We start from the raw sequence: 57,056 nt of genomic DNA, 5'->3' as shown, positions 1-57,056 counted from the left end.
GGCTTGAACGCTTCCCAGATTACGGCGGCGCGGGGATCGTCGGTCGGCCATGCGTCAAACACCCGCCGCCCGCTTCTCCGATCGATCCGGACCATGCGCACTCCGGGTGGAGCGATCACCGGCTCGTTGGACCAGTGGGTGCGCGTTTTCTGCACGAAGTCCTTGAAGATGGGCGCGGCGACCCGGCCACCCTGAACCCAGCCGCCCATCGGCCGCGGCTGGTCGAAGCCCAGGTAAACGCCAGCCACGATGTCCGCCGAACCGCCGATGAACCATGCGTTGGTGGGCCCGTTGGTGGTGCCGGTCTTGCCGAACAGCGGAAGGTTGAGGTCGCGCAGCACGGTGGCCGTACCCCGTTCGACCACGCCTTCCAGCATATGCACCACCTGATACGCGGTGCGCGGATCCATCACCTGCTTGCCGCGCAGGCCGAAGCGGGGCATCGGAGCGCCGTCCCACTGTGCCATCCGGCATCCGCGACACTCGCGGTTGTCCGAGCGCCAGATCACCTTGCCGTTGCGATCCTGCACATAGTCGATCGTGCTTGGCCGCTGCAAACGTCCCTGGTTCACCAGCGTTGCATAAGCATTGACCATGCGTTCGACGGTGGTGTCGCCTGCGCCCAGCGCGAACGACGGATAAGCCTCGTACTGGCCGATCCCGAGGTTGGCGAAGGTGCGGGTTACGTTCTGCATCCCGGCATCGTTGGCGATGTGCACCGTCATGAGGTTGCGTGACTGTTCGAGGCCCCAGCGCATGGTATGCACCCCGCCGCCGCTGCGGTCGAAGTTGCGGAAGCATTTTTCCCCGAGGCCAGCGCCCTGATAGAAGCAGAACGGCTGGTCCGGGATTTCCGAAGCCGGAGTCAAACCGTTGTCGAGGCCGGTGGCATAGACGAACGGCTTGATCGTCGACCCCGGCTGCCGGTTCGCCTGCGTCGCCCGGTTGAAGTCGCCCAGACGGGAGTCGAAACCGCCCTGCATGGCAAGGATGCGGCCGTAGTACGGCTGTTCCGCGAGGAATCCTCCGGAAACCTCAGGTACTACCTGCAGGCGGAACCCATTCCCCTGCGGCGATGCAGCGACCACGTCGCCCACCCGCAGCCCGTCCGGCGCGTTTGCAAGCGGGAAGGTGCGCCCGTTGGCAAATCCGATCTCTGCTCCGTGGCCCGCGCGGGTAACGACTCCGACGCGCCAGTCCTTGTAGTTGATGCCAAGATTGCTGGAGGCCAGCTGTCCGGTCAGGTTGCCGTTGTCCGGGTTCAAGGTGGCGATCGGGCCTGTCCAGCCTTTGCCCTGATGGTATCTCAGCAATCCGCTGCGCAGAGAGTCGCGCGCGGCGTCCTGAAGATCGGTGTCGAGCGAAGTGCGCACCCAGAGCCCGCCGCCGTAAACCGAATTCGGACCATCCTCCGCCTGTTCGCCATACCGGTCCATCAGTTCCCGGCGAACAGTTTCAAGAAAGTAGCCGGCGTCCGCAAACCTTTCGCGCGGACGCTCCTTGATGAGCCCCAATGGCTGGGCCTGCGCGCTTCGCGCCTCTGCGGCAGTGATGAAGTTGTTGTTTGCCATCTGCGCCAGCACGAAGTTACGCCGGCCCAGCGCCCGGTCCTCGAACCGTTCGCGGCTGTAGGTTTCCGGCGCCTTGGGCAGGATGGCAAGGAACGCCATTTCCTTGAGATCGAGCTGGTCCACATCCTTGTCGAAATAGGCCCGCGCCGCGGCCTGTACCCCGAAACTGCGCCGTCCGAGCGGGATCTCGTTGAGGTAGATTTCCAGGATCTGCTGTTTGGTCAGCACGCTCTCGATGCGGCGCGCCAGCAAGATCTCCTTCATCTTGCGCGTGACCGAATATTCGTTGGACAGCAGCAGATTCTTGGCTACCTGCTGCGTAATGGTTGAGCCGCCCGCGACGCGGTCGCCGCCGCTGCCGAGACTGACCCCGTAGTTCACGACCGCCTTCGCAAAGGCCGGGTAATCCACGCCGCCGTGACTGAAGAAGGTCTTGTCCTCGGCCGCCAGAAAGGCTTCGATCAACCCCGGGGGGAAGTCGGCATACTGCAGTTGCACCCGGCGTTCGCGCTCGAACCGGTGGACAATCTCGCCATCGATGCCGCGCACCACCGTCGGCAGTGCTGGCTGATAATCCGCCAGCTTGCGGGCATCGGGCAAGTCGCGCACTAGGACCAGCCAGAGGGCCGTAAGCAGGACGAGCACGACTGTCGCGCAGATCGTCGCCCAGCGCAGCAGACGACTGCTGCGCCAGCGGTCCGCCAGCCAACCGGCTGAAGCACCAAATCCGTTCCTTATGCGGAGCGCGATCTCGCTCATCGCCTGAAAAAACCTGCTGTCATCGACTGCTGCTTAGCACGCGATATCTGTCGCGGGCCATAACGAAGTGCACCTTGCGGGAACTATCCTAGGTCTGCGGGAGAGCGCGGCGCGCGATTGGCGAGGAAACTGCGCACGGCAGCGGCCGTAACGCGGGCAAACTGCTCCCGCCCTTCGCGCGAAGTCATACGGGCGGCTTCCTGCGGATTGGTGACAAAGCCGACCTCGAACAGGATTGACGGCACGTCCGGCGCGGTCAGGACGGCCAGCGCGGCCGACCGGCGTGGCGGATCCCGGAACCGCAACTGCCCCTCACTCTCCCGAATAATCAGCCGTGCGAATTCGGCTGCCTCTGTCAGCGCACGGCGTTGGGACATTTCGAAAAGGATTGTATCGACCGTGTTGTTGCCGGTGGCCAGGGCAATGCCGTTGACCACGTCGGCGCTGTTTTCGCGCTGGGCAAACCGTTCCGCCTGGCGACCAGAGGCCTGAGCGGACAAGGTATAGATACTGGCTCCCGCCGCGTTCTGTTCGTCACCGCCAGAATCGGCGTGGATCGAAATGAACAGGTCGGCGTCCATGGCCCTGGCGATGGCAGTTCGCTCCGCAAGAGGAATGAAGCGGTCGTCGTCGCGGGTCATCACCACTCTGACTCCTCCCTGTTCCAACAGGGTGCGCCGCAGGGTGTTGGCCAGCTCCAGCACGACGGTCTTTTCCATGATGCCGTCCCCGCCCACGGCGCCCGGATCGGCCCCGCCATGCCCGGCGTCAATCACGATCAAAGGCGCGCCTGCCGTGCCGCTGACAGGCCGTGCATATCTCTCACCGGCGGCTCGCGCCGCCAGGCTCACCCGCTGAACATAGGCGGGGGTGGAGTTCTGCGGCGCGACGCCCGCGAGCAGCAGCAGCAGCAGGGCCAGCAGAACGCCTGCTCCCGCGAGCATGCCCTTGTTCAGAAAAACGGCTGGACGCTGAAACCGCATTGGCATCCAATTAGGCGCAGCGCGGGAGTTCGCGCAATATAGTTGCCGTCGTTTCTGCAAGGTGTTACCACTGGACTGCCGCAGGGTTCGGGCCGATTGCCCCCTCTCCCGGCCGGGACAGATGCGAAAGACGCCGCCAGATGCGGCAAACTGTTGTTTCTGCCCTGCTTTCAGACAGGTTGACGCAGTTCGATGATCTTATTCTCCCCTTTGCAGATTGCCCTCGGCCATTCGGCCCTGGTCGCTGTGGCGGGACACATGGACGCATTTCCGTCCAGATCGCGAACTGCAGACACATCCCCCCGGTCCTGCCGCCGCGTCACGCGCTCGCAGCCCCGGTCATTTCCACTCGTGCCGCCAGCATTTGGCGGCACCTCACCTTTAACCCGCAGGATGAGCCGAGCCAAGGTGCCGCTTCCTTGCGGATGGAGTTTTGATGATGACGACACGCATGTTGATCGACGCCCGCCACACCGAAGAAACCCGGGTGGCGGTGCTCGAAGGTAAGCGCATTGAAGAGTTCGATTTCGAGTCTACCGACCACAAGCAGATCAAGGGCAATATCTACCTCGCCAAAGTTACGCGCGTAGAACCCAGCCTGCAGGCGGCCTTTGTCGATTTCGGCGGCAACCGCCACGGGTTCCTCGCCTTCAGCGAAATACATCCCGATTACTATCAGATACCGCACGAAGATCGCCTCAGACTCCTCGAGGAAGAAGCCGCCGCTGCCGAAGAGGAAGAGCGGCTGAGGGCCGAGGAGGAAGAGCGGGGCAATTCTCCTGGCGAGGAATACGATGCGGATGAAGATACGGGTGAGGCTTTCGTCGAGGAGATGGCGGAGGACGGCGTCGAGGAAGTAAATTCCTCGGAGAAGGAAGACGTCGCCACCATCGAGGAAGGGGTAATTGCCGACGGCGACGCGGGCGATGCCGGCAGTGACGACGAAGACGCGGATGAGAACGGCGACAATCGCGCAAACCGTCGCGGCCGTGGCCGGCGGCAAGGCCGCTCCCAGCCCAAGGCGATAGACGATGCACGCGAACGCCGGCTTGCGCTGCGTCGCCGTTACAAGATCCAGGATGTGATCCAGCGACGCCAGGTGCTGCTGGTGCAGGTCGTCAAGGAAGAGCGCGGCAACAAGGGTGCGGCGCTGACCACATATCTCAGCCTTGCCGGCCGTTACACCGTGCTGATGCCCAATTCATCGCATGGCGGCGGCATCAGCCGCAAGATCGCCGCGACCGGTGACCGCAAGCGGTTGAAGCAGATCGTGGCGGACCTTGGTCTGCCGCGCAGCATGGGGCTGATCGTGCGTACAGCTGGCCTTTCCCGCACGAAAACCGAGATCAAGCGCGACTTCGACTACCTCGCGCGCCTGTGGGATGAAATTCGCGAAAACACACTGTCTTCGACCGCTCCTGCGCTGATCCATTCGGACAGCGACCTCATCAAGCGAGCCATTCGCGATATTTATCACCGCGAAATCGAAGAGGTGATTGTCGAGGGGGAGGACGGTTACAAGGCCGCCAGACAATTCATGAAACTGCTGATGCCCAGCCATGTGCGGCGCATCAAGCCTTACTCCGACCCGGTTCCGCTGTTCCAGCGCTTCGGCGCTGAGGATCAATTGCGCGCGCTCTACGATCCCGAAGTGCAACTGAAGTCGGGTGGATACATCGTGATCAACCCGACCGAGGCGCTGGTATCCATCGACATCAACTCCGGCCGCTCCACCCGCGAACACGGGATCGAACAGACTGCGGTGGCAACCAATCTGGAAGCGGCGAGAGAAATCGCGCGTCAGCTGCGCCTGCGCGACATGGCCGGCCTTGTCGTAATCGACTTCATCGACATGGAACGGTCGAACAACGTCCGCAAAGTCGAAAAAGCGATAAAGGAAGCGCTGAAGAACGACCGCGCGCGTATTCAGATCGGCCGCATCTCCTCCTTTGGGCTGATGGAGATGAGCCGCCAACGGCTGCGTACGGGCGTATTGGAAGCGACCACGCGCGAGTGCCCGCATTGCGACGGGTCCGGCCTGGTGCGCACCGCATCGTCAGCCGGCCTGTCGGCGCTGCGGCTCATCGAAGAGGAAGCCGCCAAGGGCAAGGGAAGCCGGATCACGCTGTCAGCCAGCACCGAAGCCGCCATCTACCTCCTCAACGCCAAGCGGGCTGACCTGCGCGAGATCGAGGAACGCTACGGCGTGTCGGTAGAGGTTGTCCCAGAAGGGGAAGATGAAGGCGCAAAGATGGCGGTCGCAAGCAGCGGCCCCCGACCGACGCACGCGCCCAGGTTCGACCCGATCATCGACGACGAACCGGAAGATGATGCCCTAGCTGACGACGCTGAAGCCGAGGACGACGAGCGCGAACCCGTTCGGAATGTGGAGAACGGCGGAGACCAGCAGAAAAAGAAGCGGCGGCGGCGCGGCGGACGTGGCCGGAACAAGGCCCGCGGTGGCGAACACGACACCGACGAGAATGGCTCTCTCGATGAAGCGAATCGCTCCAGGGACGAGGAGCCCACCGATGCTCAGCCAGAGGAAGGCGCAAGCGACAACGCAGAGCGCAAGCCGCGCAAGCGGCGTCGCGGCGGCCGCGGCCGCAAACGACAGGACGATCAGTCACCGGCCGAGGCCGATTTCGGCGGTGCCGCAGAAGCAGCGGGCGAGCAGCTGATCGAAAGCATCGCCGTGGTCGCGGGACCTGACGAGGCGCCTGAAACAGCCGAAGCCATGGCCGCCCAGCAGGACGCTGAGGCAGCCGATCCGGCAGACAAGCCAAAGCCCAAGCGTCGCACCCCGCGCAAGCGCAAGACGGAGGACCCGGTGGTCGGCGCGCAAGACACTGCGCCGGCAGAGCCCAGCGAAGCGCCTGCCGATGAGCCGGCCCCGGTAAAGCCCGCGCGCCGGCGTGCTGCCGCCAAGAAAGACGAGGACGAAGTGGCGGCTCCCAAGGCGGAAGCCGCCAACGACACCAACGAGACGAGTGGCGTCACCGAAGAGCCGAAGGCTGTTCGCCGCGGATGGTGGCAGCGCACCTTCGGCGATTGAGCGGCATCGACAAACAAGCAGCCTGGCGGATGACAATGCCGTATCCGCCAGGCCAGCGACCGCGACGCACATGACACAAGTGACCGGCGTTGTTCTGGCGGGAAGTCGTCCCGGCGCAGATCCTCTGCTGGCGGGCAGCGGAGTGACGACCAAGGCGCTGCTGCCGGTGGGTGGTCGGCCCATGCTGGCCTATCCCCTGAAAGCCTTGGGCGACGCCGGCCTGTTCCAGCGGCTCCTGGTTTGCGCCCAACGCCTGCAGGACCTGGAACGCACGCTGCAGCCATTTGCGTTTGTCGAAGCGCGATCTTCGAAAGCCAGCATCGCAGCCACACTGGAAATGCTGCTGAAGGAGGAGCAAGGTCCGCTGCTGGTCACCACCGCCGACAACGTCCTGTTGACGGCGGAGATGGTGCAACACTTCGTCGAGGAGGCACGCGGCGCTGACGTCGCGGTGGCGATGGTGGAGCGCAGGACGCTAGAGGCGGCGGGTTACTCGACACGGCGGACCTGGCTCAACTTTCGCGGCGGTGCCTGGTCGGGGGCGAACCTGTTCTGGCTGGCCGGGCCGCAATGCCTTCCGCTGATACGGTTCTGGGCGAGCATTGAACAGGATCGCAAGAAGGGCTGGCGGATCATCTCTGCCTTCGGACCGCTGCTTGCGCTTCAGGCGGCGCTCCGGTTGGCGAACATCGGCGCACTGGTGCGGCGGGCCGGTCGACGCTTCGGCATCGCCGCCAAACTGGTCGCCATGCCGCAGGCAGAAGCTTGCATCGACGCCGACACACCTGCGGACATCGTTCTGATAGAACGTATTCTGGCGCAGCGTGAGGCAGGAGCTGCCGGCGCGTGAGAACTGCACTGTTCCTGTTCAACCACGATGCCCCGCATCAAGTGGCGCATCTGGCGGGAACCGCAGCGGCCTTTGCCCGCCTGTATCCGCAGCACCGAACCGTGATCGCCTATGCGACCGTGCCGATCAGGCGGGCGATAGAGCGGATTGCGCCCGCCCCAGACCTTGCGGCGGTACAGTGGCACGAACTGGCCCTGCCGGCCTGGACCAAGCCGGTGACAGCCCTCGATAGCCTGGTGCCGGCAAGCCGGTTGCTGCGACTGCGCAACCACGCCGACCTGTTTGCCCGCGCCGATGCAGTGATCTCGACCGAACGCACTTGCCTGAAGGTCAAGCGCTTCATTCATCCCCGCGATATGCCGATGTTCATCCGCATCCCGCATGGCGCCGGCGACCGCAACGTCACCTATCACCCGGATTACCGGCAGTTCGACCGCATCCTGCTCGCCGGGGAGAAGGCAGTTCAGCACATGACGGCGGTTGGTGTGGCACGGGACCGGCTGCGCACCGTCGGCTATCCCAAGTTCGACGCAGTCGACCGGTCGCCCCGGCCGCGCCTGTTCGGCAATGATCGCCTGACCTTCGTGTACAACCCGCATTTCGATCCGCACCTGTCGAGCTGGTACGACGTGGGACCAGCGTTGCTGGAATGGTTCGCCAGCAGTGAAGGTCAGGATTTCAATTGCGTGTTTGCGCCGCACGTTATGCTGTTCCGCAAACGGCTGCACATCTCCCCAGAATACCGCAGAGCGCGGCTGCGGCCGGACATTCCGGCCTCCGCGATGCGGGCTGACAACATCGTCGTCGATCTTGACGGCCCGCGCCTGTTCGACATGACCTACACGCTGGGCGCCGATGCCTATCTCGGGGATGCGTCGAGCCAGCTGTACGAGTTCCTGCTGCGGCCGCGCCCTGTGTTTCTGCTCGACCCCAGGGGGGCGCTTGCATCCGAGGGTGAGGCCAGCCTCCCGTTCCTGGCGGCTGGCCACCGGTTTGCCGGAGTGGATGGCTTGGTCCAGGCAATCCGCGCCTCCCGCGATCTGCACAATGACTTCGCGCAACCCCAGCAAAGGCTGTTCGACCATACGTTTTCCATGACGGACACCCCGGCGCCCGAACGCGCGGCAGCAGCTATCGCCGACGCACTGGCCAGCGCGCAGCGGTAAGGATGCGGATCGATTACATCATCAATTCGATGGAAGGCGGCGGGGCGCAGACGCCTGTTCCCCGCATTGTCGGCGCGCTGGAGGCAGCGGGTGCGCAGGTTCGCGTGCTCGCCCTCACCCGCCGCAACGGGCTGGCGATAGAGCGGCTGAGCGCGGCCGGCGTCGACCTGGTAATCCGCGACGGCGGGGAGGCGGATCACCTCGCCGCGCTGAAGTGGTTTCGGCAGCAGGCCCGCGAACGGGGCACTCAGGTGCTCTGGACATCGCTCACCCGCGCGACCCTGCTGGGTCAGATTGTCGGGCAGCAACTGGGTCTGCCGGTGGTCAGCTGGCAGCATAACGCTTATCTCAAGCCCGCCAACGAGCGGCTGCTGCGCTGGCGCGCAGGCAAATCCGCGCTGTGGGTTGCCGACAGTCAGCAGGTGGCGCAGCTCACCCTTACCCGGTTGAAAGTGCCTCCTGACAGGCTGGTCACATGGCCGATCTTCGCCGCCGACCCGTCGGTGCCGCAGGCGCAGGGTTGGGCGCCGGACACCCCGATCGTCATCGGCAGCCTTGGGCGGCTGCACCCGAACAAGGGTTACGACGTCCTCATCAATGCCATCGCTTTGCTGAAGCGGCAGGCGACCACGCCATTGCCGCAATTCCGAGTCATCATCGGCGGCACGGGCCAGGATGAAGCCGATCTTCGCGCGCAGGCAGACTCCGCTGGCGTTGCGGAGGTGGAACTTGCCGGCTTCGTCACAGACTCGCACCGATTCCTCGCCACCTTGCATCTGTATGTGCAGCCGTCGTTGCGCGAAGGGTTCTGCGTTGCCGCGCACGAAGCGATGCAGGCCGGGCTGCCCGTCGTCGTCTCTGCCGTTGGCGAAATGCCGTTCACGGTGGACGAGAGTGTCGGCAAGACTGTGCCGCCGGGCGACATTGCAGCGCTGGCTGCCGCGCTTACCCAGATGCTGGCACATCCTCAGCAGCTGTCCGGGATGGGCAAGAGCGCCCGGGCGCGGGTGTTCAGCAAGTTTCCGCCAGAAGCGTTCGATGCGACCGCGTCTCACATCGTCAGCCGTCTCCGCGTCTTGCTGGAACGGCGTGGCAAGCCGTTGTCGAGGGTCAGCACCCCCTGACCGCGGCAGCCGGTTCGCTGCCGCAGAAATGGCATTATTGTTCCCGCCTTGTGTCAGCAGGCAAAATCCTTAGATGGATTGGCAACACAGCAGGAAATTGAGCAGCATGGCGACGTTCACCCTTCCCAAGAATTCCCGCATCACCGGCAAGTCGCGTGAACACAAGGCGGAAGGCGGCACCCGCATCAAGACCTTCAAGATCTACCGCTATGATCCCGATAGCGGGGAAAATCCGCGTTACGACCGTTTTGCCATCGATCTCGACCAGTGCGGCCCGATGGTTCTGGATGCCCTGTTCAAGATCAAGCACGAAATCGACCCCACGCTGACGTTTCGCCGATCCTGCCGCGAAGGGATCTGCGGTTCATGCTCCATGAACATGAACGGTCGAAATGGACTCGCCTGCACCACCGCGATCGCCGATCTGAATGGCGAAATCCGCATCACGCCCCTGCCTCACATGGAGGTAATCAAGGATCTGGTGCCGGACTTTTCGCACTTCTACGCCCAGTACGCGTCGATCCGGCCATGGCTGCAGACGGTTTCAACCACCCCCAGCGGCAAGGAACGGCTGCAATCGCCTGAACAGCGGGAGAAGCTGGACGGGCTTTACGAATGCATTCTGTGCGCCTGCTGTTCCACCGCGTGCCCGTCATACTGGTGGAATTCCGAAAAGTTTCTCGGTCCGGCCATCCTGCTCCAGGCCTATCGCTGGCTTGCCGACAGTCGCGACGAAATGACTGGCGATCGCCTCGATCAGCTTGAAGATCCGTATCGCCTGTATCGCTGCCACACGATCATGAACTGCGCGAATGTGTGCCCGAAGGGGTTGTCACCGGCAAAGGCGATTGCCGAAACCAAGAAGATGCTTGTTGAACGGCAGATGTAACCGTTGACGGACCAGAGCCAGCCGTTCTTCGACTACGGCCCTGACCCCGCGAACCCAGGCTGGCACACCTGGGATCTGAAGGACCAGACACGCTTCAATGCTGCGGTCATGGGCAAGCTGATCGTCCGCCGGGAGGGCGGAGCCTGCCGTCTGCGCATGTTTCCCGAACGGCGTCACACCAACGTCCAGGATATGGTGCATGGGGCGGTGACGCTGTCGCTGGTTGACATTGCGCTCTTCGCGGCGCTCCGAACACTGAGCGACAACGAGCCGGGCCGAGCGGTGACGCTGGAGTTATCCAGTCACTTCATTGGCGCTGGCAAACCCGACCGTCCGCTCGACGCGGTCACGGAACTGCTACGGGAAACCGGCCGCCTTGTGTTTCTGCGGGGACAGGTGGTTCAGGACGATCACCTTGTCGCATCCTATTCCGCCATGGTGCGCAAGGCGGCGAGCGGGTGAGCACCATCCTCCAGCGCTACGACGCGCTAAGCCTTGCGGGCGAGTTGAAGCCTGACGCGGACCAGCGCGCGGCCGTTCTGCGCTTGCAGCGGCTGCAGGACGAGTTAACGCAGGAGCGAAAGGCTGGCCTGCTATCCCGATGGTTCGGCAGCGCCCCGCCAGCGCCGCGCGGCATTTACATGTGGGGCGGCGTGGGTCGCGGCAAGTCCATGCTGATGGACCTGTTTGTAGAAACGCTATCGATTGCCGGCAAGCGGCGGGTACATTTCCACGAGTTCATGCTGGAAGTCGACAGGCGCATCCGAACCGCGCGGCAAGCTCAGACGGGCGATCCAATCGGCTCCGTCGCAGCGCGCATCGCGCAAGACGTCCGCTGCCTCGCGTTCGACGAGATGGTGGTGAACAACACGGCCGATGCCGCAATCATGGCGCGGCTGTTCACCGCTCTGATCGTTGACGAGGGAGTCATCGTCGTCACCACGAGCAACAGACCGCCGCACGACCTTTACAAGGACGGGCTGAATCGATCCCTGTTCCTCCCATTCATCGCGCTGGTTCTAGAGCGGCTTGATGTGCTGCCTTTGAACGGACCGACCGATTATCGACTGGATCGACTGGGCGGCTTGGCCACATGGCACACGCCCTTGGGCGACGCTGCGACGGCGCAGGTGCGCGAGGCGTTCTTTCGCCTGACCGATTACGCGCCTGAAGATGCCGCGCATGTGCCGGCCGCCACGCTGGATCTTGGCGGCGGACGCAATCTGCATGTTCCCAAAAGCCTCAAGGGCGTCGCGGTGTTCAGCTTCAAGCGGCTATGCGCGGACAACCGTGGGGCCGCAGATTACCTCGCGATCGCCCATTCCTATCATACCGTGATCCTGGTCGGTGTGCCGCGCCTGGGGCCGGAAAACCGCAACGAGGCGATCCGCTTCACGAAGCTGATCGACGCTTTGTACGAGAACAAGGTCAAACTGTTCGTCACTGCCGCCGCACGTCCTGCTGACCTCTATCCTCATGGCGATGGATCTTTCGAGTTCGCCCGCACGGTGAGCCGCCTTGAGGAGATGCAGAGCGCCCGGTACATGGCGCAGGGACACGGAGAAGGGTAGCCTTTCGCACGGCCAGCGCGGATTGACCTGGGCTGGCTTGAATCCGTTTCGAGGCCGACGACGCCAGGCATCTGCGTCCCAAAGCCTCGTCGCCTTTTCAGACCAGCATTTCGCGTGCCGGGCCGTGGCCGAGAAACTGCGCAGGAGACGCGGTCGCGCCGTAAGCCCCGGCGCAGAACACCGCGACCAGATCGCCAACTTCGGCCCGCGGGAGCCAGCCATTGTCCGCCAGCCGGTCGAGCGGGGTACAGAGCCTGCCCACCACGGATGCAACTTCGCTCGGAACCTGCGTGAAACGGCTGGCGATCGCGATGGGGTAGTTGCGACGGACTACTGTACCGAAATTACCGGAGGCCGCGAGTTGATGATGCAGCCCCCCATCGGTGATCAGAAACACCTGTCCATGACTCACCTTTCGGTCGAGAACACGGGCGAGATAGATGCCTGCCTCGCCCACGATGTAACGGCCAAGCTCGATATGCAGGGACGTGTCTGCGAGGGTCGGCGGAATGGTCGCGAACATGTCCTTCAGGGCCGCGCCGACAGCCGGCAGGTCGAGCGGCGTGTCGCCGGCGAAGTAGGGAATGCCAAACCCGCCCCCCATGTTCAGCGTCGGCAGCGGAGAGCCGATCTCCCGCGCCAGTTGGTCCGCCAACGCCAGCACCGCATGCTGCATGGCGCTCACCGCATCCGCGTCTAACGCCTGGCTGCCGGTGAATATGTGCAGTCCGCGAAACTCTGCGCCCTCTGCGATCAGCGCGCGGGCCAGCGCCGGCACCTGCGCGGCGTCAATGCCAAAGGGTTTCGCGCCGCCGCCCATCTTCATTCCCGATCCGCGCAGGGTAAAATCCGGGTTTACGCGCAGCGCGGCTCTCAGTCGCTGGCCTGCCTTTCGGCTGATCGCGAGTGCTCGATGCAACTCACCTTCGGATTCGATGTTCACCGTGACGCCGGCCAGAATCGCGGCCGACAGTTCGTCGTCTCCCTTGCCGGGCCCGGCGAAACTCACGCGTGCAAGGTCGATCCCAGCCGCACGGACCAGCGCCAGCTCTCCGCCGGATGCGATGTCGAAACCATCCGTCAGGCCCGCGAGCAGCTGGAGGATCGGACGAAAGGGATTGGCCTTGACCGCATAATTGACCTGCAAGCGGTGTGGCAGCGCCGCCCGCAACTGCGCCATTCGCTGTTCAATCATTTGCCGGCTGTACAGAAACAGCGGTGTGCCCCCGGCGCGCTCGACCCAGTGGCTCACCGGCTGGCCTCCTATCGCCAACTCGCCATTTATGGCCTCGAAGGCCGCCGGCACCGGGCCGAGCGGTTTGGCCGCTGGCGCAACGCTCCGGGTATCAGGCTGCATCAGGCGTCCTGGTCTCGGTAAGTTCCCTCACCAGCCGCTGCCGGTCGATCTTTCCATTGGGACCGAGCGGCAGCGCGTCGCGCCAGGCAATCTGCTTTGGCTGCATGAAACTGGGCAATTCGCGCGCAAGGTGCTGCACAAGACGGAGCTGAGTGGCTTGCGCCATCCCCATAGAGCCCCGCACGACCAGATACACGGCCTGCCCCAACTGATCGTCAGGCAGGCCGAAAGCGACCGCTTCGGCCACCACTCCGCTGGTCAGTGCGGCGGCTTCCACTTCTTCAGGACTGATCCGGTTGCCTGCGCTCTTGATCATCTCGTCTTGTCGGGCAACGAAGTAGAGCAATCCGTCCGCGTCCCGCCGCACCCGGTCGCCCGAACAGACAGCCATCCCGCCGTAGCAGGACCACGCGGGCGCGGGACGAAACCGCTGTGCCGTTCGCACCGGGTCACGCCAGTAACCTTGGGTCACAAGCGGACCGCAGTGGACCAGTTCGCCTTCCTCACCTGCCGCAGCCGGCAACCCCGCATCGTTGACGACCAGCACTTCGGCGAAGGGCACGGGGGCGCCGATAGAGGTTGGATGGGTCGCGACCATATGCGGAGGGAGGTAGGTGGAGCGGAATGCCTCGGTCAGGCCATACATCGGCACGATATCGACGTTGCCGAAGGTGCGCCGCATGGTGCCGATCAGGCGCGGCGTAAGCGCACCGCCGCTGTTGGTCAGCCGCTTGAGCGACCGGGTCGCTTCGTCTGGCCAGGTGACCTCGCAAAGCTGCGCCCACAGCGGCGGCACGGCGGCGAGCGTAGTCACTTGATGCCTGTCGCAGGCCTTGGCTACGTCGCGCGGCAGAAGATAGTCGAGCGGCGCAACCGCTCCGCCTGCATACCAGGTGCTCAGCAACTGGTTCTGCCCGTAATCAAACGCCAGCGGCAGCACTGCGAGCGTCACGTCTGTCGCTTCCAGCCGCAGATAATCCGCCACCGCCATCGCACCCAGCCAGAGGTTGCGATGCGAAACCATGACGCCTTTGGGCAAGCCGGTTGATCCGCTGGTGTAGAGCAGCGCGGCGAGCGTGTCAGGATCGGCAGACGACGGCGGCAAGGGCACGGCGGATCGCGCGCGCAGCAAGACCTCCCCTTCCTCCGCCGTTCGGCAAAATGGCGGGATGTCCGCCGCTTGCAGACTGTCGATCCGGGCAGTGTTGGCGATCAGCAAGGCCGCCCCGCCGTCGTTCAGTATGTGCCTCACCTGCGCCCGCTTGAGCAGCGGATTGATCGGGACGTGCACCAGTCCGGCCCGCACTGCGGCGAGCGGCAAGGTGCAGGTCAGCTCACCCTTCGCTGCCCAGCTCGCGATCCTTGCGCCCGGCTCGAACTGCGTGGTCAGCCACGCTGCCAGTTGGCCGACGCGACGCTCAAGCTGCGCAAAGGTAAGAGTTTCCCCGCGAAGGATCAGCGCGCTGTCGACCGGCCTCCCGCGCAGCGGCAGGCTGTCGAGCGGTGGCGTGGCGGGAAAAGGCGACGCAGGCAGGACCATGGGGCGCTTCTTAGAAGTAGTGGCCGTGCCCGTCCATTCCTTGCCCTTGCTGCCAGGCGCGCTTAAGGGCGGCGCGAAATCGCTTTTTGAACAGCCGCAACAACAGGATGGAAGAATGATTGTCACACCCGCCGCGACGCAGGTGAGCGGCACGTCAGATGAGGCGGCCAATCTGTCGGTCAGCCGCGCCGAAGCTGATCAAGGTTTGCGCCAGATCCTGCGTGATACGCTGCAGATTGATGCGCAGACTGTCGCAGCGCTGCAGCCTGACAGCGGCCTGTTCGGTGCCCTGCCGCAGGTCGATTCGATGGCCGTCGCACACCTGTTCACAGCCCTGGAAGATCACTTCACCTTCACGGTTGAAGATGACGAGGTGGATGGCGAGATGCTGGAAACCTATGGTGCACTGCTGGCCTTTGTCGAACGCAAGCTGACCGCAGGTTAGCGGGTAAACAGGCTTGTCAGTTCCACGTGGGTTGACCAGCGAAACTGGCCTACCGCACGGATGCAAGCGAGGCGATAACCGGCGGCGGCCAGAAGACGGGCATCGCGCGCCCAGCTTGGCGGGTTGCAGCTCACATACGCGATGCGTTCGACTGCGCTGGCGGCAAGCTGCTCCACCTGAGCTTTCGCACCGGCGCGTGGCGGATCAAGGATGACGCCCTTGAAACGTTTCAGTTCAGGGGGCTGCACGGGCGCTCTGAACAGGTCGCGATGCACCGCCTCGCTTGATCCGGGCAAACGACGAAACGCATCACGGCTAGCCAGATGTGAGGAACGTTCAGCCTCAAACGCTGTCACTCCGCTTCCCGCGGCCGCCAGGCCCAGCGACATTGTCCCGAGGCCTGCAAACAGGTCGGCGACTTCGGGGCAATTGTTCACAAATGTCTTCACATCCTCCTGGAGCACCCTTTCCCCGTCGAGCGTGGCCTGAAGAAACGCGCCCACCGGCAGTCGGACTTCCACGCCGCTGAAGACTACCGTGACCGGCTGCGGCTCCCACAGCGTTTCCGCGCCCCAGCCGCTATCCAGTGACAGGCGTGCCAGACCATGCTCCTGCGCGAATGCAAGCAGGGCCTCATGCATCCGCAGCCCGGCAGGCAGCGCGCCTTTGACCAGGCAGTCGACGCCCCGGGGCGTGTGCGTCAGATGGACATCGGCGGCACCCTTGCCGAGAAGAAGGTGCAGCAGTTGCCGTAACGGGGCAAGCAAAGCGAACAGGTCCGGATGCAGGACATGGCATTCCTTCATATCGACGATGCGGTGCGATCCTGCTTCCCTGAAGCCAAGCGCGACCTTTCCGTTCAGCTTGGCTGCATGCAAAGCTGTCCGCCTGCGCGTGCGCGGCGGAGAGAGGTGTGTCGGCAGAACCGCGTCAGGTTCAAGTCCCTGCCCTGCTGCTGCGTTCACGACCCTGTCGGTGACAAACCGCGCCAGCACCTCCTCGTCGCAATGCTGCAACTGGCATCCACCGCAGCGACCGAAATGGCGGCATGGCGGCACTGCGCGATGCGGGCCAGGCAAGATGTCGCCAGCGATGCCAAGCGCATCGCCCGGCACCGCGCCGGCCACATGGCGCCCTGCCGCGGTAACGCCATCGCCCTTGGCGGCCAGCCTGACGATCGGATCAAACTTGGTCAAAGGAGACTTCTGTAAGCCGATGAAATGCCGTTCGCCAGCTCTCCTGCGGTAAACGCCGGCCCGCAGTTTCTCGCTGCCTCCGCGTGCAGCCACACCGCCTCTTCACAGGCCTTGAACGGGTTGCCGGCCATCGCCAGACGGCTGACAACGATGCCGGCGAGCACATCGCCCGAGCCGGCGGTCGAAAGCCAGCTGGACGGCGACGGAAAAAACCGAAGGTTCGCCCCATCGGTCAGCACATTGTCAGCCCCCTTGGCCAACACGACTGCACCACTGGCAAGCGCGAGAGCCCTGGCCTGCGCAACCTTGTTCTCGCCCGTTATGCGAAATGTACGACAAAGCGCGGCCAGCTCTCCGGCATGCGGCGTGAGGACGACCGGCGCGGAACGCCGTGCCAGATCGTTCTTCCCCAACACCACCAGCGCATCAGCATCGAGCACCAGCGGCCGGTCCGCGCCCAAGGTGGCCCACAGACGCGTGCGCGCCTCCTCGTCCCTGCCAAGGCCCGGACCCACCAGAAGTGCCCGGATGCGCTCGTCACGCAGGGTGTCGACGAGGTCGCCGGGCTCGATGACCAGACCGGCAGGCGCCGCCGGATGCGAATGCTCGGAAAACAGCTTCACGTATCCCGCCCCCGCCCGCATGGCCGCCTCGCTCGCCAGCACTGCGGCCCCGGTCATCGCGCCGCCGACTATGCCGGCAAGGCCGCGGGTGTATTTGTGGCTGGCAGCTTCGGGAGCGGAAAGCGTCGGGCGCGGCGACAGCGACGCTGCGGAACCGGGCACGTCCATTCCGAGAGGAACCAGCCGCCGTTCACCCATCAGCGGCAAACCCGGCATCAGCCAATGCGCCCTCTTCCAAGCGCCCAGGGCCAGTGTCAGGTCGTATCGTTCCAGCCGCTCGTCCAGCAATGCGCCGGTATCCGCGTCTACTCCGCTCGGCAAGTCGATGGCGACAGCATAGTCGTGCGTTCCCCGCAGCTTACGAAGCAAATCGGACAAGTCGTCTGGCAAGGGGCGCGTTAACCCGGTGCCGAACAGGCAGTCCACGAGCACCGCCCCGCGCGCGTCGCTGGCAATGGTTCCGCCGTAGCGCGATCGGGCTCCGCGCGCGACGTCGGTTCGGGGGGGCAACGGCGCCACCACCGTCACGTCGATACTCCTCTGCCGCAGAATCTCGGCAATGACGTAGCCGTCGCCGCCGTTGTTGCCGGGGCCGCACAGCACGGTGACGCTGCGGCCGGCCGCGATGCGCCAGACCCATTCAGCCGCGCCCCGCCCGGCCCGCAGCATCAGCTTATCCACGCTGACGCCGCGGTCCACCAACTGATCCTCCGCCGCGCGCATTTCGGCCGCGGTGAGAACCGGCTGCGGAGCAGTCACCGCAGGGCTCCGGCCAGCATCCACCATCGGGGGTGGGCGGCAGCGATCGACGCAGCGGCGGCGTCCCGCTCCGCCGGGTCATCGAACAGCGCGAAGCAGGTCGCACCCGAACCCGACATCCGCACCAGCCACGCGTCCGTTGCGCGCAGCGAGGCGAGGACATCGGCGACGGGCGGGCACAGGGCTATGGCAGCCGGCTCCAGATCGTTGCGCCCTCCCCGCGCCACGTCCCGCATCTTGCCTGCCGGCAGCGCGCCCCGATCCACTCCATCCCACCGCGCAAACACGGCCGAAGTGGCCAGTGGTTCGCGCGGGTTGACGAGCAGGACGGGTGAGCCGGAGAGATCGTTCGCAACCGGGGAAAGCTCCGCCCCTGTCCCTCGCCCGATGCACGGCTGGCTTTCCACGCACGCCGGAACATCGGCGCCCAGCCGAACGGCCCTTGCGGGCCAATCCTCGGGCAGGCCATGCCGCTCCCGCACGAGGCGGAACACCGCTCCGGCATCTGCCGAACCGCCGCCAAGCCCCGCGGCAACCGGAATGTTCTTCTCCAAAGTGATCGCCATTCCGTCGGGGCGAGGCAGGGCGCCAAGCGCCCGCGAGACCAGATTACCGAACGGGCTGCCAAGCGCCGGCGCAAATTCGCCCGCAACACTCACCTTGTCCTGTTCCGCGGTGCGGGCGGTTAATCGGTCGCCAGCATCAACGAACGCGAACAGGGTTTCCAGTTCGTGATAACCGTCGTCCCGCCGCCGCCGGACATGAAGCGCCAGGTTGAGCTTGGCGTAGGCTGTTTCGACCTGGGTCACCTTGAGGCTACATGTTCGGGTAATTCGGCCCGCCGCCGCCTTCCGGCGTCACCCACTCTATGTTCTGATTGGGATCCTTGATGTCGCACGTCTTGCAATGGACGCAGTTCTGCGAATTGATGACAAACTGCGGCTCGCCTTCCTCTACGCCGACCCATTCATACACACCCGCCGGACAATAGCGGGTCGACGGCCCGGCATACACCGCCAGTTCACTGTCCCGTTGAAGCTCCATGTCCTGTACCTTCAGGTGGCACGGCTGATCTTCGGCATGGTTGACGTTGGCAAGGAAAACAGAGGACAGGCGGTCAAAGCTTATGACATTGTCGGGCTTGGGGTACTCAATCGGCTTGAACAGGTCTGCCCGTTGCAGGTGCTTGTAATCGGCCTTGTGCTTCATGGAGTAGGGAAGACCGATCTTCAGCGTGCGCATCCACATGTCGGCGCCCGCAATGATCGTGCCCAGATCGGCACCGAACTTCGACACGGCCGGCTGCGCGTTCTGCACGGCCTTCAGCTCCCGGGCGATCCAGCTGTTGCGGACCGCCTCGTCGTACTCGTCAAGCTGTGCGTGGATGCGCCCTTGCGCGATGGCGGCGGCGACTGCTTCTGCCGCCAGCATCGCGCTCTTCATGGCGGTGTGGCTGCCCTTGATGCGCGGCACGTTGACGAAGCCGGCCGCGCATCCGACCAGCGCGCCGCCGGGAAACGCAAGCTTGGGCACCGATTGCCACCCGCCTTCGTTGATGGCGCGCCCGCCATACGCGACCCGCTTGCCGCCTTCCAGGTACTCTCTGATTGCAGGATGCTGCTTGAAGCGCTGAAACTCCTGAAACGGCGAGACATAGGGGTTCTTGTAATCGAGCGCGGTGACGAAGCCGATTGCTACCTGATTGTTCGCCTGATGATACAGGAACCCGCCGCCCCAGCTTTCGCTTTCGGACAGCGGCCAGCCCTGCGTGTGAATGACGCGCCCCGGCACGTGCTTGGCCGGGTCGATGTCCCAGATCTCCTTTACGCCCAGCCCATAGATCTGCGGCTGGCAATCCTTCTCCAGATCGTATTTCGCCTTCAGCTTCTTGGTCAGGTTGCCGCGGACCCCTTCGGCGAACAGCGTGTACTTGGCGCGGATTTCCATGCCGGGCTGATAGTCCGGCTTATGGCTGCCATCAGCCGCTACGCCCATATCCTGAGTTATCAGGCCGCCGACGGACCCGTCCTCGTTGTAGATGACCTCCGCCGCCGGAAAGCCCGGAAAAACCATCACGCCCAGTTCTTCCGCCCGCTCCGCCAGCCAGCGGGAAAGATTGGCGAGCGAGCCGGTATAATTGCCCTTGTTCGACATGAAAGGCGGCATGATCGCATGGGGCAGGCTGTACTGCTTGGTGCGGGTCAGAACCCAGTGCCAGTTGTCCGTCACGGGCGTTTCAGCCATGGGGCAACCCATGTCCCGCCACTCGGGCAACAATTCGTCCAGTGCCTTGGGATCGACGACCGCGCCTGACAGAACATGCGCGCCTATCTCCGACCCCTTCTCCAGCACAACAACCTCAAGCTCCTCATTGATCTGCTTGAGCCGGATTGCCGCAGAGAGGCCGGCGACCCCACCGCCGGCGATGACAACGTCGCAGTCCATGCTTTCGCGTTCGGTCATTGTGTCGAGGCTTTCTGTTCAAATGTGCTTGCCTCTGAGTTGAGGGATGGCATGGTGCCCGTCAAGAGCCGCCAGCCCAGTGAACAACCCGTCCTCCCTCTCGCCTGCAAACCTGTTGTCCCGCGACATCGGCTCCATGCTCGACTGGTGGCGGCTGGCGGGTGTTGATTATGCCTACACCGATACGCCGCAACCATGGCTTGCAGAGACGGTGGCGGCGGCCGCTGGCGCCGAGGCTAAGACGCCAGTGGTCGCGGTCGCCACCCGGCCCCTGCCGGAAGCCGCGCCGTCGCCGCAGGCGGAGCCCATTGGCGGCGCGCGAAGTGGCTGGCCACAGGACTTGGCACAATTTCGCGAGTGGTGGTTGACTGAAGCCAGCCTCGCGGACCGCGGCGCCTTCCCCCGCCTTGCACCTGTTGGTGGGCCGGGTGCCGAAATCATGCTGTTGGTGCCGATGCCTGAAGATACCGATCGGGCCGTGTTGCTCGACGGGCCGGACGGGCAGATGGCACAGGCGGTACTGCGTGCGATGGGCGCTACCCCTGCTTCGGCTTATCTTGCTACCGTTCTGCCGCGCCACATGCCCCTGCCCGACTGGCCCGCACTTGCGTCACGCGGGATAGGCGATATCGTCCGCCTTCATATCGCTTTGGCGAAGCCGCGCCGGGTGGTGGCGCTTGGCCGATCGGTAAAGAATTTGTTTACCAATGACGATGCAGTTTTCTGCGGACCGGGCTTGGACGAACTGCGGCGCTCAGCCCGCCGCCGGGAGCGGTTCTGGAACAGCTGGCTGCAATGGACGGGGGAAGCAACATGAAGCTGACACGCAAGGCCGCGTTGGCGGTGATCGCCACTGCGCTGCCGCTCGCGACGGTGAAGGCGCAGACAATCGACCTGTCCAAGGTGCGAAGCGATACCGCGCAACCGCTCCGCGATGCCGAGCGGGGGCAATGGCGTGAAATTCTTGCCGCCTTCGATGCGGGCGATTGGGTTCGGCTCCAATCGCTTCTTGCGGCACAGCCCGAATCCCCTCTTACAGGTTTTGTTCTTGCCAAATACTACACCGCGACCAACAGCCCGCGCACCGAGCTGCCGCAGATCGAGCAGTGGCTGGCGCGCTATTCCTATCTGCCGCAGGCCGAGCAGATCCTGCGGCTGGGTCAGACACGCGGTCTTGCTGCCAGCTATCGCCTGCCGCCGCGCAACGCGGTGCAGCGCGTGGCGGCGATCAGCAAGCGCATGCGTCCCCGCTCTGCCGACGATGGAACCATGCCGGCGGAGATCGCCGCGGCAATCAACGACTACATCAAGAACGATGATCCGGACAGCGCCCGCCTGCTTCTCGATGGCGTGGATGCGGGTCTCAGCACCGCCGCGCGCGCTGAGTGGCGGCAGCGTGTCGCCTGGTCTTATTACATAGAAAACCGTGACACCGCCGCGCTGGCGCTCGGCCAGCGGGTGCGGGAAGGCAGTGGCCCATGGGTGGCAGAAGGCGACTGGACCAGCGGTCTAGCGGCATGGCGCCTTGGTGACTGCACCAGCGCATTGGACGGGTTCGCCCGCGCTGCCAACGGAGCGGCGGACTCGGAATTGCGAACGGCGTCCCATTACTGGGCTGCGCGCGCCGCGACCCGGTGCCGCAAGCCTGCAGAGGCTGCCAGGCACCTCAGGAGCGCAGCCGGGGATGACGAAACACTGTACGGGATGCTTGCCCGGGAACAGCTGGGCCAGCCGCTGCCCGCGACGCACATCGTGGCACCGATGACGAGCGAGGATTGGCGCACGGTGGCGCGACGCCCGAACGCGCAACTAGCCGTTACGCTGGCGGAATTGGGTCGCGACGTGTGGTCGAGCGAAGCGCTGCAACACGAGGTGCTGACTGGCGAGCCTTCCGGTTTTCCCGTGCTGGCGCGCCTAGCCCGACAATTGAACCTGCCCCGCACCCAGATCTGGATGGGCATGAACGTACCACGCGGAGCGCAGGCCGATCCGGCGCTGCGTTATCCCAGCACGCAGTGGCGACCTGTGGAAGGATGGCGGGTGGATCCCGCACTGGCTTTCGCGCACGCACTGCAGGAATCCAATTTCGCCGCAGCTGCCGTCAGCCCCGCCAACGCGATCGGCCTCATGCAGGTACGCCCGATCGCCGCGCGGGACGTGGAAGGGCGCGCCAGGTTGAGCGCGCAATACTCGGACCTTAAGGATCCGTCGACCAATCTCACCTTCGGGCAGCACAATCTTGAAAAGTTGAGCGAAGCTCCGGCTACTGGCGGTGCGTTGCCCAAGGTGATGGCGGCTTACAACGCCGGCCTCACGCCGGTGGCGCGCTGGAATGCCGAAGTCCGCGATCAGGGCGATCCGCTGCTTTACATGGAGTCCATCCCCTTCTGGGAAACGCGCAGTTACGTATCGATCGTCATGCGCAACTACTGGATGTACTTGCGCCAGCGTAATGACCAAGCTCCCAGCCGTTCCGACCTGGCGCAGAACCGCTGGCCTGCTTTTCCGCGTGGCGAGCCGTCGCTGGCGGCCAGATAGCTCGATCCAGGAAGATGCGCGGCAGACGCTAGCATAACGCTAACGTTCCTGTTATGTTCTGCGCATGACAGAACAGCCTGTTGAGCCGATAAAAGGGCGCGGCGCGCAATCCGCTGCGCTGTCTGCACGTTTCGGCCTCGCGAGCGTGGAAGTGGACGGCGACTGGCGCGACCATGTCGCTTCGCTTGGTGGGCCGCCCGTCAAGCTCAGGACATCGGTGGTGCAAGAGCACCCGAGGACAATCCTCACCTTTAACCAGTCACCCGACATCGCCTTTGACCGTTCGGTGAACCCGTATCGCGGCTGCGAGCATGGATGCATCTACTGCTTTGCCCGGCCTACCCATGCATACCACGATCACTCTCCAGGGCTGGATTTCGAAACCAAGCTGTACGCGAAACCCGCGGCCGCCCGGCTCCTGCGCGAAACCTTGGCCAAGCCGCGCTATCGTCCGGCCCCGATCGCCCTTGGCACCAACACAGATCCTTATCAGCCGATAGAACAGCGCTTTCGCATCACGCGCGAAGTTCTCCAAGTCTGCCTTGACAGCCGGCACCCGGTGACGATCACCACCAAATCTGACAGGGTGCTCGCCGATCTCGATCTGCTGGAGTCGTTGGCAGAGCGGCAGCTGGTGGCGGTCGCAATCTCTGTTACCAGTCTTGACCCGCCCCTGTCCTCGAAACTCGAACCGCGGGCGTCTGCTCCGGCGAAACGCCTTGCCGCCATCGGCAAGCTGGCCGATGCCGGTGTGCCGGTGCATTGTTCCATCGCACCGGTGATCCCCGCAATAACGGACAGCTGTCTGGAAGACATCGTCGCGGCGGCGGCGCAGATGCGTGCTGGTTCGGTGGGGTGGATTCCGCTGCGGCTACCTTACGAGGTAGCTCCTCTCTTTCGCGAGTGGCTGTCCGTCCATTTCCCTGATCGGGCAGGCAAGGTGATGAGCATCGTGCGCTCGATTCGCGGTGGGCGGGACAATGACCCGGATTTCTTTTCGCGGCTGCGCCCCACGGGCGTCTGGGCCGACCTGTTCCGCGCCCGCTTTCGCGCCGCCTGTAGTAAGGCCGGCATCAACAAGACGCGCTTCGAACTGAATTGCCGCGACTTCCTGCCTCCGGCAACGGGCGGGCAGCTGCGACTTTTTTGACGCGGATGCCCCGGCATTCATCAGATGATAACCATCCACCGCTAATGTGCGAAGCCCGGCCGGAGGTAAGAGGGACTGCAGATGCAGCGGGTGGTGTTGGTGGTGGCGAGCTGCTCACTGCTGCTGGGTGCCTGCGGACGCGACATCGCTGCGGAACCGCTGGCCGCCTTCGACCTCACACAACCCGCAGTCGTCGAGAGTGTCCTGGCCGAGCTGCCACCGGAAAGCCGGGGCGCCTTCGCTACCTTCACGATTCACCATCTTGCGAGCTCAACGGCGTTCTGCGGCGACGTTCTGGTCAACGAAGCCGGACGTGAACCGGCGACCATCGGCGAGGCCATCCGGCTCACCATCGCGCGCGAAGCCGACCTGCGCCGTGACGAGCAAGCGGTCGATCTGGCCGCCCTGTCCCCGGCGGAACGTCGCGAGTACCGCCTCGCTCAGTTGCTGGAAGCGCACGAGCATCTGGTGGACCGGCGCGAGAATGCGATCATGCTGAACGGCGATGCCGTCCGACAGGAGGAGGCCTTCAGGCATTTGGAGCAGGAAATCGCCAGGTCACGCGCGGATATTGCCGCCATGCGCGCCGCCACTCCCGCCGCCACCGGCTCAACCTGAAGGTCAAGCGGTGGACGTGGCAGCCTCCTGAATAGGGCACCGCAAATCGTCGTCCCGCAATCGGCTCGATGAATTTCGCGGGCCGTGCCGTTAGAAGCGCCGGCCACAACCTTGCTGCGCCGCTCCGGCTGGGTCATACCCTCCGAAGAAATCTGCGATCGTGATCGAGTCCGTCCCGAAATAATGTTCTACGCGGACGGCAGGCCTCGTCTCCTGCGCGTTCCCCGTTCCATCATAGATGGCGTAAGAGCCGGGCAGTTCACCAACCTGACGAACCGTGAAGTTGGCGCCTTCGTGCACGACCGTTTCAGCAACAGGTGCTGCGGCGAAACTCGCGCTTTCGGTGATTTCGAAGGCGTCGGGACCAATCATGCCGGTGAGGTGAGTACCCAGCCTGCCCTTTTCCGCCTGCACGATCGTTCCGGTAGCAGGAAGGTTGAAAGCAACGCGTTCCATGCACACGCGGGTCGGGCCGCGCACGATCTCCGCCAAGGTCGGTGGGCCGGGCGTGGCGCAGGCGGACACTGCTCCAAGGAGCACGACAAGCAGCAGATTTCTCATGCCGAAAGCCTGTAGTCGCTGAACCGTGCGCGTAAATCCTTTTTGCTGATCTTTCCGGTGGCAGTGTGCGGAATGTCCTCAACGAACTCGATCGCGTCGGGCAACCACCATTTGGCAACCTTGTCGGCGAGGAATTCGGCAATCGCGGCGGCCTCGACCTGCGCCCCCTGCTTACGCACGACGAACAGCACCGGCCGTTCGTCCCAGCGTGGATGCGGCATACCGAGTGCCGCGGCCTCAGCCACGGCAGGATGTCCCATCGCAGCGTTCTCAAGCTCGACTGAACTGATCCATTCACCGCCCGACTTGATCACGTCTTTGGTCCGGTCGGTCAGCTGCAAGGTGCCGTCGGGATGCAGAATGCCGACGTCGCCGGTATCGAACCACCCGTCGGCATTGACCGCGTCCTCCTCCGCCTTGAAATAGCGGCGGATCACCCATGGTCCACGGACCTGCAAGGCGCCGCTTGACACACCATCGCGCGGCAGGACCGTTTGCATGTCTGTCAAATCCACCGTCCGCAATTCCACACCGAATGGCGCACGTCCCTGCATCTGCTTGACATCGACCTGCTGCTCGAAGGTCAGGTCGTCCCAGTCGTAGGTCTTTGCGCCGGTGGTGCCGATCGGGCTGGTTTCCGTCATGCCCCATGCGTGAGCCACGTTGACGCCCATCCGCATCAGCCGCTCGATCATAAATCGTGGTGCGGCCGAGCCGCCGATGATCGCCTGCCGCAGGTCCGGCAAGGTGTCGCCGGTCGCATCCATGTGATGGAACATCGCCTGCCACACGGTCGGCACCCCCGCGGAATGCGTGACCCTTTCTCTCCGCATCAGATCGCACAGCACGGCGGGATCGTTAACGGCGGAGAACACGAACTTGATGCCCGTCGCCGCCCCGCCCCAGGGCAGACCCCAGCTGGCCGCGTGGAACATGGGGACGACTGGCAGCATGACGGATTGCGGATCGGCATCAAAGATGGCTGGCTGAAGCGCGACAAGGGCGTGGATGACGGTGGAACGGTGTTCGTACAGAACCCCCTTGGGATTGCCGGTGGTGCCGCTGGTATAGCAGAGCATGCATGGATCGCGCTCCCCCACCGGCACCCACGCTACGTCGCCGTTCTGGTGGTCGATCCACTGCCGGAATTCTCCATCATCGAGGCAGATGTAATGCTCTATGGTGGTCCAGCGCGATTTCATCTTGTCCACCAGTGGCCGGAACGCTGCGTCGTACAACAGCACGCGGTCTTCGGCATGATTGGCGATGTATTCCAGCTGATCTTCAAACAGCCGCGGGTTGATGGTGTGAAGGATTGCCCCCGCCCCCGTCGCGCCGTACCAGCAGACCAGGTGATGCGCGTGGTTCATCGCAAGTGTCGCGACCCGGTCGCCCTTGGTAATTCCCAGAGCGCCTAACGCCTGCGCCATTTTCTTGGCGTCCTGCCGAATGTCGGCCCATCCAGTCCGCGTTTCGCTGCCGTCGGCCCACCGGGTGACGATCTCGCGCTGCCCATGTTCGCGTGCCGCGTGGTCGATCAAGTGGGTGACCACAAGATCCCAGTCCTGCATGGCGCCTGACATATTCGCATGTTCTCCCAGCTGTTTTGCCCTACTGTGCCGTGGAAGGGAGTGGGCAGCAAGAGGAACGTCAGGCGACCAGACGCAACCTGCCGCTGCTGGCCTTGCGCACTGACAGCCGAACGTCCGCAATTCCGGCCGCGCCGTTCAGCCGCTCCGCCAGTTCTCCGTCCACGGCGTACCGACGCCCCAGATTGAGCGTGACGTTTTGCCCGCAGGACAGGCGCAATGTAACCAGCACTTCGTCCCGCTTGGCGCCGCCCGGCACAAGTTGTTCCGCCAGCGCGCGCAGTCCCGCTTCATCCAGGATGCTGAGGGTGAGAGTCATAGGCACGCTGCCGCTGATCTCCGCCAGCGGACGCGCGCCGCGTACCGTGATGCGCGGCGGCTCCTCCGGGCTCGGACTATCGAGTTCCACATTCAGCAGGAGACATGCGCCCTCCGCTGCCCATTTCTGCAGCGGTTCCACCAGACCTTCTTCAAAACAGGCGGCGCTGAACTGGCCGGTCTGATCGGAGAAGTCGCAGCGGACGAACTCCGCCTCGCGTTTGGTCCGGCCGCGCTTCACACCTTCCACCAGCACCGCCATGACCGCGTTCTGGCGGGCACCCCCCGCAACCCCGCCCGCCGTGACCAGGGACGCATGACTGCGCGCACCCTGTGCGCTGGCCACATCGCGGAAGGCTTCGACCGGGTGGGCGGAGAAGAAGAAGCCGAAGTTCTCGCGCTCACGGTTCATCCGCTCCGTGCGGCTCCATGCCTCGCACGGCCGCAGCCGCAGTGGTTCGGCCGCCCGCTCTTCACCCCCGAACAGCCCCGCCTGACCGCTCTCGCGTTCGCGCAGGGCAGCGTCCGCGAGAGCCAACAGGAGGTCGACGTTGTGCAGAAGGAGCGCGCGGTCAGCTTCAAGGCAATCGAGCGCGCCGGCACAGATCAGCCCTTCCAGCTGACGAGAATTGAGAGTGCCTTTGGGTAACCGTTCACACAGGTTCTGCAAGCTGGTGAACGGGCCTGCGCGCTCGCGTTCCGCCACCAGCGACTCCATGGCTTTTTCGCCGACATTGCGTACCCCCGCGAGCGCGTAGCGCACGGCAAAGCCGCTGTCGGTCGCTTCCACGGTGAACTCCGCCTCCGACCGGTTGATGTCGGGGCCGGCAAGGGCGATACCGCCGCGTCGCGCATCGTCGACAAAGACCGCCAGCTTCTCCGACTGGTGCATGTCGAAGCACATCGAGGCAGCGTAGAACTCTTCGGGGTAGTGCGCCTTCAGCCACCCCGTTTGATAGGCGAGGAGGGCGTATGCGGCGGCGTGGCTCTTGTTGAAACCGTAACCGGCGAACTTGTCGATCAAGTCGAACAGATCGTTCGCCTGTCGGGGAGTGATGCCCGACACCTCGCCGCAGCCGTCGACGAACCGCTGTCGCTGGGCGTCCATCTCGGATTGCACCTTCTTGCCCATGGCGCGGCGCAGGAGGTCGGCGTCGCCCAGCGAGTAGCCAGCCAGGACCTGTGCTGCCTGCATCACCTGTTCCTGGTACACGAAGATGCCGTAAGTTTCGGCCAGGATGCCTTCCAGCTTGGGATGCGGGTATTCAATCGGCACTTCGCCCGCTTTGCGTCTGCCGAACAGCGGAATATTATCCATCGGACCTGGCCGGTAGAGGGACACTAGGGCGATGATATCCTCGAACCGGGTCGGCTTTACCGCCGTAAGGGTGCGGCGCATGCCTTCGGATTCCAGCTGGAACACGCCCACCGTGTTACCTGCCTTCAGCAGGTCGAACACGGCTGGATCATCTAAGGGCAAGGTCGCAAGATTGACTGCAATACCACGCTTTTCGAGCAGGTCGGTCGCCTTCTTGAGGACCGACAAGGTTTTGAGACCGAGGAAGTCGAACTTGACAAGCCCGCTGGTCTCGACGTGCTTCATGTCGAACTGCGTCACCGGCATATCCGACCGCGGATCGCGATAAAGCGGCACCAGCTGCGCGAGCGGACGATCGCCGATGACAACGCCTGCGGCGTGGGTCGAGGAGTTGCGCGGAAAACCTTCCAGTTGAAGGGCAAGGTCAACCAGCCGCTTCACGTCGTTATCGTTGTCGTACTCGCGCCGAAAATCTGCCGCGCCATTTAGCGCCCGCTTCAGCGTCCATGGATCGGTGGGGTGGTTGGGTACCATCTTGCACAGGCGGTCCACGTGCCCGTAGCTCATCTGCAGAATGCGGCCGCAATCCCGCAGAACGGCTCTCGCCTTGAGTTTACCAAAAGTGATGATCTGAGCGACGCGATCCTCGCCGTAGCGAGTCTGCACATAGCGGATCACCTCTCCCCGCCGCGTTTCGCAGAAGTCGATATCGAAATCTGGCATGGACACGCGTTCGGGATTGAGGAAGCGTTCGAACAGCAGGCCAAGGCGGATGGGGTCAAGATCGGTGATGGTCAGCGACCACGCCACCAGGCTGCCCGCGCCAGAACCACGGCCCGGGCCCACAGGTATGCCATTCTCCTTGGCCCATTTGATGAAGTCGGCAACGATGAGGAAGTATCCGGGAAACCCCATGCGGGTAATCACGTCGACTTCAAAGGCCAGCCGTTCGGTATAGGTCTGACGCTCCTCCGCCGACAGATCTGGGTAAAGTGCCAGGCGATCATCCAGCCCGGCCCGCGCATCCTCGGCCAGCTTCGCGGCTTCGGCCTGCTGATCCCCGGCGAGGCTGGGCAGAATCGGAGCGCGTTCGGGAGGAGAAAAGGCGCAACGCTGCGCTACGACCAGCGTATTTGCCGTCGCTTCAGGCAGATCGTCGAACAGTTCTGCCATCATGCGGGCAGATTTGACCCAGGCCTGCTTGTTGGATCGGCGGCGCTGCTGGGTATCGAGGTAAGTTGACGCGGCGATGCACAGCATGCCGTCATGAGCCGCATGGCCGTGCGGGTCACCGAAATTCGCCGGATTGGTCGCGACGATCGGCAGGTCGAGGTCGTAGGCAAGCGCGAGGAGCTTGTCTTCCGCCGCCTCCTCCACCTCATTGCCGCACCGGGCAAGTTCGACATAAAGCCGGTCAGGAAAAATTGCGGCGAGTTGCTTTAGCAAAGCTTGTGAGGCGGTGTCCTGGCCATCGGCCAGCAGGCGGGTAACACCCCCCTCCCCGGCTCCGGTCAGCGCTATCAGGCCATCCGTCCGCCCGTGCAGCATCGCCAGCGGCACGTGCGGCTCCTGCTCCAGCGGGCGGTCGAGATGTGCACGGCTCACGAGATCGCACAGATTGGCATAACCCGTCTCGTCCTGGACCAGGAGCGGGAGGTAGTCGACTTCGCAGCGATCTTCCGTCGCTGGCCTGGCGACGCCCAGGAGCGCGCCGATGATGGGCTGAATGCCTTCCTCGCTGCACGCCTTGGCGAAAGGGATTACGCCGTAAAGACCGTTGCGGTCACAGATCGCGGCGGCGGGAAAGCCACGCTCCTTCGCCAGCTTCGCGATCTCCTTGGGCTCGATCGCGCTGTCCAGCATGGAGTAGGCCGAAGCGATACGCAAAGGGACGAAGGGCGCAAAGGGCATTCGCGTCATATGCTTTGCGAATTGCCTCCTGCCAAGCCGAACCTCCGGGCTAATCCCCCGATCCGGCCGCCGTGGCGGCGGCGATCTTGCGCCGAATGTCGCGCACCTTGCTCACCGCGCCCCAGGCGAGAAGCGCGGCAAGAAACAGCCAGACCCAGACGGGGATGTTCCTCCCCACCACCGCGAGATACAGATAAGCGGATACGAAACAGAACCCGGCGGCAAGCGCGGGCAGAATGGTGGATTGCCCCGCCTTTGCGCGTTTCACCAGCCAGCCGACGGACAGGAAGAAGAACGGTATGGCGCCCACATAAATGCCGCCAAATATCCACGGGTTGACGCCATACTGCTCGCCAAGTGACAGAAACCACGTCTGCCAATCAGCCAGCATCGCAGACCCCGCCTGCGCGGCTCGGCATCATGAGCGTGGGAATGAAGGATGGCGGGCAAGCTCTGCGATTTCATCCGGGCTGTACTCGCGGTCACCAGCCTTTTCGATCACATAGCGCTGCCGTTCCTCCTGCGGCATCGCCATCAACTGCTCGATCAGCTCGGCAAAACTGCCACGGCGTAGCGCAGTGGCGTGATGCAGAACGCCGTCGCTCTGGCTGGCAAGGTGGAGCGCGGCGCGGTCGTGCCACTCAACTTCCTGGGTCACGGTGTCTTCTGCGCGAAAGGTGCTGGGATGGTCTGCCATCAGTATTCTCCTTTACCCTTCCAAACGGGGCAGGCGCGTTCCGGGTCCGCTATTCGAGCATCCCATTGTGCAGCTGCACGACACGATCCATCCGCGCCGCCAGCCGCTCGTTGTGGGTCGCGACCAAAGCGGCGCTGCCCTCGCCCCGCACCAGCTCCAGGAACTGCGCCAGCACCTTGTCCGCAGTGGCCTCGTCCAGATTACCGGTCGGCTCATCCGCGAGCACCAGGGTGGGTCGATTGGCGAGAGCGCGGGCGACGGCCACACGCTGCTGCTCTCCGCCGGACAATTGACTTGGCCGATGGGTCAGGCGGTGCTCCAGCCCGAGCGAGGCCAAAAGGCTGCGCGCGCGTTCATCCGCCTCGTGCCGGTCGCGCCCGGCGACCAGCTGGGGCAGAACGACATTTTCCGTCGCATTGAAATCTGGCAGCAAATGGTGGAACTGGTACACAAAGCCGAGGTGATTGCGGCGAACCGTCGTGCGTTCGTCCCGGTGCATATGGGTCGCATCGTTACCGGCGATGATTATCCGTCCGCCAAAGCCACCTTCCAGCAAACCAACGGCCTGCAGCATGGTTGATTTACCTGACCCAGACGGGCCGAGCAGCGCGACGATCTCGCCTGGCTGGACGGTCAGGTCGACGCCGCGCAGGACATCGATCCGCTGTCCACCCTGTTCGAACGACCGGGTAAGCTGTTCCAGCCGGACGACCGGCGCTGCGCCGTGATCACTCATAGCGCAGCACCTGCACCGGGTCCGTACTGGCCGCCTTGAGAGACGGGTAGAGCGTGGCAAGGAAGCTGAGGCCGAGCGCGAGAAGCACAATGAGCGCGATTTCCACCGGGTCGGTGCGCGATGGCAGCGTCGACAGGAACCGGACCTGCGGATCCCACAGATCCTGCCCTGTCACCGCGCCGATCACGTCCACAATCCCCTGGCGGAAGAAGAGGACCAGAAAACCCAGGGCCAGACCGGCAAAGGTGCCGATCGCGCCAACGGTGAAGCCGGTGGTGACGAAGATTTTCATCAGGCTGCGCCGGGTCGCGCCCATGGTCCGCATGATGGCGATATCCCGCGTCTTGGCACGCACGAGCATCACCAGACTGGAAAGGATGTTGAAGGCGGCGACCAGAACCATGAAGGACAGGGCAAAGGCCATCGCCACCCGCTCCACCTGCAGCGCCTCGAACAAGGAGGCGTTGATGGTTTGCCAGTCGGCGACCACCGCGCGGCCGGCAAGCTGCTGCCTCAACGGACCGAGAATGCGGGCGACATTGTCCGGGTTGTCCACCGTCAGCTCGATCATTCCAACGGAATCTTCCAGCAGCAGCAGCGTTTGCGCATCCTCTATCGGCATCACGACATAGGATTGATCGTAGTCGTATATCCCCACTTCGAAAATCGCCGCGATCTCGTAACCGATCTGGCGCGGCACAGTCCCGAACGGAGTGGCCCGGCCTTGAGGGTTGATGATGGTGAGCGTGTCGCCCACGCGTGCACCGACATTTTCCGCCAGGCGGGAGCCGATGGCAACTTTTCCGGCACCGGGTTGCAGCGCCCCGATGTTGCCGGCCACGATCTTGTCCGACAGCCGCGCAATGTCAGGCGCCGTGTTGCCTCTGGCAAGGATCGCTTCGACCCGCCCGTTATAGGTGGCGAGCAGCGGTTGCTCGATCAGGGCGCTGGCCCTGGTGACGCCCGGAGTGGCGCGCACCTCTTCCAGGACACTCTCCCAATTGTCCAGTCGTCCGCCGTAAGCCTGCACGATTGCATGGCCGTTCAGGCCGACGATCTTGTCGAGCAGCTCTGCACGAAAGCCGTTCATCACGCTCATCACGATCACCAGCATGGCGACGGACAGCATGACGACGCCGACGCTGATCCCGGCTACAAGGGCGATGAACGCTTCGCCGCGGCCGGGCAGCAGATAGCGCCGGGCAATGGTCCGTTCGAAGGGGCTGAGGATCACGAGGTGTACGGTTCGCTTGGGTGAAGGTTTGCTTGACAGACGTCATCTAAGGCGGAGACGCGGCAAGCGCAACTGCGGCCGCCGCGCCCGCCGGCGCACTTGTAATCGGTGCGCAACATCGCCATTGCCAAGCCAGGCATTACGCAGGGCGGCAAGCCGCTCTCTGGCAACGGCGAACCCTTGATGAACCTCACCGATCCTTTTCGCTGCGCTGACGGCGACAAGCTGCGCGAGGAGTGCGGCGTGTTCGGCGCCATCGGCGCGCCCGATGCCGCCGCGATCACCGCGCTCGGGCTGCACGCGTTGCAGCACCGGGGACAGGAGGCGGCGGGCATCGTCAGCTTCGACGGGACCGAGTTCTTCGTGCGACGCGGGCTGGGCCACGTGGCGGAAAACTTCTCCGGACAGGAAGCGATCGCCGCTCTGCCCGGCATGATGGCGGCCGGCCACGTCCGCTACTCCACGACAGGCGGCGCGGGCCTGCGCAATGTCCAGCCGCTCTATGCCGATCTCGCCGCGGGCGGTTTTGCCGTGGCTCACAACGGGAACATCTCCAACGCCGCGACCTTGCGCGCGGAACTGGTGTCGCGTGGGGCGATCTTCCAGTCCACGTCCGATACCGAGGTCATCATCCACCTTGTCGCGACCAGCCGCTATCCCACGCTGGTCGACCGGCTGATCGACGCGCTGCGGCTGGTCGAGGGGGCCTTCGCTCTTGTGGTCATGACCCCCGAAGGGATGATCGCCTGCCGCGACCCGCTCGGTATCAGACCTCTCGTGATGGGGCGCGTGGGAGACGCCACCCTGTTCGCCAGCGAAAGCGTGGCGTTCGACGTGGTGGGTGCGGAGTTCATCCGGGAAATCGAACCGGGCGAAATGATCGAGGTCGGGTTTGACGGCAATGTCCGCACCCTTCGCCCGTTCGGCCAGCACCGGCCCCGTCCCTGCGTGTTCGAGCACGTGTACTTCAGCCGGCCGGATTCCGTTTTCGCCGGGCGCAGCGTTTACGAAGCGCGCAAGGCGATTGGCAGCCAGCTGGCGCTGGAAAGCCCGGTCGACGCCGATCTGGTCGTGCCCGTACCCGACAGCGGCGTGCCGGCGGCGATCGGCTTTGCCCACACGTCCGGCATTCCGTTCGAACTGGGCATCATCCGTTCGCATTATGTCGGGCGTACCTTTATCCAGCCATCGGAAGGAGCGCGCCACACCGGCGTCCGGCGCAAGCACAACGCCAATCGCGCCCTGGTGGCGGGCAAGCGTATCGTCCTCATCGACGATTCCATCGTGCGCGGCACTACAAGTATGAAGATCGTGGAAATGATGCGCGACGCCGGAGCGGCAGAGGTTCATTTCCGCGTCGCCAGTCCGCCCACGGCGCACAGCTGCTTTTACGGGGTGGACACTCCTGAACGATCCAAGCTGCTCGCCGCGCGAATGGAGGTTGAGCCGATGCGCGACTTCATCAAGGCGGACACTCTCGCCTTTGTATCCCTGGACGGTCTGTATCGTGCCGTCGCCGGGGTAGATCGCGACAACGCCGCACCGCAGTTCTGCGACGCCTGCTTCAGCGGCGATTACCCGACAAGCCTCACCGATCTGGCGCGAGCGACGAATGTTGACGCGCAACTATCCTTTCCGGTGGGCAAGGTCGCCTGACGATGGCGGAAGAAAAGATACTGCTGGGTAAGGTTGCGCTCGTCACCGGAGCGAGCCGGGGGATTGGCGCGGCCACGGCGCAAGCGCTGGCGCGGGCAGGTGCTCACGTGATCCTGACTGCCCGGACCGCGGCAGACCTGGAACAGATCGAGGATCAAATTCACGAAGCTGGCGGCGCGGCCACCATTGCTCCGGTCGATCTGACCGAACCTGATGCGGTTGCGCGCCTTGCCGCCGCTGTCGGCAATCGCTGGGATCGCCTTGACCATCTCGTAATATCGGCGGCATACCTGCCGCTGCTGACGTCAGTTGCCCATATAGAGCCGAAAGAGTTCAACAAGGCTCTGACCGTCAACGTGTTGGCGACACAGGCCCTTCTTGCATCCTTCGACGCGCTCCTGAAACGCAGCCAGGCGGGCCGGATCGTCGGCTTGACCAGCAGCGTTGCCCAGACGCCGCGCGCCTACTGGGGCGCCTATGCAGCAACCAAGGCTGCGTTCGAAATGCTGCTCGACTGCCATGCGCAGGAGGTAGAGCGGATCAGCCGGGTACGAGTCGCCATCGTGGATCCCGGCGCGACCAGAACAGCCATGCGAGCGCGCGCTTTCCCGGGCGAGGATGCCGCCACGCTCAAGTCGCCCGACGTGGTGGCTGCGCGCATTACCGCCTTGCTTGTGCAAGACTTTCCCACTGGCCATCGAGAGCGGGTGGACTGAGGCTACTTCGGTGCGCGCCCGTAGGCGGTGCAAGGAACCTTCGTAATGGTTTGTTTACCTTTTGCGTAGATAAGTCGGTAAGCAGCTTTCGTCATAAGAGAGTAGCCTTAGGGCAGGGAATGCCGGCAGACCCGCTTGGTTCTGCCGTGCAGCTGTCCCAGCCGCTCGCTGTCCGAAGGCCTGGTTTCCGTTTGCCTGAGGTTACGCCATGTCGATCATCAAGAGCACCAGCTATGACATAGCCGCGCAGGAGGACCGCTGCGCTCCGCGCACGAAGCTCAACATCCCTGCGCAGCTTCGCGCGTCAGGCAGCCGCGCCTTCCAGACGGTCGTTTACGACCTCTCCATCTCCGGCTTCTCCGCGGCGGCCATCAACCGCATGCACGAAGGACAGATCTGCTGGCTGACCCTGCCGGGCCTGGAGGCGCTGCAGGCACAGGTGGTCTGGTGGGAAAACTGCACCGCCGGCTGTGCCTTTGCCGAATTGCTCAGCCCGGTGGTGCACGAAAACATCCTGCAACGCTATGCCAGCAACGGCGTCTATCGCAGCACGTTGTAACCGGGGCGTCACTGCGTCGCGCTTGCCGCCGCAAGGTGTGTCAGTGCTTTCATCCATGCTTCCCGCTCGCCGCCGCCGGTGGCTCTTGGCTGATTGCTGACAATCGCCACGACCATGCGCTGTTCTGGGTAGATGGTGATGCTTTGGCCAAAGATGCCCTGCGCACCGAAGGCGCCTGCGGGATACGACCACCACTGATACCCATAGCCAAAGCCGGGCCGCTGGGCGAAGGCGGTGTAAGGCGCACCCGCTCGCTGGAACCAGCCGCCGGGTACGACTCCGCTGCCGCCCTCAAGCACCCACTGGCCAAAGCGCGCATAGTCGGCAACGGTCAGGGACAGGCAGCATCCGCCGATGCTCTGACCGGTCAGGTCGTTCATCCAGAACAGCGAGCCGGCAAAACCCGCCGGTTCGACGATCTTGTTCCTGGCAAGAGCAGCCAGAGACTTGCCCGTGGCCGCCATCACGATGTCGCCCAGCAGATTTGTTTCCAGCGTGTTGTAGCGCCAGCGCCCCTCGCCCACAGGCTCGGCCCGGCTGAGATTGCGAGCATAGGTCACTGACTGCGGTTCGCCCGCGCGCGGTTCCACGAGCAGCATGCGGGCAACGTCGCTGTTCGGGTCGGCGTAATCCTCGTTCCACGCAACACCTGAAGTCATGGTCGCGACCTGTCCTACCGTCACCCCGTCGTAGGCCGTACCCGCCAGCGCCGGAATATAGCGGGTTACCGGGTCGTCCAGACCTACGATCGCCCCCTCCGCCAGCGCGGCGCCGAGAAGAGCGGAGGTGAAGCTCTTTGCCACGGAAAAGCTGGTCCAGCGCCGGTTCGCGCCAAAACCCGCTGCGTAGCGTTCGTAGCGAACCTGCCCGTCCTGCAGAACCATGACACCCATGGCATGATTGGCGGCAAAAGCGTCATCAAGCGCGGAGACGATGCTCGGCGGCAACGGGCGTCCCTGGCGCAAGGCACGAGGCTGCGCCGCAGGGGCGACCTCCAGCCCGGCGAAATAGTCTTCCATGCGGGCGAACCGGTCGCGCTGCGTCGCCTGATCCCAGAACAGAACCTGCAGTTCCGCCGGATCGCGCAGCTCTGCCGGGTTGCTGATCCGCACCGCGTCGGGGGCGTGCGGGACGATCTGTGCCGGCGCGGTCGCGCAGGAGGAGAGCAGGCCGGCGGCCAGCAGGGTAGCAATTGCTCGCATCATATCATCCTTTCACCAAAGTCACCTGCCGCACATCGATGCCGCCACCGCGGAAACCGCCCTCACAATACATGAGGTAGTACCGCCAGAGATTGCAGAAGCGATCATCGAAGCCCGCAGGCAGCCGCCCTTGGCGCAGCGCTTCGTCGAACCGTTCCCGCCACAGGCAAAGCGTTTCTGCGTAATCTCCGCCAAAGGCTTCCTCGTCTTGCCAAGTGAGGCCACGCTGTTCGGCCAGACACCGGAACTCGCTCGCCCGGATCAGCAGGCCGCCGGGAAAAATATACGCCTGGATGAAGTCGGCACTGGCAGCGTAACGGTCGAACAGGTCATCGCGCATGGTAATGAACTGCAACGCCGCCCGGCCGCCTGGCTTCAAGGATCTTGCGACGCAATCCAGAAAGACCGGCCAGTATTCGCGCCCCAGCGCCTCCACCATTTCAACGCTGATGATGGCGTCAAATTGCTCCGACACAGCGCGGTAATCCTGATACCGGAAATCGATGGCGGGATCGTGCCGCTCCTTGGCCCAGGCAAGCTGTTCGCGCGACAGGCTGATCGCTGTGACCGCGCTGCCGGTCCGAGCGAAGTCGTTCGCCAGCGACCCCCAGCCGCAGCCGATTTCCAGCAGGGTGCCAGGCTTGCCCAGCCGTTCCCGCAAACGGGCCCATTTGCGGCGCTGCCCTTCCTCCAGACTTGCGGCGCCGGCCAGATGATAGGCGCTGGAGTAGCTCATCGTCGTATCCAGCCACGCGGCGTAGAAGTCATTCCCCAGATCATAATGCGCGGCGATGTTCCGCTGTGCCCCAGCCGCCGTGTTGCGGTTGCGAAGGTGCGCCAGCTTTAGCAGCTGCCGAAACAGACCCTTGGCCCGGGCCGTATCGCCCAACCGCTCGCCGTGCTGCATGAACAGGGCGAACAGCGGGACGGGATCCGGGCTGTCCCATTCCCCCGCCTCCCATGCCTGGTACCACCCGACCGAACCTGTGCTGGCGAGCCGGACCAGCGCATTCCAGCTTCGCAGCTCCACATGGCAAACGAACCCTGGCGCACGCCCGCCCAATGTGACGCTTTCACCGTTGGGAAGCGTTCCGTATATGGCGCCCGTGACCAGCGCCTCGTTGATCCGGCCGAGGATGCGGTTCAACCCGGGCGCAGCCAGCCGGGCCAGCCTCCCCGGACGGTGGCCGAACCACCGCGCATTACCCACCAGCCGGCCCCCACGCCGTGTCGTCTGCATATCCATCCCGCGTGCCCTATGCGACGCGCCGCGCCGCGCCGCAAGCGCGCGGCATCAGCCTGCTGCCTTCATCTGCCGATAAGCCGTCAGGGCCCGTTCGCGTCCTTGCTGGTGACCAATCAGAGGCTCCGGATATTGGCCCGGACGGATACCTGCCGGCGGATCGTGGATGTCGGCATCGGACAGGCCGGCAAGTTCCGGCACCCACTCCCGAATATAACCTGCCGCATCGAACTTGGCCGACTGGGTGAGCGGAGCCATGATCCGCGTGAACTGCTGCGCGTCCACGCCGCTGCCAGCGATCCATTGCCAGTTGAACGCATTGTTGGCGTAATCTGCGTCCACCAGCGTGTCCCAGAACCAGCGTTCCCCGTGCCGCCAGTCGATGAGCAGGTGTTTGACGAGGAAGCTCGCCACAATCATCCGCACCCTGTTGTGCATCCAACCGATGGCCCACAGCTGCCGCATCCCCGCGTCCACGATTGGATAGCCGGTCTGGCCTTTCTGCCACGCCTTCAGGTCGGCCGCAGCGCCGGGGTCTGCATCGGGATCACGCCAGGGAAATCGATCGAACTGCTCACGCGCATTCTGTTCGCCGTAACGGGGATACTGCAGGATGATGTTCTGGGTGAAGTCGCGCCAGATCAGCTCGCCCTTGAACTTGCTCCACCCCTCTTCGGGCCTGCCGTCGAAGTGGTGCCATACCGTCGCCGGGCTGATCTCGCCCCAGTGCAGGTGCGGCGACAATTGGGAACTGCCCTGCTCCGAGGGCAGGTTGCGGCCCACGTGGTACGCGCCAATCGCCCGGTCGAACTGTTCCAGCTTGCTTAGCGCAGCTCGCTCGCCGACCTTGCCGCCCCAGTAACTCCTGAACCCGCCAGCCCAATCCGGCCGGGCAGGCAACAGCCGCCAATCCGCCAACCTATCGCCGCGCGGCCTTGCGTCAGGCGCCGTCAGCCGGTCCGGTGCGGCCAGCGGCTCGGCCGGGGGCAGGCGACCGGCGGCTGCTTTGGCGAAGGGGCCGTAGATCTTGTATGGCTGCCCTGCGCCGGTCGCGACGCTGCCCGGAGGGAAGAGGTAATTGCCATCGTGGATATGCAGGTCGCACCCTTCCGGCAACGCTGTCGCCAACGCATCTTCCGCTTGCTGCCACCACCATTCATAGTGGCGGATGGCGTGGACCGCCGCAGCGCCCGTCTCCGCTGCAAGTGTGCTCAGTACCGCGACGCTGTCACCCCGCCGAAGGACCAGCGGATTGCCGAGCCGCTCCAGCTCCCCGGCCAGCGCTTCGAGAGAGTGGTGCAGCCACCAGCGATGCGCGCCGCCATAACGCCGGTCACCGGCTCGCTCGTCGTCGAGGATGAACACCGGGATGACGGGACCGAGGCTGGCGGCATGATGCAAGGCGGCCTGGTCTGCGAGGCGCAGGTCGCGGCGGAACCAGACGATGTGTGGGGCAGTCATGGCGTCGGAACGGCACAGGCTTGTGCCTTGTTCCTCTCCCCATGAACGATCACTCCTACCATCTGCCCGAACATGCGGCCGGTAACATCGCGCCGCCGGCGCGCGCAATGCCGCTGGACGCGCGTAAGCTGTTCGTCGCTAGCGGGTTGTGCTGGGCCGCCTTCGCCGTCGTGACGTGGTTGGCGCTCAACAATGCGGCCGCGCCGTTCGACCGCGCGGGGCTGCTGTGGTGGCGCGCGCCGGATGGTTCGCCGCTCGGTCCGGCGTGGCTGGCGGAAGCGGTGCGTGACGTGACCGCGCTGGGCGGTGTTCTGTTGCGCAACCTGTTCGTGCTCACGGTGGCGGCGGCGCTGCTGTTCCTGCGGTTGCGGCGTGAAGCAGGGATGCTGGTAGCAACGGTTGCCGGCGGGTGGGCCGTCAACACGCTGCTCAAGGGGCTGGTGGCGCGGGAGCGGCCGGCGATCGTGCCGCATCTGATGGAAGCGGGCGGAATGAGCTTCCCCAGCGGTCACAGCTTCAACGGCGCGGTTGCCTGGCTTGCCGTTGCCCTGGCGCTCGCCACGCTGAGCGGCCGGCAGAGCGTGCGCCGGAGTGTCGTCGGCGCCGCTCTGCTGCTGTCCGCGGCGATAGCGTGGAGCCGGGTTTGGCTGGGCGTTCATTACCCGACCGACGTGATCGCCGGCTGGCTCGGCGGGGTTGGCTGGGCGTTCATGGCAGCCGCGCTTGCCAGCAGGATCATGGAAGCGCCGGTTCGCACCGCACCTGCGGCAACGCGACGGTGAACCTGCCGCGAGCGCGCGGGTCGTAGAAGCGGGCATCGCGGATCAGCACCGAACCGTCGGGCGCGCGGTCGGCGAACGGCGCGCGGGACCAGAACAGAAAGGCGTCGAGGTCGGGGTTCGGCTGCGCAGCGGCGGCGGTCAGCGCGTCGCTCAGGTCGCATTGGCCGAGCAGTTCGCTGCCGACGCGCCACAGATTCTCGTTCTCTTGCGCGATAACCTCCCGCTGCCAGCTGGCGATGGGCACCGGGCTAGCAAACGCCGCTGGGCGGGTCGACGCCATGAACCACGAGATCGCCGCTTGCACACCGACATAGATCGATGCAACCGCAAGCGCGGTGCGGCCGACCTTGCGCCAGTCCCCTCCCCGCTTTTCCCGCCTGAGCGACAGCCAGGTACTCACCCCCAGCAGCACCCACAGCCACACGTCGATGATGAACAGCGTGTCGCCATAGAACCAGCGGCTGGAGAACGGCTCCAGCAGGCGGATGCCATAGACGTTGAGCCAGTCGAGCGCCGGGTGGGTCAGCGTCCCGAGCAGGCTGAGCGCATAGAGCGCGCCCAATTGGACCGGCAACCGCCCTGCGGGCCGCCTGCCCCGCCCCGCCTGCCAGCGGTCGAAGGCATAGAGCAGCCCCGCCAGGATTAGCGGCAGCAGCACCCAGGCGATCGGGCCGTGGGTGATCCCGCGGCGGAAGGCGAGATGCTGCGTACCCTCTAGCCAGAAGAAGCAGGCAGCATCGATATCGGGGATGTTCGCCCCGATGATGAGCGCCGGCATGGCCAGCCCGGTGCGCCGCTTCAGCCCGGTCTGACCCAGCAGCGCGCCAACCAGTGAATGGGTCAGATTGTCCACAAACGAGCTCCGTTCATCGCTCGCACCGAACACATGGACCGCATGTTACACGGTTCAGAGGAGAAAAATGTCGCGCGTAAAGGGAGGTCGCTCAAGCGCAGGGTCAGAAGCGGCAGGGCGGCGGACATGGGCAGGTGATAGCCGGCGATCGTCCGGTAGGACAGCCGGGCAGCCGACCGCCGGACCGTGGATGCGCGGGCATTGGTCATGCAGCCCTGCTGCCAACGCGGCCTGTGGCAACAGGCGCGAACCCCAGCGCGAGGTCCGCCAGCCTTAATCAGCGACGCCGCCGACGGTCCAGGTCTGCCCCTTGGCGAGCAGTTTGGCGAGGCTCGCCTCCTTGCCTTCGCTGGCGGCGGCGCGTTCGGCTACCACCGCACTCTCGAACGTAGGAGCCGGATCGTCGTAGAGGACGCCAAGCGGCATCGGATACGGCCCGAAGGGCAGCTCCACCAGCAGATGCGCCATCACACGGTTGCGCACGTCATGGACGCGCACGCCTGCCGCGCGCCAGTCGCCGTCGGGCACATCGACCACCCGGAAGGCCAGCGCTTCGGCATCGAAGGCAAGGCCTTTCACGCCGCCGCTCTTCTCGCTGCCGAACAGCATCGGTTCGCCGTCAGCCAGCCATAACTGCCGATCCTCGGCTCCCTTGGGAGCGGCGAAATCCTCGAACACGTCCTTGTTGTACACGACGCAGTTCTGGAAGATCTCCACGAAGGCCGCGCCCTGATGCTGATGCGCGGCGATCAGCACGTCGGGCAGGTTCTTCGACACGTCGAACCCGCGGGCCACGAACCGCGCCCCGGCCCCCAGTGCAAACGCGCAAGGCTTCGCCGGATGATCGACCGATCCGATCGGGGAAGATGGACTGCGGGTGCCTTCGCGGCTGGTGGGCGAATACTGCCCCTTGGTCAGACCATAGATTTCGTTGTTGAACAGCAGGATCTGCATGTTCACGTTGCGGCGCAAGACGTGCAGCATGTGGTTGCCGCCGATGGACAGACCATCGCCATCGCCCGTGACCAGCCAGACGTCGAGATCCGGGTTGGCCAGCTTCACCCCCGTCGCCACCGCCGGCGCACGGCCGTGGATGGTGTGGAAGCCGTAGCTTTCGATGTAATAGGGAAACCGGCTGGAACAGCCGATGCCGCTGATGAAGACGGTGTTCGCCGGATCGCTGCCGAGTTGCGGCAAGGTGCGCTGCACCGCTTTCAGGATCGCATAGTCCCCGCAACCGGGGCACCACCGGACCTCCTGATCGGTTTCCCAGTCCTTGAGGGTGGTGGTGACGGGGGTCATGTCGTTCATGGCATTCGAGCCTTCAGATGATGATGATGGCGAAGTTCGCCGCTCGCTTAGGTGGATAGATCGATGGCAGATCGGTCCGCATCGCTTCCGACACCTCTGCTTTAGTTGTCTCTGCCGTGATGTAATCGCAGATCGCGGGGCGTGTCACCATCGTCGTGCCCGGACTCGCTTGCCGGCAATTGTTGCGCATTCGGCGGCACCTCGCCTCCTTCATTGCCCGGCACCCCGTCGAAGAACCTGCCAATCGCTTCTTCAAGTTCGGCGATCTGGAACGGCTGGCCGCTGGTCTTGGTGAGGCTTTGCGCGTCGACCAGATACTGATCGCGCAGCAGCGTCTTGAACTGGCCGGTGTTCATTTCCGGTACCAGAACCGCGTCGAACCCGCGCAGCAGGTCGCCAAGGTTCGCCGGCAACGGCCAGATGTTGCGGACGTGGATGTGACTGACGTCCAGCCCCCTCGCCCGCGCGCGGCCGACCGCCTGGTGTATGGGACCATAGGTTGAACCCCAGCCGACCACGGCCAGCGCACCCGACGAACCGCCGCGGCAGACCTCCTGATCCGGCACGGCGATGTCCTCGATCTTGCGCTTGCGCGCGTCGGTCATCGCCTGATGGTTGGCGGGGGAATAGTCGATGTTGCCGGTCAGCTCGTGCTTCTCGATGCCGCCGATGCGGTGCATCAGGCCGGGCGTCCCGGGCTTGATCCACGGCCGCGCGCCTTTGGCGTCACGCTGGTACGGGTGCAGCGTTTCGCCCCCTTGCGCGTCCCTGCCGTTCTTCTCCTGCAGATGCCGCGCGGGAAACGGCGTAAACGTCGCGGGATCGGGCACGCGCCACGGTTCGGCGGCGTTGGCGATGTAGCCGTCGGTCAGCAGTATCACCGGCGTCATGTATTCGACCGCCATGCGGCACGCCTCGATTGCGCAGTCAAATGCGTCCGAGGGGGACCGGGCCGCGATCACCGGCAGCGGCGCGTCGCCGTTACGGCCATAGACCGCCTGATACAGGTCGGACTGCTCCGTCTTGGTCGGCAGGCCGGTGGAGGGGCCGCCGCGCTGCGAATTGACGATCACCAGCGGCAGTTCGGTCATGATCGCCAGTCCCATCGCTTCGGTCTTGAGCGCAATGCCCGGTCCGCTGGAGGACGTGACGCCCAGGGATCCGGCGTAGCTTGCCCCCAGCGCGGCACAGATGGCGGCAATCTCGTCCTCCGCCTGGAAGGTGGTGACGCCAAACTCCTTCAGCCGCGCGAGATGGTGCAGGATCGCGCTGGCCGGCGTGATGGGATACCCGCCGAAGAACATCGGCAGACCGGCCAGCTGCGCACCCGCCACCAGGCCCAGACTGACCGCTTCCGCGCCGGTGACGGTGCGGTACAGGCCCGGCTCCGCCTCCACCGGCGGCAGGTGCAGTTGTCGCAGCGGTCCAGCCAGTTCCGCCGTCTCGCCATAGGCATGGCCCGCGTCCAGCGCGGCGATGTTGGCAGCGGCGATGTCGGGCTTGCCGCGGAACTTCTGCCTCAGCCACTCCTGCAGCGGTTCGCGCGGGCGGTCGAACATCCACAGCGCCAGGCCAAGCGTCCACATGTTCTTGCAGCGCAGCGCATCCTTGTTGCCAAGGCCGAACGGCTTCACCGCCTCCACCGTCAGTGCTGAAATGTCGAACGCGAGCACCTGATATTTCGCCAGAGTGTCGTCGTCCAGCGGGTTGCCGTCGTACTTGGCCTTGTCGAGGTTTCGCCGGGTGAATTCACCCGTGTCGATGATGACCAGGCCGCCGGGCTTCAACGCTGGCAGGTTCACCTTCAGCGCCGCCGGGTTCATTGCCACCAGCACATCGGGCGCATCCCCGGCGGTGTTGATCTGCCGGCTGCCGAAGTTGATCTGGAAGGCGGAAACGCCGAACAGCGTGCCCTGCGGCGCGCGGATTTCTGCCGGGAAATCGGGAAATGTCGCCAGGTCATTTCCGGCCAGCGCGGTGGACAGCGTGAACTGCCCGCCGGTCAGCTGCATCCCGTCACCCGAGTCGCCGGCGAAGCGGACCACCACGGCGTCCGGCGCTGCCTGTGCGGTGGCCGCTGGTGCGGAACCGGTCTGCTGGAGGGGCGGTGGTGCGGCATGCGTTGCCATTGCGGTTCTTCCTTTGCCCGGCGCATGGCCGTGTCCCGCCCGTCACCTATGGCGCGGGACGTGCCGGGGCAATGAAGTTTTTCTCATACCCAGGCAATTGTCGAGTGGAATTGACGCGCCGAAATGCTTAGGCCGGCGGCACAACACCAAGGGGAGAAGCAGATGGCCGACACCGAACACTACGTGCGCGACGACGTACGCGGATTTCTGGCGATGCTGGAGCAGCTGGGGCGGCCCGGTGTCGAGGAACTGCCGGTTGCCGAAGGACGGCAAGGCATGGCCATGATGGGCCAGATCGCGGAAGCGGAGGCCAGAGAGTTGCCGGTGGTGCGCAACCTCACCTGCCCCGGTCCGGCGGGCGACATTCCGCTGCGGCTGTACGATCGGCGGGACAGCCGCGAGGCGGGGCCGGTGATCCTGTTTTTCCATGGCGGCGGCTTCGTCATCGGCGATCTCGACATCTACCACAGCCTGTGCACCGAAATCGCCTGGCAGATGGACCTGCCGCTGGTGTCGGTGGATTACCGCCTAGCACCCGAAGCGCCCTTTCCCGCGGCACCCGACGACTGCGAAGCGGTGGCGCGCTGGGTCGCCTCCAGCCCGGCGCAGCTTGAGCGGCCCTGCACCGGGCTGATCCCCATGGGTGACAGCGCCGGGGGCAATCTCACCATCGTCACCACCAACCAGCTTTGCGCTCGGCCCGCAGAGGTGCCGGTGCTGTTCCAGGTGCCGATCTACCCGGTAGCGGACGACGTGACCCAGCACCGCAGCTTTCACGACTTCGCCGAAGGCTTCCTTCTCACCCGCAAGGCGATGGCGTGGTTCACCCAGCAATACGCCGGCGATCCGCAGGACGAACGGCACACCCCGATGATTGCGGACTGCGCCAACACGCCGCCCACGGTGCTGTGCACGGCCGGGCTGGACCCGCTGCGCGATTCCGGGCGCAGCTATGCCGCGCACCTGATCCGGCAGGGGACCGATGTGGTGTATCTTGAGTTCGCGGGCACCATCCATGGGTTCGCCACCTTGCGCAAGGCGCTGCCCAGCGCGCAGAACGATCTGGACGCGCTGATTGCGGCCATGCAACTGATGGCCCAGCGGTACGGGGGATGACGGATATGGACAAGCTTGGCTACCGCCCGTGCGTCGGGGTGATGCTGTTCAACGCGCGAGGCCATGTGTTTGTTGGCCGGCGCATCGACAACAAGGAAGGCGACTGGTGGCAGATGCCGCAGGGCGGCATCGACCCGGGCGAAGACGCGCGGGACTGCGCCGTACGCGAGCTGGGCGAGGAAACCGGCGTACAGGCCCGCCATGTTGCAATCGTGGCGCAGGCTTCGGAAAAGATGCGCTACGACCTGCCGGACGAGTTGATGGGCAAGCTGTGGGGCGGACGATACCGCGGGCAGGAACAGACCTGGTTCGCGGCCCGTTTCAGCGGGTCGGATGCGGACATCGACCTTCAGTCTCACCAGCCGCCGGAATTCTGCGACTGGAAGTGGGTGGAACCGGACCAGCTGCCCCGGCTGATCGTGCCGTTCAAGCAGGCGATCTACGCCAGGCTGGTCGAGGAGTTCTCACCGCACCTCCAAGCTGCCGCCGACGGGCGGCCCTGAAGCTCAGTTCTGCGCCGGCTGCGCCGCTGTGTCTGCGGCGAGTACTGGAAGGGTCCGTCCCCGCTCGATAGCGGCGGCAAGGGTGGACACCTGCGCGCAGCCGCTGCCGCACAGCGACCGCAACTGGGCCAGATTGCCCCGCGCCTTTTCCAGCGCACCTTTTTCCGCGTAGGCCGACCCTTCGCCGGCGATGGCGTCGAGATTACCCGGATCGCGTAACAACGCCTGCCGGTAATAGCCGATCGCCTTGCCCTGCAACTGATCCGCCCGCGCCGCGGCCGCCAGGTCGAGCAGGACGGGCGTATAGGCCGGGTCGGCAGTCAGGGCCGCTTCGAACAAGTCAATGGCGGTCTGCGTCTCTCCCCGCTGAAGCGCGCTGCGCCCATCCGCGATCAGTGCCGCAGCCGCCGCGTTCACCTGCGGTTCGCTGCCCCACGACACGCTGCTGTTCAAGGCAAGGGCAAGCGACAGGGCGGCGAAAGCTGGGGCAAAGCGCATGAAAAGCTCCCGAAAAGATGTGCGTGAAGACCGGCTCGTGGCAACCATCATGGTTGTCTTACCATGCCTTGCCTAGACGGGCGATGAAAAACCCGTCCGTTTCGTCATGCGCGGGAGAAAGGCGGACACCCGGCCCTCTGGTCCGCCCGATCGGCAGGTCCAGCGCTTCGGCCACCAGATCTTCCCGGCTCGCCAAGGCGGCATCGATCTGCCCCGCTCCCTCCTCGTCGAGCAGCGAGCAGGTGACGTAGACGATTCGCCCGCCGGGCCGGATCAGTTCCGCCGCGACGGTGATCAGGCGCGCCTGCAACGCCACCAGCCGGTCGAGTGCCGGTGGTGTCAGGCGCCAGCGCAATTCGGGGCTGCGCCGCCATGTTCCGGTGCCGCTGCACGGCGCATCGACCAGCACCGCATCCGCCTTGCCGCGCCATTCGTCCAGCGCAGCCAATTCCTGCCCCGGATCAAGCAACACGGTGCGGAGGTTGGTAACTCCTGCCCGCTGCGCCCGCGGGCCTAGCTGGCTCAGCCGCCTGCGGTCGGTATCGCTCGCGACCAGTGCGCCCCGGTTGTTCATCATAGCCGCCAGTGCCAGCGTCTTGCCCCCCGCCCCGGCGCACAGGTCGATCACCGTTTCGCTTGGCTGCGGAGCCACCGCCTGGCACGCCCACTGGCTGCCGTGGTCCTGCACCTCTACCAGACCTTCGCGGTATTGGGCCCACTGTTCGATCTGCGTGCCTGAAGGAAAGCGCAGCGCGTCGGGCGCGACCAGCGGCTCGCCGGCTACCGGCAATGTCAGGGCCGCGCGATTTGCCTTCAGAGTGTTGACCCGAACATCCAGAGGCGCGCGCCCCAGCAGCGCCCGCGCCTCGTCGGCCGGAACTCCGGAACTCGCCAGCCGCGTGTCCAGCCAGGGCGGCGCGATACCGCCGGCTGCCACGGGCTCTCCGGCGGCAACCGGAGCCGGGCCGTGGAGCGAGCCATCGAACAGCTGCGCCAGATCAGGCTGCGCCTCAGCCAGCCGCAGCATGGCCGCACGCCCGCTCTGCGGCACGGGGCCGCAAGCCCGGATGGCGGCGTAAACAAGTTCCCGTACCGCGCGGCGGTCCTTCGATCCCGCATAACGGCGCTGCCGAAAGTAGTCGCCGATCAGCCGGTCGGCGGGCGGACCGTTGCCGCGGGCGGCGCCGATCACCTCGTCCAGCAGCGCGATGGCCGCCTGCACCCTGGCAGCCGGGGTCAAGGTGCAGGGTCCTCACCGCGACGGGTAATTGGGCGCCTCCCGCGTGATCGCCACGTCATGCACATGGCTTTCCGACAACCCGGCGTTGGTGATCCGCACGAACTGGGCGCGCTCACGCAGGTCGGCGATGGTGGCCGAACCGGTGTAACCCATGGCCGCCTTGATCCCGCCTACCAGTTGATGAACGACATCGGCCGCCGGTCCCTTGAACGGCACCTGCCCCTCGATCCCTTCCGGCACAAGTTTCATGGGCGACAGATCCTGCTGGAAATAACGATCCGCGCTGCCCCGCGCCATTGCGCCGACGCTGCCCATGCCGCGATAGCTCTTGTACCGGCGCCCCTGATACAGAAAGGTTTCTCCAGGTGCCTCGGCTGTGCCGGCCAGCATGGAACCGATCATCACGCTCGACGCGCCTGCTGCCAGCGCCTTGGCCGCATCGCCGCTGGTGCGCAGGCCGCCATCGCCGATCACGGGCACGCCGGCCCGCTCCGCTTCCTCGGCGCACTCCATGATCGCGGTGAGCTGCGGCACGCCGACGCCGGCGACCACCCGCGTGGTGCAGATGGAACCCGGGCCGATGCCGACCTTGACCGCGTCGGCTCCGGCTCCGATCAAGGCACGGGTCGCCTCTGCCGTGGCGACATTGCCGGCGACGACCTGTACGGAATTGGACAGCGCCTTCACCCGTTCCACCGCGCGCGCTACTTCGGCGTTGTGACCGTGGGCGGTGTCGATCACCACCACGTCCACCTCGGCGTCAAGCAACGCTTCGCTGCGGGCGAACCCCTTGTCGCCCACGGTGGTGGCCGCGGCGACCCGCAACCGGCCGGCCGCGTCCTTGGTCGCGTCGGGGTAGGTGACGGCCTTTTCCATGTCCTTGACCGTGATGAGACCGATGCAACGGTAATCGTCGTCCACCACCAGCAGCTTTTCGATCCGGCGCTGGTGCAGCAACCGCCGTGCCTCGTCCTGCGGCGTGCCCAGCGGAACCACTGCGAGGTTCTCGGTCGTCATCAACTCGCGCACGGGCTGTTCGGGATGTTCGGCAAAGCGGACGTCGCGATTGGTCAGGATGCCGGCCAGCCGCCCGCCCCGGTCGGTGACGGGTATGCCGCTGATCCGGTGCTGCGTCATCAACGCCTGCGCTTCGCCGAGGGTGGCGTCGGGGCTGATCGTGATCGGGTTCACCACCATGCCGCTTTCGAACCGCTTCACCGCGCGCACGGCGGCGCATTGTTCCTCGACATCCAGGTTGCGGTGCAGCACGCCGATGCCGCCAAGCTGTCCCATCGCAATCGCCATGTCGGCTTCGGTCACCGTATCCATCGCGGCCGAAAGGATGGGGATGTTCAGTTCGATGCCGCGCGTCAGCCTGGTCCGCGTGTCGGCCCCGCTGGGCAGTATGGCGCTTTCCCGGGGACGCAGCAGCACGTCGTCGAAAGTAAGGCCGAGTGGAATTTCGCTGGCAGGCACGGTGTCGCTCTTCATTTGCAAGGGGTGGAGACAGGATCGTGCGGTGGCCCTCTAACAACGTCGCGCAGAAACCGCTAGAGCAGGAGAGCGGGCGGGCGATGGAACTGCCGCCCGTGCGGGCGATTGTTTCCGCAAAACAGTTCACGGGGGATCAGGGAATGCGGCTCAATCCGTTCGACACGGGCAACATCAAAGTCGGGAGCACCGGCGGTCGGGCAGGTGCCGCAGGAGGCATCGGGTGCGGCACGATCGTCATCGCGGCACTGGGATACTTCCTGTTCGGGCTGGATCCGATGCAGACCGTAGGCGTGGTCGAAGGCGTGCAGCAGTCGCAGGGCGGCGCGGTCGTGGCCGCCAGCGAGGATGAACAGGCACTGTGCACCGCGAATCAGTACGCGACGGAGACCTGCAACGCCTTGCAGTCGCTGAACGCGACGTGGGAGCCGATCTTCGCACAGCAGGGCGTTCCCTTTGAACAGCCGACCCTGCGTTTCGCGACTGCGCAACGGTTCAACACGTCCTGCGGCGCGGCCTCCACGGGGCTGGGGCCGTTCTACTGCCCGGGCGACCAGACGATCTACATCGACACGGCGTTCTATGACGAACTGGCACGAATGGCGGGGCAGGAGGGCGATTTTGCCCGGTATTACGTGATCGCTCACGAATACGGGCATCACATCCAGACGATCACCGGCATCGCGGGACAAGTGCGCAGTGCCCAGCAGGCCAACCCGCGCGCGGCCAACCAGCTCAACGTGCTGATGGAGTTGCAGGCCGATTGCTATGCGGGCGTGTGGGCCGGCCGCAACCGCGAGCTCATCGAACCCGGAGACATCGAAGAAGGCTTGACGGCCGCAAGCGCCATCGGCGACGACACTTTGCAGCGCCGATCGACCGGCACGGTCAATCCGGAAAGCTTCACCCACGGCACCAGCGAACAGCGGATGCAGGCGCTGCGCCTCGGGCTGCGCGGGGACGACCGCGCCTGCGACCGGATCTTGCAGGTGAGCTGAGGATAATGACACCCGCCGGCGCGGGTGTCATTGTCATTCTAATAAACCCGCTTCTTCGGCTTGATGTATTCCACGTCGTCGGTCAGCGTGTATTCGTGCACGGGACGGTAATCGATCGACACCGCGCCCTTGCCCGCGCCGGTAGCGCCGCCGCCCCAGCCGTCGAACCAGGCCAGCGTGTGCTTCATCCAGTTGGCATCATCCCGTTCGGGATAGTCTTCGTGCGCGTGGGCGCCGCGGCTTTCCTTGCGGTTTTCCGCCGAAACCATGGTGACGTTGGCCTGCGCCATCAGGTTGTCGAGCTCCAGCGTCTCGATCAGGTCGGTGTTCCAGATCAGCGAGCGGTCCGACACTGCGATGTCCTGCATCCGGGTGTTCTGCTCGGCCAGCATGGCGACGCCTTCCGACAATGTCTGGCTGTCGCGGAACACGGCGGCGTGCTTCTGCATGACCTTCTGCATCGCCGCGCGGACCTGCGCCGTCGGCGAACCGCCTTTGGCATGACGGAAATGGTCGAGGCGGGTCAGCGCCAGGTCGGCGCTGTCGCGGGGCAGTTCGGCGTGGCTGCTGTTCGCCTTGATGATCTCGCGCAGGCGGAAACCGGTGGCGCGGCCGAACACGACCAGGTCGATCAGCGAGTTGGAACCAAGGCGGTTCGCACCGTGGACCGAAACGCAGGCCGCCTCACCCACGGCGAACAGGCCGGGAACGACCGCATCGGGATTGCCGTCCCGCAAGGTCACGACCTCTCCGTGATAATTGCAAGGGATGCCGCCCATGTTGTAATGAACCGTCGGCGTCACCGGCAAAGGTTGCCGGGTCAGGTCCACGTTGGCGAAAATCTTGCCCGATTCGGTGATGCCGGGCAGCCGTTCTGCCAGCACCTTGGGATCGATGTGATCCAGATGCAGGTGGATGTGGTCGCCTTCCGGGCCGACGCCGCGCCCTTCACGCATTTCCAGCGCCATCGACCGGCTGACCACGTCGCGGCTGGCCAGATCCTTGGCCGAAGGGGCATAGCGTTCCATGAACCGCTCCCCTTCGGAATTGGTCAGATAGCCGCCCTCGCCCCGCGCGCCTTCGGTGATGAGGACGCCCGCGCCGTAGATGCCGGTGGGGTGAAACTGAACGAACTCCATGTCCTGCAGCGGCAGACCGGCACGCAGCACCATGGCGTTGCCGTCACCGGTACAGGTGTGCGCGCTGGTGGCGGTGTAATAGGCCCGTCCGTACCCTCCGGTGGCCAGCACGACGGCGTGACTGCGGAACCGGTGAATGGTGCCGTCATCCATGCTGAGGGCGATGACGCCCCGGCATGCGCCGTTCTCCATGATGAGGTCGATGGCGAAATATTCCACGAAGAAATCCGCGTCGTATTTCAGGCTTTGCTGATACAGCGCGTGCAGCATGGCGTGACCGGTGCGGTCCGCGGCGGCACAGGTCCGCTGGACCGGCGGCCCTTCGCCCATGTTCTGCATGTGCCCGCCAAATGGGCGCTGGTACACCGTGCCGTTGGCGTTGCGGCTGAACGGTACGCCGGCATGCTCCAGCTCGTAAACGGCGGCCGGTGCCTCGCGCACCATGTATTCGATCGCGTCCTGATCGCCCAGCCAGTCCGAACCTTTGACGGTGTCGTACATGTGCCAGGACCAATGGTCAGGCGAATTGTTGCCCAGGCTGGCCGCAATGCCGCCCTGCGCCGCGACCGTGTGGCTGCGCGTCGGGAACACCTTGGTAATGCAGGCCGTGCGCAGCCCGCCTTCGGCCGCGCCCATGGTGGCGCGCAGGCCAGATCCGCCGGCGCCGACCACCACCACGTCATACGTATGGTCGGTGATGGGATAGGCTCCGCCCGGTCCGCCGGCAATGTTCGGAGCGGTCGTATCGGGGGTCTGCGGCGATGGATTGGCCATCAGGCGGCTCCTGCAAAGGCGAGGGTGGCGATGCTGAACAGGCCGAACACGATGCCGGCGACAGCTAGCAGGTTGACAATGGCAATCAGCGCGAACTTGTTGCCGGGGCGGTCGGCGTAATCCTCGATCACGACCTGCAGCCCGAGCCGTGCGTGCCAGAATGTGCTGACGACCAGCAGCGCGAGGGCGGTGGCTGCCAGCGGGCTGCCGATCCATCCGCTGACCGTGGCGTAGCTGTAGTTGGGCAGAAGGATGAAGCTGATCAGGAGGAAGTTCACCAAAACCAGATTGCCGATGGCGGTCAGGCGCTGCTGCACCCAATGATGCGGCCCTTCGCCCGCGGAACCAAGCCCGCGAACCTGCCCGATGGCGGTGCCCTTGCCGCCGTAACGTTCCAGCGTCGTGCGTCTGCCCATTTTATGTGCGTTCCTACAGGAGAAGAATTGCGGCCCAGAACAGGACCGTGAGAATAATACCCGAAGCGATCGAAGCCCACGAGGATTGCTTGTTCACCCGCAGCTCGTAACCCGCGCCAAGATCAAGCACGAAGTGCCTGATCCCGCTCGACATGTGGTTGAAGAACGCCCAGCTGAGGCCGACCAGAACGACCCAGCCGATCGGACTTGTAAAGACCGACAGGAAGGTTTCGTAAGCCTCCGGCCCGCTGGCAAGCGCCCCCAGCCACCAGAGCAGCGTGCCCAGCCCCACGACCGCCATCCCGTCGCCCGTGGCGCGGTGCAGGATCGAAACCGCCATGTGCGGTCCCCATTTCCAGATCGAGAGATGCGGTGAAAGCGGGCGGTCGGCCATTCAGGTTCTTTCCATCGGTTCGTCGCAGGCTCCTTAGCCCAGATGGCGCGTGAGGCAAGCAGGTCAAGGCTCGACAAGCCGCGACCGGTGCAGCATGACCCGCAGCATGACGAACATTCTGTTGACCGGGGCCAGCCGGGGGATTGGCGCGGCTGCCATGGCCATGCTGCTCGAACGCGGGGCCAATGTGATCGGCCAGTCCACTGCAGGCCACGGCGAGCGAATGCTGCGCGCCGACTTCGCGCAGGAAGATGCGGCCAGCGAACTGTGGGGCGCCGCCTTGGAGGCGCTGGACGGGCGTATTGATGTCCTCATCAACAACGCTGGCGTCTTCGCGGCAAATCCGCTGGTTCGGACGGACGAGGAATGGGCGACCGGCTGGGCCGACGGATTGCGCGTCAACCTGACATCGGCGGCCATCCTGTCCCGGCTGGCAGTGCGGCACTGGCGCGACCGAAAGGCCGGCGGGCGGCTGGTTCATGTCGCCAGCCGTGCGGGCCACCGCGGCGACTCGCCGGACCACTGGCACTATGCTGCGGCCAAGGCCGGGATGCTGGCGATGCACAAGACGATCGCCCGCGCCTATGGCGGCGATGGCATCGTCAGCTTCGCCATAGCGCCCGGCTTCGTGGACACCGCGATGGCCGGGGATTACCTCGCCTCGCGCGGAGGAGATGGCATCCTGCAGGACATCCCTCTTGGCCGGGTCGCCACCCCGGAAGAGATCGCCCGCGTCATCGCATTCTGCGCTCTTGACGCGCCCGCTTCCATGACCGGCGCAACACTGGATGCGAATGGAGCCAGCTATGTCCGGTGACAGCTGGAAGATCACCGCGATTGCGCCACGCCAGGATGTGGAAAGCGCGCTCGCCGCTCTGGGCGAGGACGAGCGCATGGTGCTCTCGGGGCGGGAAGTCGCCGAAGACAGCGCGGACTGGGTGCTGGAGGCGTGGCTGCCCAGCACGCCGGATGAAACCGATCTTGCCCGCTTTGCCGCGCTGCTACCCGCCAGACCCGACGCGTTCCGGGTGGAGCAGCTGGCAGAACAGGACTGGGTCACGCTCAGCCAGCAGGGACTGGACCCGGTGGAGACCGGCCGCTTCCGCGTCCGCACTCCCGATCATCCCGCCACCGATGACCCGGCCATTCACGAACTGATCATTCCCGCCGCGCAAGCCTTTGGCACGGGTCAGCACGCAACAACCAAAGGCTGCCTTGCGATGCTCGACCGCATGGAACACGGCGGAGTGCGCCCGCGCAGCATGATTGACGTGGGGACCGGGACCGGCCTGCTCGCCTTTGCTGCCCTCCGCCTGTGGCCGGACGCCATGATCGCCGCTTCCGACATCGATCCCGTGTGCGAGGAGGTGCTGCGCGAGAACGCCGCGCTGAACCGCATCCCTCTTGGGTCCGGCCCTGGCGAGATCCTTGCTGTCACCGCACCAGGCATGGACGATCCCGTGCTGACGGCACGCGGGCCGTATGACCTCCTCGTCGCCAATATCCTTGCCGGACCGCTTGTCGAGCTGGCCGACGATTTCGGGCACCACACTGCGCCGGGTGGCGACATCGTACTGTCGGGGCTGTTGACGTCACAACAGGACGTGGTGGCGAAAGCGTACGAACAGCGCGGCTTCCGCCTGATGGAGGCGGCCGCGATCGGCGACTGGGCAATTTTGCGGTTGCGCCAATGCGCAGGTCACGCTGGCTCCTGATTCAACGGGTGCTGCGCTGGGCAGGCGCTGCGCTGCTGGCGATGACGCTGGGGTATTTCCTGGCCGCATGGGTCGGATCGGCCATTCCCCGCAACGCCGACTGGCAACAGCCGGCCAACGGTGTCGAGATCATGGTGGAGACGAACGGCATCCACACCGGCATTGTCATGCCCATCACAAATGACGTGGTCGACTGGCGCACCGTCTTCCCATCCGCGGCGCAGCCGACGCCATCGGGCGAGCTGCCGACTCATATCGCAATCGGTTGGGGCGAGGAGGAGGTGTTCCTGAACGTGCCGACCTGGACCGACCTGCGCCCGCAGACGGCGCTGCGCATCCTCGCGATGGGTGGGCGGCCGATCATGCGGGTCGCGCATTACGTGCGCCCTGCGCCCAGCGAATGGCACCGGCCCGTGCGGCTGCGGCCGGATGAATACCGGCGGCTTGCTGCGGACATCCTGCGCCAGTTGCCGCCGGTCCCTCCCGGCCGCGAACGCCGCACCTATCCCAGTTTCGAGGCCGGTGCGTTAAATTACCGCAGCCTTGGGCACTATACCATCTTCAACACCTGCAACACGTGGGTCGCCAATCGCCTGGCCGCATCCGGTATGCGCATCGGACGGTGGGCGCCGTTGGCGGGCGGGGTCATGAAGTGGGTGGAGCCGCCGGAGCCGTCCGCCTAGCCCGCCTCAGCGACAATGCTGGCCCAGGCCGCCTCGTCAATTACCTCGATACCTAGTTCTGCCGCCTTTTTCAGCTTCGTGCCCGCGCCCGGACCGGCGACGATCAGGTCGGTTCGCGCGCTGACCGAACCGCTCGCCTTGGCGCCAAGGCGTTCTGCCTGCGCCTTGGCCTCCTCGCGGCTCATGGTCTCCAGCTTGCCGGTGAACACCACCGTCTTGCCGGATACGGCGCTGGCGCGGGTGGCGACTTCGAACGGCGGCGGCGACACTTCGCCCAGCAGATCGGTCCAGACCTCAACATTGTGCGGTTCGTGGAAGAAATCGCCCAGCGCCTCCACCACCGAAGGTCCGATCCCATCAATCGCGCGCAACTCTGCCTCGGCGGCGGCATCTCCGCCGTGCGCCTTTTCCGCCACCTCGCGCAGCGCCTCCAATGTGCGGCACTGGCGCAGCAGGTCGCGCGCGGTGACAGCGCCGACATGTCGGATGCCCAGCCCGAACAGAAGCCGCGCGGCGTCCGGCTGGCGGCGCGCCTCGATGGAGGCGAGCAGGTTGTCGACTGATCGTTCCTTCCATCCTTCCAGCGCAAGGAGGTCTTCGCGCCGCCGATGCAGGCGGAAGATGTCCGCCGGACTGTTCAGCCAGCCAAGCGCAAAGAACTGATCGATGGTCTTTTCCCCCAGCCCGTCGATGTCCAGCGCGCCGCGGCTGACAAAATGCTTCAGCCGCTCCGTGCGCTGCGCCTGACAGATGAGGCCGCCGGTGCAGCGCACATCGACCTCTCCGGCTTCGGCCACGGCTTCGCTGCCGCAAACAGGGCAGTGGTCGGGGAATGCAAACGGCGGCCGCTCCTGCGTCCTGGTGAGGTTTGCGACCACCTGCGGGATCACGTCGCCCGCGCGCTGGATCACCACCCGGTCGCCGGGTCGGACGCCCAGTCGGGCGATCTCGTCGCGGTTGTGCAGGGTCACGTTCGTGACCGTCACCCCGCCGACCAGCACCGGGGCAAGCCGGCCGACCGGCGTCAGCTTGCCGGTGCGGCCAACCTGGATCTCGATCGCCTCCAGCGTGGTTTCGGCCTGCTCCGCCGGGAACTTGCGCGCCAGCGCCCAGCGCGGTGCCTTGGCGACGAACCCCAGCCGCCGCTGCCAGTCGA

Annotated in this window: 50 protein-coding genes (2 of these 50 running past the window's edge); 22 read left to right on the top strand and 28 right to left on the bottom strand. The window is 64.9% G+C overall.

Going from position 1 to position 57,056, the window contains the following annotated elements; all coding sequences use genetic code 11:
* Both LHJ54_RS10185 and LHJ54_RS10180 read right to left on the bottom strand, forming a co-directional pair.
* A protein-coding gene (locus LHJ54_RS10185) for a penicillin-binding protein 1A (RefSeq protein ID WP_228243781.1) crosses the window boundary here: on the bottom strand, positions 1-2,330 show its 5' portion. It extends 184 nt beyond the left edge of the window; the window shows 2,330 of its 2,514 coding nt (coding positions 1-2,330); the start codon lies at positions 2,328-2,330; the stop codon falls past the left edge of the window.
* Between the two features lie 83 nt (positions 2,331-2,413).
* Positions 2,414-3,313, bottom strand: coding sequence for an N-acetylmuramoyl-L-alanine amidase (locus LHJ54_RS10180; protein WP_228243780.1), 900 nt, complete (start codon positions 3,311-3,313; stop codon positions 2,414-2,416).
* Between the two features lie 439 nt (positions 3,314-3,752).
* Between LHJ54_RS10180 and LHJ54_RS10175 the strand changes: the two genes are divergently transcribed.
* The 7 genes from LHJ54_RS10175 (at position 3,753) to zapE (ending at position 11,968) form a co-directional block, all read left to right on the top strand.
* The gene (locus LHJ54_RS10175; protein ID WP_228244352.1) at positions 3,753-6,368 is read left to right on the top strand and encodes a ribonuclease E/G; all 2,616 of its coding nucleotides are present in this window, start codon (positions 3,753-3,755) and stop codon (positions 6,366-6,368) included.
* A gap of 70 nt (positions 6,369-6,438) precedes the next feature.
* Entirely contained in the window at positions 6,439-7,218 is a 780-nt protein-coding gene (locus LHJ54_RS10170) for a nucleotidyltransferase family protein (protein WP_228243779.1), read from the top strand.
* A complete protein-coding gene (locus LHJ54_RS10165) occupies positions 7,215-8,384 on the top strand; it encodes a hypothetical protein (RefSeq protein WP_228243778.1) in 1,170 nt (389 codons plus the stop codon). The genes LHJ54_RS10170 and LHJ54_RS10165 overlap by 4 nt, the downstream gene beginning before the upstream one ends.
* Before the next feature lie 2 nt (positions 8,385-8,386).
* Complete coding sequence (locus LHJ54_RS10160) at positions 8,387-9,508, top strand: glycosyltransferase (protein ID WP_228243777.1); 1,122 nt, start codon at positions 8,387-8,389, stop codon at positions 9,506-9,508.
* Between the two features lie 106 nt (positions 9,509-9,614).
* On the top strand, positions 9,615-10,397 hold the full coding sequence (locus tag LHJ54_RS10155) for a succinate dehydrogenase iron-sulfur subunit (RefSeq protein WP_228243776.1): 783 nt from the start codon (positions 9,615-9,617) through the stop codon (positions 10,395-10,397).
* 3 nt (positions 10,398-10,400) lie between these two features.
* Positions 10,401-10,859, top strand: coding sequence for a PaaI family thioesterase (locus LHJ54_RS10150; RefSeq protein WP_228243775.1), 459 nt, complete (start codon positions 10,401-10,403; stop codon positions 10,857-10,859).
* Positions 10,856-11,968, top strand: a complete 1,113-nt coding sequence (zapE, locus tag LHJ54_RS10145; RefSeq protein WP_228243774.1) for a cell division protein ZapE — start codon at positions 10,856-10,858, stop codon at positions 11,966-11,968. Before LHJ54_RS10150 ends, zapE begins: the two co-directional genes overlap by 4 nt.
* Positions 11,969-12,065: 97 nt before the next feature.
* Here the strand turns inward: zapE and LHJ54_RS10140 are convergent, their stop codons facing one another.
* Both LHJ54_RS10140 and LHJ54_RS10135 read right to left on the bottom strand, forming a co-directional pair.
* The gene (locus LHJ54_RS10140; RefSeq protein ID WP_228243773.1) at positions 12,066-13,325 is read right to left on the bottom strand and encodes a pyridoxal-dependent decarboxylase, exosortase A system-associated; all 1,260 of its coding nucleotides are present in this window, start codon (positions 13,323-13,325) and stop codon (positions 12,066-12,068) included.
* Positions 13,315-14,865: an AMP-binding protein gene (locus tag LHJ54_RS10135; RefSeq protein WP_228243772.1), complete on the bottom strand. Its 1,551-nt coding sequence runs from the start codon at positions 14,863-14,865 to the stop codon at positions 13,315-13,317. Before LHJ54_RS10135 ends, LHJ54_RS10140 begins: the two co-directional genes overlap by 11 nt.
* Positions 14,866-14,980: 115 nt before the next feature.
* Between LHJ54_RS10135 and LHJ54_RS10130 the strand changes: the two genes are divergently transcribed.
* Positions 14,981-15,310, top strand: coding sequence for an acyl carrier protein (locus LHJ54_RS10130; RefSeq protein WP_228243771.1), 330 nt, complete (start codon positions 14,981-14,983; stop codon positions 15,308-15,310).
* Here LHJ54_RS10130 and LHJ54_RS10125 read toward each other — a convergent pair.
* Genes LHJ54_RS10125 through LHJ54_RS10110 form a run of 4 tightly spaced genes read right to left on the bottom strand, consistent with a single transcriptional unit; the run spans position 15,307 to position 20,351 of the window.
* Positions 15,307-16,506, bottom strand: coding sequence for a class I SAM-dependent RNA methyltransferase (locus LHJ54_RS10125; RefSeq protein ID WP_228243770.1), 1,200 nt, complete (start codon positions 16,504-16,506; stop codon positions 15,307-15,309). The genes LHJ54_RS10130 and LHJ54_RS10125 overlap by 4 nt on opposite strands.
* Positions 16,503-17,888 (bottom strand): NAD(P)H-hydrate dehydratase, encoded by a 1,386-nt coding sequence (locus LHJ54_RS10120; RefSeq protein ID WP_228243769.1) that lies wholly within the window; start codon positions 17,886-17,888, stop codon positions 16,503-16,505. The genes LHJ54_RS10125 and LHJ54_RS10120 overlap by 4 nt, the downstream gene beginning before the upstream one ends.
* Entirely contained in the window at positions 17,885-18,697 is an 813-nt protein-coding gene (locus LHJ54_RS10115) for a 4-(cytidine 5'-diphospho)-2-C-methyl-D-erythritol kinase (RefSeq protein ID WP_228243768.1), read from the bottom strand. The genes LHJ54_RS10120 and LHJ54_RS10115 overlap by 4 nt, the downstream gene beginning before the upstream one ends.
* A gap of 7 nt (positions 18,698-18,704) precedes the next feature.
* On the bottom strand, positions 18,705-20,351 hold the full coding sequence (locus LHJ54_RS10110; protein ID WP_228243767.1) for an electron transfer flavoprotein-ubiquinone oxidoreductase: 1,647 nt from the start codon (positions 20,349-20,351) through the stop codon (positions 18,705-18,707).
* A 79-nt stretch (positions 20,352-20,430) separates the two neighbouring features.
* On the opposite strand from LHJ54_RS10110, the gene LHJ54_RS10105 reads away from it, so the two are divergent.
* The 4 genes from LHJ54_RS10105 to LHJ54_RS10090 all read left to right on the top strand — a co-directional run bounded on the left by LHJ54_RS10105 (position 20,431) and on the right by LHJ54_RS10090 (position 24,657).
* Entirely contained in the window at positions 20,431-21,168 is a 738-nt protein-coding gene (locus LHJ54_RS10105) for a hypothetical protein (RefSeq protein WP_228243766.1), read from the top strand.
* Positions 21,165-22,889, top strand: coding sequence for a transglycosylase SLT domain-containing protein (locus LHJ54_RS10100; protein ID WP_228243765.1), 1,725 nt, complete (start codon positions 21,165-21,167; stop codon positions 22,887-22,889). The genes LHJ54_RS10105 and LHJ54_RS10100 overlap by 4 nt, the downstream gene beginning before the upstream one ends.
* Before the next feature lie 64 nt (positions 22,890-22,953).
* A complete protein-coding gene (locus LHJ54_RS10095; RefSeq protein ID WP_228243764.1) occupies positions 22,954-24,039 on the top strand; it encodes a PA0069 family radical SAM protein in 1,086 nt (361 codons plus the stop codon).
* Positions 24,040-24,120: 81 nt separating this feature from the next.
* Positions 24,121-24,657 carry a hypothetical protein gene (locus tag LHJ54_RS10090; RefSeq protein WP_228243763.1) on the top strand — a complete coding sequence of 179 codons (537 nt, stop codon included), beginning with the start codon at positions 24,121-24,123 and terminating at the stop codon, positions 24,655-24,657.
* A gap of 90 nt (positions 24,658-24,747) precedes the next feature.
* Here LHJ54_RS10090 and LHJ54_RS10085 read toward each other — a convergent pair whose 3' ends face one another.
* The 7 genes from LHJ54_RS10085 to LHJ54_RS10055 all read right to left on the bottom strand — a co-directional run bounded on the left by LHJ54_RS10085 (position 24,748) and on the right by LHJ54_RS10055 (position 33,021).
* Complete coding sequence (locus LHJ54_RS10085) at positions 24,748-25,218, bottom strand: hypothetical protein (RefSeq protein ID WP_228243762.1); 471 nt, start codon at positions 25,216-25,218, stop codon at positions 24,748-24,750.
* The gene (locus tag LHJ54_RS10080) at positions 25,215-26,801 is read right to left on the bottom strand and encodes a long-chain fatty acid--CoA ligase (RefSeq protein WP_228243761.1); all 1,587 of its coding nucleotides are present in this window, start codon (positions 26,799-26,801) and stop codon (positions 25,215-25,217) included. Before LHJ54_RS10080 ends, LHJ54_RS10085 begins: the two co-directional genes overlap by 4 nt.
* A 67-nt stretch (positions 26,802-26,868) precedes the next feature.
* Entirely contained in the window at positions 26,869-30,354 is a 3,486-nt protein-coding gene (gene dnaE / locus LHJ54_RS10075; RefSeq protein ID WP_228243760.1) for a DNA polymerase III subunit alpha, read from the bottom strand.
* Positions 30,355-30,403: 49 nt separating this feature from the next.
* Entirely contained in the window at positions 30,404-30,745 is a 342-nt protein-coding gene (locus tag LHJ54_RS10070; protein ID WP_228243759.1) for a hypothetical protein, read from the bottom strand.
* A gap of 27 nt (positions 30,746-30,772) precedes the next feature.
* Positions 30,773-31,051, bottom strand: a complete 279-nt coding sequence (locus LHJ54_RS10065; RefSeq protein ID WP_228243758.1) for a hypothetical protein — start codon at positions 31,049-31,051, stop codon at positions 30,773-30,775.
* A gap of 49 nt (positions 31,052-31,100) precedes the next feature.
* Complete coding sequence (locus LHJ54_RS10060) at positions 31,101-31,787, bottom strand: ABC transporter ATP-binding protein (RefSeq protein WP_228243757.1); 687 nt, start codon at positions 31,785-31,787, stop codon at positions 31,101-31,103.
* Positions 31,780-33,021: a lipoprotein-releasing ABC transporter permease subunit gene (locus tag LHJ54_RS10055; RefSeq protein ID WP_228243756.1), complete on the bottom strand. Its 1,242-nt coding sequence runs from the start codon at positions 33,019-33,021 to the stop codon at positions 31,780-31,782. The genes LHJ54_RS10060 and LHJ54_RS10055 overlap by 8 nt, the downstream gene beginning before the upstream one ends.
* Before the next feature lie 183 nt (positions 33,022-33,204).
* Here LHJ54_RS10055 and purF point away from each other — a divergent pair, with 183 nt between their 5' ends.
* From purF to LHJ54_RS10040, 3 genes are all read left to right on the top strand, one after another.
* Entirely contained in the window at positions 33,205-34,677 is a 1,473-nt protein-coding gene (gene purF, locus LHJ54_RS10050; protein ID WP_228244351.1) for an amidophosphoribosyltransferase, read from the top strand.
* A gap of 2 nt (positions 34,678-34,679) precedes the next feature.
* Entirely contained in the window at positions 34,680-35,393 is a 714-nt protein-coding gene (locus LHJ54_RS10045) for an SDR family NAD(P)-dependent oxidoreductase (protein ID WP_228243755.1), read from the top strand.
* Positions 35,394-35,601: 208 nt separating this feature from the next.
* The gene (locus LHJ54_RS10040) at positions 35,602-35,952 is read left to right on the top strand and encodes a PilZ domain-containing protein (protein ID WP_228243754.1); all 351 of its coding nucleotides are present in this window, start codon (positions 35,602-35,604) and stop codon (positions 35,950-35,952) included.
* 8 nt (positions 35,953-35,960) lie between these two features.
* Here the strand turns inward: LHJ54_RS10040 and LHJ54_RS10035 are convergent, their stop codons facing one another.
* The 3 genes from LHJ54_RS10035 to LHJ54_RS10025 are packed head-to-tail and all read right to left on the bottom strand — an operon-like array spanning position 35,961 to position 39,858.
* Positions 35,961-37,157, bottom strand: a complete 1,197-nt coding sequence (locus LHJ54_RS10035; protein ID WP_228243753.1) for a serine hydrolase — start codon at positions 37,155-37,157, stop codon at positions 35,961-35,963.
* Between the two features lies 1 nt (position 37,158).
* Complete coding sequence (locus LHJ54_RS10030) at positions 37,159-38,400, bottom strand: cyclopropane-fatty-acyl-phospholipid synthase family protein (RefSeq protein ID WP_228243752.1); 1,242 nt, start codon at positions 38,398-38,400, stop codon at positions 37,159-37,161.
* 48 nt (positions 38,401-38,448) lie between these two features.
* Positions 38,449-39,858: a deoxyribodipyrimidine photo-lyase gene (locus LHJ54_RS10025; protein WP_228243751.1), complete on the bottom strand. Its 1,410-nt coding sequence runs from the start codon at positions 39,856-39,858 to the stop codon at positions 38,449-38,451.
* A 41-nt stretch (positions 39,859-39,899) separates the two neighbouring features.
* Between LHJ54_RS10025 and LHJ54_RS10020 the strand changes: the two genes are divergently transcribed.
* Positions 39,900-40,640, top strand: a complete 741-nt coding sequence (locus LHJ54_RS10020; protein WP_228243750.1) for a phosphatase PAP2 family protein — start codon at positions 39,900-39,902, stop codon at positions 40,638-40,640.
* On the opposite strand, the gene LHJ54_RS10015 is transcribed toward LHJ54_RS10020, so the two are convergent.
* The 3 genes from LHJ54_RS10015 to LHJ54_RS10005 form a co-directional block, all read right to left on the bottom strand.
* Complete coding sequence (locus LHJ54_RS10015) at positions 40,594-41,493, bottom strand: metal-dependent hydrolase (RefSeq protein WP_228243749.1); 900 nt, start codon at positions 41,491-41,493, stop codon at positions 40,594-40,596. The two genes, LHJ54_RS10020 and LHJ54_RS10015, sit on opposite strands and share 47 nt — an antisense overlap.
* Before the next feature lie 273 nt (positions 41,494-41,766).
* A complete protein-coding gene (locus tag LHJ54_RS10010; protein ID WP_228243748.1) occupies positions 41,767-42,804 on the bottom strand; it encodes a 2-oxoacid:ferredoxin oxidoreductase subunit beta in 1,038 nt (345 codons plus the stop codon).
* 101 nt (positions 42,805-42,905) lie between these two features.
* The gene (locus LHJ54_RS10005) at positions 42,906-44,933 is read right to left on the bottom strand and encodes a 2-oxoacid:acceptor oxidoreductase subunit alpha (RefSeq protein WP_228243747.1); all 2,028 of its coding nucleotides are present in this window, start codon (positions 44,931-44,933) and stop codon (positions 42,906-42,908) included.
* A gap of 162 nt (positions 44,934-45,095) precedes the next feature.
* On the opposite strand from LHJ54_RS10005, the gene LHJ54_RS10000 reads away from it, so the two are divergent.
* Together LHJ54_RS10000 and LHJ54_RS09995 are read left to right on the top strand one after the other, a co-directional pair.
* A complete protein-coding gene (locus tag LHJ54_RS10000; protein WP_228243746.1) occupies positions 45,096-46,049 on the top strand; it encodes an alpha/beta hydrolase in 954 nt (317 codons plus the stop codon).
* Positions 46,046-46,552 (top strand): RNA pyrophosphohydrolase, encoded by a 507-nt coding sequence (locus LHJ54_RS09995; protein ID WP_228243745.1) that lies wholly within the window; start codon positions 46,046-46,048, stop codon positions 46,550-46,552. The genes LHJ54_RS10000 and LHJ54_RS09995 overlap by 4 nt, the downstream gene beginning before the upstream one ends.
* A 3-nt stretch (positions 46,553-46,555) precedes the next feature.
* On the opposite strand, the gene LHJ54_RS09990 is transcribed toward LHJ54_RS09995, so the two are convergent.
* The 3 genes from LHJ54_RS09990 to guaB are packed head-to-tail and all read right to left on the bottom strand — an operon-like array spanning position 46,556 to position 49,781.
* Positions 46,556-47,050, bottom strand: coding sequence for a hypothetical protein (locus tag LHJ54_RS09990; RefSeq protein WP_228243744.1), 495 nt, complete (start codon positions 47,048-47,050; stop codon positions 46,556-46,558).
* Positions 47,051-47,108: 58 nt separating this feature from the next.
* Complete coding sequence (locus tag LHJ54_RS09985; protein WP_228243743.1) at positions 47,109-48,290, bottom strand: RsmB/NOP family class I SAM-dependent RNA methyltransferase; 1,182 nt, start codon at positions 48,288-48,290, stop codon at positions 47,109-47,111.
* Between the two features lie 12 nt (positions 48,291-48,302).
* The gene (gene guaB, locus LHJ54_RS09980) at positions 48,303-49,781 is read right to left on the bottom strand and encodes an IMP dehydrogenase (protein ID WP_228243742.1); all 1,479 of its coding nucleotides are present in this window, start codon (positions 49,779-49,781) and stop codon (positions 48,303-48,305) included.
* Between the two features lie 143 nt (positions 49,782-49,924).
* Between guaB and LHJ54_RS09975 the strand changes: the two genes are divergently transcribed.
* Positions 49,925-50,779 (top strand): neutral zinc metallopeptidase, encoded by an 855-nt coding sequence (locus LHJ54_RS09975; RefSeq protein WP_228244350.1) that lies wholly within the window; start codon positions 49,925-49,927, stop codon positions 50,777-50,779.
* Positions 50,780-50,817: 38 nt separating this feature from the next.
* Here LHJ54_RS09975 and sdhA read toward each other — a convergent pair whose 3' ends face one another.
* Genes sdhA through sdhC form a run of 3 tightly spaced genes read right to left on the bottom strand, consistent with a single transcriptional unit; the run spans position 50,818 to position 53,502 of the window.
* Positions 50,818-52,692 carry a succinate dehydrogenase flavoprotein subunit gene (sdhA, locus tag LHJ54_RS09970; RefSeq protein WP_228243741.1) on the bottom strand — a complete coding sequence of 625 codons (1,875 nt, stop codon included), beginning with the start codon at positions 52,690-52,692 and terminating at the stop codon, positions 50,818-50,820.
* The gene (sdhD, locus tag LHJ54_RS09965) at positions 52,692-53,108 is read right to left on the bottom strand and encodes a succinate dehydrogenase, hydrophobic membrane anchor protein (protein WP_228243740.1); all 417 of its coding nucleotides are present in this window, start codon (positions 53,106-53,108) and stop codon (positions 52,692-52,694) included. The genes sdhA and sdhD overlap by 1 nt, the downstream gene beginning before the upstream one ends.
* Positions 53,109-53,121: 13 nt before the next feature.
* Positions 53,122-53,502 (bottom strand): succinate dehydrogenase, cytochrome b556 subunit, encoded by a 381-nt coding sequence (gene sdhC / locus LHJ54_RS09960; protein ID WP_228243739.1) that lies wholly within the window; start codon positions 53,500-53,502, stop codon positions 53,122-53,124.
* 106 nt (positions 53,503-53,608) lie between these two features.
* Here sdhC and LHJ54_RS09955 point away from each other — a divergent pair, with 106 nt between their 5' ends.
* The 3 genes from LHJ54_RS09955 to LHJ54_RS09945 are packed head-to-tail and all read left to right on the top strand — an operon-like array spanning position 53,609 to position 55,900.
* Complete coding sequence (locus LHJ54_RS09955) at positions 53,609-54,319, top strand: SDR family NAD(P)-dependent oxidoreductase (protein ID WP_228243738.1); 711 nt, start codon at positions 53,609-53,611, stop codon at positions 54,317-54,319.
* Positions 54,309-55,217, top strand: coding sequence for a 50S ribosomal protein L11 methyltransferase (locus tag LHJ54_RS09950; protein WP_228243737.1), 909 nt, complete (start codon positions 54,309-54,311; stop codon positions 55,215-55,217). Before LHJ54_RS09955 ends, LHJ54_RS09950 begins: the two co-directional genes overlap by 11 nt.
* Entirely contained in the window at positions 55,193-55,900 is a 708-nt protein-coding gene (locus tag LHJ54_RS09945) for a DUF2459 domain-containing protein (protein WP_228243736.1), read from the top strand. Before LHJ54_RS09950 ends, LHJ54_RS09945 begins: the two co-directional genes overlap by 25 nt.
* Here LHJ54_RS09945 and ligA read toward each other — a convergent pair.
* Positions 55,897-57,056, bottom strand: partial view of an NAD-dependent DNA ligase LigA gene (gene ligA, locus LHJ54_RS09940; protein WP_228243735.1) — the 3' portion only. 946 nt of this gene lie beyond the right edge of the window; 1,160 of the gene's 2,106 nt are visible here — the last part of the coding sequence; its start codon lies beyond the right edge, outside the window; it ends in the stop codon at positions 55,897-55,899. The genes LHJ54_RS09945 and ligA overlap by 4 nt on opposite strands.

This window comes from Porphyrobacter sp. GA68 (assembly GCF_022605525.1).
Taxonomy (GTDB): Bacteria; Pseudomonadota; Alphaproteobacteria; order Sphingomonadales; family Sphingomonadaceae; genus Qipengyuania_B.
The sequence above is the reverse complement of the archived record's forward strand: the minus strand, read 5'-3'. Positions and strand labels throughout refer to the sequence as shown.

Excerpts from the sequence above, each read along its gene's own strand:
- LHJ54_RS10170 (WP_228243779.1), top strand. The coding sequence starts at position 6,439 with ATGACACAAGTGACCGGCGTTGTTCTGGCGGGAAGTCGTCCCGGCGCA.
- LHJ54_RS10020 (WP_228243750.1), top strand. The coding sequence starts at position 39,900 with ATGAACGATCACTCCTACCATCTGCCCGAACATGCGGCCGGTAACATC.
- LHJ54_RS10090 (WP_228243763.1), top strand. The coding sequence starts at position 24,121 with ATGCAGCGGGTGGTGTTGGTGGTGGCGAGCTGCTCACTGCTGCTGGGT.
- LHJ54_RS10110 (WP_228243767.1), bottom strand. The coding sequence starts at position 20,351 with ATGACCGAACGCGAAAGCATGGACTGCGACGTTGTCATCGCCGGCGGT.
- LHJ54_RS10030 (WP_228243752.1), bottom strand. The coding sequence starts at position 38,400 with ATGGATATGCAGACGACACGGCGTGGGGGCCGGCTGGTGGGTAATGCG.
- LHJ54_RS09995 (WP_228243745.1), top strand. The coding sequence starts at position 46,046 with ATGACGGATATGGACAAGCTTGGCTACCGCCCGTGCGTCGGGGTGATG.
- LHJ54_RS10100 (WP_228243765.1), top strand. The coding sequence starts at position 21,165 with ATGAAGCTGACACGCAAGGCCGCGTTGGCGGTGATCGCCACTGCGCTG.
- LHJ54_RS10155 (WP_228243776.1), top strand. The coding sequence starts at position 9,615 with ATGGCGACGTTCACCCTTCCCAAGAATTCCCGCATCACCGGCAAGTCG.
- LHJ54_RS10045 (WP_228243755.1), top strand. The coding sequence starts at position 34,680 with ATGGCGGAAGAAAAGATACTGCTGGGTAAGGTTGCGCTCGTCACCGGA.
- LHJ54_RS10085 (WP_228243762.1), bottom strand. The coding sequence starts at position 25,218 with ATGAGAAATCTGCTGCTTGTCGTGCTCCTTGGAGCAGTGTCCGCCTGC.
- sdhD (WP_228243740.1), bottom strand. The coding sequence starts at position 53,108 with ATGGGCAGACGCACGACGCTGGAACGTTACGGCGGCAAGGGCACCGCC.
- LHJ54_RS10025 (WP_228243751.1), bottom strand. The coding sequence starts at position 39,858 with ATGACTGCCCCACACATCGTCTGGTTCCGCCGCGACCTGCGCCTCGCA.
- LHJ54_RS09955 (WP_228243738.1), top strand. The coding sequence starts at position 53,609 with ATGACGAACATTCTGTTGACCGGGGCCAGCCGGGGGATTGGCGCGGCT.
- LHJ54_RS10070 (WP_228243759.1), bottom strand. The coding sequence starts at position 30,745 with ATGCTGGCTGATTGGCAGACGTGGTTTCTGTCACTTGGCGAGCAGTAT.
- purF (WP_228244351.1), top strand. The coding sequence starts at position 33,205 with ATGAACCTCACCGATCCTTTTCGCTGCGCTGACGGCGACAAGCTGCGC.
- LHJ54_RS10005 (WP_228243747.1), bottom strand. The coding sequence starts at position 44,933 with ATGGCAACGCATGCCGCACCACCGCCCCTCCAGCAGACCGGTTCCGCA.
- LHJ54_RS10080 (WP_228243761.1), bottom strand. The coding sequence starts at position 26,801 with ATGTCAGGCGCCATGCAGGACTGGGATCTTGTGGTCACCCACTTGATC.
- LHJ54_RS10010 (WP_228243748.1), bottom strand. The coding sequence starts at position 42,804 with ATGAACGACATGACCCCCGTCACCACCACCCTCAAGGACTGGGAAACC.
- LHJ54_RS09975 (WP_228244350.1), top strand. The coding sequence starts at position 49,925 with ATGCGGCTCAATCCGTTCGACACGGGCAACATCAAAGTCGGGAGCACC.
- sdhA (WP_228243741.1), bottom strand. The coding sequence starts at position 52,692 with ATGGCCAATCCATCGCCGCAGACCCCCGATACGACCGCTCCGAACATT.
- LHJ54_RS10140 (WP_228243773.1), bottom strand. The coding sequence starts at position 13,325 with ATGCAGCCTGATACCCGGAGCGTTGCGCCAGCGGCCAAACCGCTCGGC.
- LHJ54_RS09950 (WP_228243737.1), top strand. The coding sequence starts at position 54,309 with ATGTCCGGTGACAGCTGGAAGATCACCGCGATTGCGCCACGCCAGGAT.
- sdhC (WP_228243739.1), bottom strand. The coding sequence starts at position 53,502 with ATGGCCGACCGCCCGCTTTCACCGCATCTCTCGATCTGGAAATGGGGA.
- LHJ54_RS10135 (WP_228243772.1), bottom strand. The coding sequence starts at position 14,865 with ATGGTCCTGCCTGCGTCGCCTTTTCCCGCCACGCCACCGCTCGACAGC.
- LHJ54_RS10160 (WP_228243777.1), top strand. The coding sequence starts at position 8,387 with ATGCGGATCGATTACATCATCAATTCGATGGAAGGCGGCGGGGCGCAG.
- LHJ54_RS10035 (WP_228243753.1), bottom strand. The coding sequence starts at position 37,157 with ATGATGCGAGCAATTGCTACCCTGCTGGCCGCCGGCCTGCTCTCCTCC.
- LHJ54_RS09990 (WP_228243744.1), bottom strand. The coding sequence starts at position 47,050 with ATGCGCTTTGCCCCAGCTTTCGCCGCCCTGTCGCTTGCCCTTGCCTTG.
- LHJ54_RS09945 (WP_228243736.1), top strand. The coding sequence starts at position 55,193 with ATGCGCAGGTCACGCTGGCTCCTGATTCAACGGGTGCTGCGCTGGGCA.
- LHJ54_RS10095 (WP_228243764.1), top strand. The coding sequence starts at position 22,954 with ATGACAGAACAGCCTGTTGAGCCGATAAAAGGGCGCGGCGCGCAATCC.
- LHJ54_RS10040 (WP_228243754.1), top strand. The coding sequence starts at position 35,602 with ATGTCGATCATCAAGAGCACCAGCTATGACATAGCCGCGCAGGAGGAC.
- LHJ54_RS10000 (WP_228243746.1), top strand. The coding sequence starts at position 45,096 with ATGGCCGACACCGAACACTACGTGCGCGACGACGTACGCGGATTTCTG.
- LHJ54_RS10065 (WP_228243758.1), bottom strand. The coding sequence starts at position 31,051 with ATGGCAGACCATCCCAGCACCTTTCGCGCAGAAGACACCGTGACCCAG.
- dnaE (WP_228243760.1), bottom strand. The coding sequence starts at position 30,354 with ATGCCCTTTGCGCCCTTCGTCCCTTTGCGTATCGCTTCGGCCTACTCC.
- LHJ54_RS10130 (WP_228243771.1), top strand. The coding sequence starts at position 14,981 with ATGATTGTCACACCCGCCGCGACGCAGGTGAGCGGCACGTCAGATGAG.
- LHJ54_RS10175 (WP_228244352.1), top strand. The coding sequence starts at position 3,753 with ATGACGACACGCATGTTGATCGACGCCCGCCACACCGAAGAAACCCGG.
- LHJ54_RS10060 (WP_228243757.1), bottom strand. The coding sequence starts at position 31,787 with ATGAGTGATCACGGCGCAGCGCCGGTCGTCCGGCTGGAACAGCTTACC.
- LHJ54_RS10180 (WP_228243780.1), bottom strand. The coding sequence starts at position 3,313 with ATGCGGTTTCAGCGTCCAGCCGTTTTTCTGAACAAGGGCATGCTCGCG.
- guaB (WP_228243742.1), bottom strand. The coding sequence starts at position 49,781 with ATGAAGAGCGACACCGTGCCTGCCAGCGAAATTCCACTCGGCCTTACT.